Raw genomic sequence first — 56,997 nt, 5'->3', positions numbered from 1 at the left:
GACCATGCGCAGCACCAGGTCGGTCGCGCCGACCTTGAGCAACATCGTGGCCTCGCTCATGTTCGCGTCGCCGACGATCACGTGCAGGCGGCGGAACCGCTCGGCGTCGCCGTGCGGTTCGTCCCGGGTGTTGATGATCGGCCGGGAACGCGTCGTCGCCGACGACACGCTCTCCCAGATGTGCTCGGCACGCTGCGACACGCAGTAGACGGCGCCGCGCGGGGTCTGCAGCACCTTGCCCGCCCCGCAGATGAGCTGCCGGGTGACCAGGAACGGGATCAGCACCTCGGCCAGCGCCCCGAACTCGCCGTGCCGGCCCACACAGTAGTTCTCGTGGCAGCCGTAGGAGTTGCCGGCCGAGTCGGTGTTGTTCTTGAACAGGTAGACCTCGCCGGAGATGCCCTCCTCGCGCAGCCGCCGCTCGGCGTCCACGCGCAGGCCCTCCAGGATGCGCTCCCCCGCCTTGTCGTGCGTGACCAGCTCGACCAGGTTGTCGCACTCGGGCGTGGCGTACTCGGGGTGGCTGCCGACGTCCAGGTAGAGGCGGGCGCCGTTGCGCAGGAACACGTTGCTCGACCGGCCCCAGGACACGACTCCACGGAACAGGTAACGGGCCACCTCGTCCGGGGACAGCCTGCGCTGGCCCCGGAACGTGCACGTGACACCGTATTCGGTCTCCACGCCATAGATGCGGCGATCCATTACCTCACACTACTCTGCTCCTTGCCGCGCCGACGGTTTCGATGATCTTGATGATGACCGTTCCCAGCCGGTGCCGCGGAACTCGCTGCCGTCGGAGACGAGCGAACTCAGCGAGCGGGCGGCCTGGGCAGCACGGCGAGAGCCGTCGAGGCGATGCCGGTCAGCGTCTCCTCACTCGCCCCGGCCTTGCCCAGCGCTTCGATACCGCGCAGTACGGCGAGCACCAGCGCGGCCAGCTCCCCTGGATCCGCGTCCGCCGCGATGTCGCCGTTGCGCTGACAGGCCGCGATGTCGTCCGCCAGTAACGCCCGCATCGCCTCGATGGTCACCTGCGCCCGCTTGGCCACCGCCTCGTCGTGTTCGGCCAGCTCGGCGGTGCCCTTGGCCAGCAGGCAGCCACGGCGGGCGGTGTCCGCCGCGGTCGACGCCGCCACCGCGTGCACGTGCGCGGACAACCGCGCGTAGGCGTCCTCGTCACCGCCGCTCAACTGCCGGCTCAAACCGTCGACGGCGGCCCCGCAGAAGTCGTCGAACACGCGGCGGAACAGCTCCTGCTTCCCACCGAACGCCCCGTAAAGGCTGCCCTTGCCGAGCCCGGTCGCCTCGGCGATGTCGTCCATGCGCGTGGCGGCGTACCCGCCCGCCCAGAACCGCTCCCGAGCGGTGTCCAGCACCCGCTGTTCGTCGAACTTCCTGGGTCGTGCCATGGACACATCATAGCCATTCTTGACTCGTTCGTCCATAACGACTAGCTTTCTGGACGAACGAGTCAAGAACCATGGATCGGGGACATCATGACGGACGTACTAGCAGGCAAAGTAGCGGTGATCACCGGAGCCAACAGCGGCATCGGCCTGGCCATCGCCAAGCAGTTCGCCGCGGAGGGCGCCCAGGTGTTCCTGACCGGCCGCCGCCAGGAGCAGCTCGACGCGGCCGTCGCCGAGATCGGCCCGGCCGCCACCGGAGTACGCGCCGACGTCTCCGTACAGGCCGACCTCGACCACCTCTACTCGGTCGTACGCGAGCAGGCCGGCCGCATCGATGTCCTCATCGCCAATGCCGGCAGCGCCGTCGCGCAGCGCCTCGGCGAGATCACCGAGGAAGTCGTCGACGCCACCTTCGACACGAACGTGAAGGGCACGATCTTCACCGTCCAGAAGGCCCTGCCGTTGCTGTCGAAAGGCGCCTCGATCGTCGTGATCGGCTCGACCAACTCTCTGCGCGCCGGGCCGGGCCTGGAGATCTACGGCGCGTCGAAGGCGGCGATCCGCAACCTGGTACGCAGCTGGGCACTCAGCGCACGGGAACGGAACTTCCGGGTCAACGTCCTGAGCCCCGGCCCGACCGAAACCCCGGGCCTGGAGAGCGCCGCGGGCCCGGACTACCAGCGGCTCGCCTCGATCGTACCGCTCGGCAGAATCGCCCACCCGGACGAGATCGCCACGGTGGCGACGTTCCTCGCCTCGGACGCCTCCAGCTTCGTCAACGGCGCCGAATGGTTCGTCGACGGCGGCCAGGCCCAGGTCTGACCGCGCCTTCACCTGGCGGGGCCGGGCACGTGGAAGGCCCCGGATACCACGCTGTCCGGGGCCTTCCACGTGTGGATCGAGGCAGGTGAACATCCACTGGTCAGAAGTGTGGATCGAGAGCACTGCCCCACGTGTAATCGCCGTCACCGGGTATCCGGAAATTGCATCTGATGGTGTACGCCGCGCCACCGGTCTTGTGGGAGAGATAGCTGTCGATCCGGTACCACCCGTCCCAGGGGTGCCCCGGCCAGATCTGCGAGGTCCATATATACGTTCCCTCGATGATGGGTCCGGTGTAGGTCTCGCACGGAGCACCGACATAGACCTCGGCAGGCGGATTCACGTAGGTGAACCAGCCGTAATCGCCTTTGTCTCCCTCCAGCCAGATCTCGCGCCGTACCAGCTCCATGGGCATCGTGCGCACCGCCCATTCCGCCAGCCATTGTGTCTTGACGTTGAAGGCCGTGTCGGCGGCGTACGCCGTGCCGGTCGTGATCGGTAAGGCCATCATCATGACCGCCGCCGTGGCCAGACAGAGCTTCTTCAATGCAGAGCGCATGGAGCCTCGTTCCTGGTCCGAATCTTCAGGTCACACCCGAACCGAGCAGTGACTTCGCATCACCCGTGCCGCTCGTCGCATCGCGACTTTCCTCTACTGCGGATGATGACTCGTCGATCGCGACCACCCCAGGACAACAACCGGACATATAGCGGGCATTGCGTGTTCCGTGCGTGCGAAGACCCACCCGCAGGGCGGAGCAAGGGCGCGGCCGACCGCTGCGCCCGATCACTGGGCCCGATCACTGGGCCCGATCACTGGGCCCCGCCGACGCGCTTCGTCCAAGCCCCTGATCTCCGTAAGATGTGTGATCCACGTATCGGATGTGACCTAAGGGGCATAAGTGACCGGCCTTTCCCGCAGAGCCCTCCTAGCGGCGGCACCGGCGACGCTGATCGCCGCACGACCGGCACAGGCGGCCCCCGCCCCTGTCGTCCGCGTGTCGGGAACCGCGCCCACACAACTGGCGGGGTTCGACAACGTGGTCAAGAAGTTCGTGCTGGACCGCAAGATCAGAGCAGCGCAGCTGGCCGTCATGAAGAACGGCAAGATCCTGCTCGCGCGCGGCTACTGCTTCGACGACTACTCCAGGACGCCGACCATCCCCTCGCCGACGTCGCTGTTCCGGATCGCCAGCCTGAGCAAGAACATCACCTCGGCCGCCATCATGCGCCTGGTGCAGGACGGCAAGCTGAGCCTGTCGGCCAAGGTCACCCAGGTACTGGGCCTCACCCCGGCCGACGCCCGGATGGGGCAGATCACCGTACTCCGCCTCATGCAGCACCTCGGCGGCTGGGACCGCGACGCCTCCAAGGACCAGCTCTGGCTGGACCACACCATCTCGGCCACGCTCGACGTGCCGCTGCCGATCGGGCACGACGACATCATCCGGTACGCTACCGCCCGCCAGCTCGACTTCGCCCCAGGCAGCAAGATGGTCTACAGCAACTACGGCTACATGCTCCTCGGCCGCATCATCGCAAAGGTCTCGGGGCAGCCGTACGAGACGTACATCAAGACCAAGCTGCTCCAGCCGCTCGGCATCACCCGGATGCGACTCGGCAAGAGCCTCAAGAGCGAGGCCGCGACCGGCGAGGTCAGCTACGAGTCGCAGTACACGAACAAGACAGTCCTCGACACGTCTGGCACCACCGTCCCTTACCCCTACGGCGGCTTCAACATGCCCAACCAGGACGCCAACGGCGGCTGGCTGGCCTCCGCCGTGGACCTGGTCCGCTGGACCCTCGCCTTCGACCGGCCGGGCACCGTGCTCAGCTCGACCTCGATCGCCAAACTGGTGGCCAAGCCGGAGATCGGCGTCAACGAATACGGCTCCTGGTACGGCGGCGGCTGGTGGTGCCGCCAGGTCACCGGCCACCTCAACACCTGGCACAACGGCTCGATGCCGGGCACGTTCTCCTATCTGGCGCGACTGCAGAACGGGTTCAGCTACGCCGTGCTGTTCAACCGGCGCGAGGAGAGCGGCACCCTCGACTACGACACCATCGACGACGACATGAACAAGGTGAAGGTCTCCTCCTGGCCCACCACTGACCTGACCTCGAAATACTTCTGACCTAAGCGACCCCGCCCCGCGACGACTGATCGGAACATCTCGAACACGAACTGTCGCGGGGCATGGTGCCATCAGCAGGGCGTGCGGGAGCGGAACATGAAGACGCCGCCATTTCTGCTGCTTCGGTGACCGCCGCTTCTTCTCTCTTCCGTACGCGCTGTCGAAGCAGGCGGTCCAGAAGCTCTCGGTTTCCCACTCTCACCAACAGCCCGCGGAGATCCCGAAGCGAAAAATCAATGAGCCCTGGTTGATGACCCAGCGCAAGGAGCAGACGGTGCGGCGTCAACTCGGGCATCCTGCCGAGGCCGGTCGGCGCGCAACTGGTGAGCATGTGCCGAGCAGCCTGCACGTTGATCGTGGACGACGGCCAACCGACGGCCCACTCGTGCTGACAGTCCGGGCAGCGCGTCCATGCTTCGCTCTGCAGGCGGTGATGAACGGCTCGCCGGAATGAGCGGTACCACTTACCCGCGTCATACGAAAAGCAGCTCAGTAAACCGGGATGGACGAGGTCTGGACCGGTCCCGGCGTGCGGAGCGCATGACGGATCGGACTCGTCATGACGGTTGAGGATGAAGCGGAGGAGGTCGGAGAATCGCCCCGGCCGAGCGATCTGCAGGAAAGTAGAGAAGGGTGGTGGGCCGCCGACGTGTCTGTCGTGTGCCGCGAAATATCTGCGCGCTGGTCGCGGATCTTCCACTGGAAACGACGTGCGTCGAACTGATCCCTTCGCGCTCTGCTCCCTGCCTCGCCGACCCTCGCGCCCCGCCTCGTTCGCGATGAGCGGCGGTCGTTCCCCCAGTTCCACCGGCTCTACAGGCTCTAAAGGTGATTTCAGCTCCAGCACCACCGCGTACGCCCGCAGAAGTCCCGGCGGCGCATCATCCATGAGCGCCGCCGCGAGCAACGCGATCCGCCTGGCGACATCATCGCGAACCTCGTCCAGAGCGCCTTCATGCACCAGTTGACGAAGAACCCGATCCGGCCCACCCGGCTGCTCGATCACTCTCAGCGCGGCGCGCATCCGCGGTGGCATCCCCAGAACAATGCCACCCGGCGATTGCCAGAGATTCCCCGGACAGGTCGAATGCCTGAGCCACCACAGATCACCCGTCGCCTGCCCCCCGGCAAGTCGCGCACCGGTTCTATGCGCCAAGGCTTGCCGGCACATCGCCGCCAGAATCCGGGAGACCAGTTCATTGACGTCGAATCCGGCGCTGAGAGAGGAGCGGCGGGCAAGGGCCCGCCGAGCTGTCCTGGCAGGAACCAGCGACTGGATCCGCTTGACCACCGGGCTGCCCAGCGACGATCCCTCCAGCAGATCGTCCAGTTCATCTCGGGCATGCGCCTCGGGCCCGGCAGGTTCTACGCGTGCCCGTGGGGTCCACCGGTCTTCTGTCTGACTCATGACCGTCACCTCTCCGCGTCATCGGAATCTGTCGTGGTCTGCGCGGCCGTGTGTCTCCTGCCGATTTTCTGCCGAACCCGCCTCAGCCTGCCCTCAGCCGCCTTCGGGGTGAGGCCCGCCAGCTCCGCGGCCTCCTGCTGGGTGTAGCCGAGCGCGGTGTACCACAGGACCTCATGCATCTCGGGTGCCACGATCTGTGCCATGGCGCGGGAGATCTCGTCGCGCACGATGACCTGATGCTCCGGTCCGGGGGTGAGAGCGAGCTGCCTTACCGGCTCCCACGCCGCGACGTCATGAGCGAGCCCCGCGGCCACTACCGCGCGCTCCACCCGCTGCTGCCGGCACCTGCGGCGGTAAACCTTCTCGAACCCGAACAGGCATCCGCCGATGAAGTACGTACGCATGGACGCGCCCCGGCGCGGATCGCACCGGCCTTCCTCAACAGCCCGGCGGAACCTCTCCACGCCCTCCCCGGCAAGATCGTGCACGAACTCCTCGACCTCGTCCCGATCCCACGCCCGCCAATCGATCGAGTCGCGCGTGACCTTCGGAAGCGGCTTCTTCCCCTTACCGGCCCGGATCTGGTTCGCCTGCTCCCGCCGCTGGTTGACCTTCGCGAAGATCTCCCCTCGTGCCACCCACATCCCCAAGATCGGCAAACTGTAGATGACCAGCTGCTCGGCCACCCTGTCGAAACGGTCACGGCGACCTGCCGCCAGGTCCTCCCGCAGCAACATCACGATCTTGTGATCGTTCTCCAGCTGCGCCCGCCGCACCTGCTCACTCTCGGGCTCAACATCGTCCGCAAGCTGCCTCTCTGCGTCCGCGACCAACTCACTATCGATCGGGGACGCCAACTCCTCAACGGCCGGTTCGTCGTTCCTGCCGCCTCCATCGTCTTCCCACGTCGGCACCGCTTGACCACAGGACTCACCGTCATCGCCGGCGCAGCCTGGGCCGGGCTGTTCGTGGGCCATCGACATACCCGCTCCCCTCGAGGAGTTGAGGACCGCGGGAACAGCCACGGTCCGGGGGACATGGTTGAGGGTGTACGTATCTGCTCTAGGCAGCCCGCGGCGACTTTCCCCCGTTCTGTTGGGAAAAATCTTCTTGGCGTCTCACGCGAGGGTTATGCGGATGTGGCTGCCTATGTCCTGAGCGACATCTTCGTACGGATGCGACTCAAGAGACAGAAGGGACCGTATGGCCAACCACCCTGACGCCGTGCAGCCTCCATCCGGCTGCGACACCCGTTCCTTGCTCGCTGGAGGCAGCAGTGCTGTCTGAACGCACCATCCTCACCGTCCTGTGCGGGATCATCGCCACGGCGATCATCACCGGCCTGATGCTCGCCGACGGAGCCACCTGGCCGAGCGCCCTCATCGTGGGGCTGGGAGCGGGAGGCGGAACCCTGGTCGGCGTCACCAGCCTGATGAGCAAGAACAAGTCCCCCTGAGCCACCTCGCACTCTCGCGCCTGCCCTGCTCACCCGCGAGGGGGCGTGCGGAACACCTGGTGGCTGTGCCAGTCGATATGGTCCTGTTCGACCTCGTCCAGACCAGGCTGAGGGGATCTGGCGGGCCGACCTGCCAGAGAAAGCACCATGTCCCGGGCAGACTGCGACCGCCCCACGAACTTCGCCGACACGGCGATGACCCGCTCCCCGGTCAGCCCGAGAACCCCCTTGTCGAACAGCTTGTGGTGGATCGCGCACAGACACAGCCCGTTCGCCACCTCATCAGGCCCGTCGAACGCCCACCACCGCACATGCGCCGCGTCAAGCCCCACCACCGCGCCGTCCAACCAGCCGTCATAGGAGCAGAACGCGCAGCAGTACTCGTACGCCATGAGCACCCGATCCCGAAAACGGGGATCACGGCGTTTCATGACATCCGGGACGGTCGCGGCCGTCTCCAGATCCAGCCCGGCCAGCAGGCACAGGTCCTGGTGCAGGGACGGCGCGAAGTTGGCATCCAGGAGATACCGGGCCATCCGCCCCAGCAGACCGGGCTCCTCCGACAACGCCCGGGCCAGATCGGGATGCAACCGACCGGCGGCCTCGCTGTCGCGCAGTCGCCCCAGCTCCGGTCCCGGGCTGCCGGCGCCGTGACGGGTCTCGACCAGCCAGAGGCCGTCGTTCGTCAGGTGATGAAAGGGATAACCGGGGCTGGTGTCACGCGGCGGGCCGTACTCCTTGAGCAGCTTCCTCAGCTCGGCCTCGGCGGCGCTGAACGGAATCGGCCGGTCGCCCTGCCGCTGGAAGCGGCCCAGGGCGTACAGGAGAAGGAGGGGCTTGTGCGGGGCACGCTCGCCGCCCCTGCTCCAGCGCCGGATCTCGGCGACCCGCTCGATCCAGCCCACGATCGGCCAGTGTATTTCCGTCGCGACAGGCTCGCCTCCTCACCGGCGCCCGCGCGGTGGAGCGGCCGGGCTGAGCCGACGAGCGCGATGCCGTATTTCAGAAAGGCCCGGTCTGAACGGTTTCAGACCAGGCCTATGGGTTTAGTTGTGGGTTGGTTCCTGTCTGGCCAGGTTGATGAGTTGTTGGACTGTGATGAGCCAGTGCAGGTTTTCGCGATGCAGAGCGGTGAAATGGTCGTGCATGTGCCAGCGGAGGCCGCCGAGTTCGTCGCCGAGGGCGGCGGAGTCCTGTCGTGTCTCGGTGCGTTGGTCGGCGATCTCGGCGCGGAGTTCGGCGAGCTCGGTCAGCACCAGGTGGAAGCCGATCGCGGTGGTTTCCGCGTCGGCGCGGGTGTTCGTCTCAAGCGTCTCGATGCGTTGCACCAGCTCGAGGAACTGTGCTTCTGAGTTCACGCACATCCTTCCCTTACCAGGTGAGATAGGGGATCCCGGGTCGGCCTTTCGACGACGCCGGGCCTGTTGATGAGCACAGTGACATACGTCTGGACGAGTGCGGATGCCGGAGAACCACGGCGGGTGTGAATCTTTCCTCCACGGGGTGTGTTCTTCCGCCCAGGGATGCGCGGGTGAAATGGACCAAGTAGGGATAAAAGCGGGGCAATCGCTGGACGCTTCTGGGAACGAAGGCTAGGTAAAATCTTCTGGTGATCAGCTCGTACGGTGAGTTATCCACAGGATGTAGGTGATCGCGCATGGAGAAGGTCCCCGCCTGGGCGTTCGATCGTGTCGTGTCGAAGTTCGACATATGCCACTCAGCCAGGATTGGCAAGAAAGCCCACCTCATAAAGCTCATCCCTCGAATGCGGTTGAGCGATTGAGCCAACCAGGTGGAAACGTTCTGCGGCGCAGTGTAAAACGTCCCTAACGGCGGCTCGCGTGATCAGACCTGAGCCGTACGCCCCCGTTGATTCAGCTCGTTTACCTGGGACGGGATACCACATTGCTACTCAGAAACATACAGAGCTGACCGTGCCCATCTTCCACGAGGACACACCCCCTTCAGCTGTCGCACTCGACCGGTTCGTCAACCGCTTCAAGCTGACCCGCCACATCGTCACCCTCATCAACGACGACCCACCCCCAGACCGGATGCTCTACCTCCACGGCCCCGACGGCATCGGCAAGTCCCTGCTCCTCCGCCACCTGGAAACCCGGGCCTGCCTCCGTACCGAGGACCACTGGCCGGACATCCGCGACACCCCCGACACCGAACTCCTCGACCGCCTCGCCGAGCACGGCCGCCCGGTGCCCGTGGCCAGGATCGACTTCGGCGCCCAGCCGACGAGCGAGGACCGGCCGCTGGAGGCGTTCTCGGCACTGTTCATGCTGAAACACCAGCTCGCCCCCCGCATCGCCACCCCACGCTTCGACTTCGCCGCCATCACGTACCTGCACAAACTGGGCTTCGACCTAGCCCACCGCATCCGCGAGCTGTTCCCAAGCAGCGAGGTCGACACCGCGCTCGACATCGCCGACGCCTTACTGACGCTGCCGATCCTGCGCGGCGGCCGGCACATGCTCACTTCCCGCATGGACGAGACCTTCACCCGCCGTCGCACGCAACGCCGCCTCTCCCACGAGGACGCCGACCACATCCTGGCCCTCGTCCCCGAGCCCGACCTTCTGTACGAGCTGCCGCAGCTGTTCGCCAAGGACCTCAACGACGCCGCCGCCGAGCATGACCGGATCGTGCTGCTCTTCGACACCCACGAGGCGTTCTTCGGCGACACGGACGACCTGTTCCACACCGACAAGCCGATGCGCGACGAGTGGCTGCGCTGCTTGCTCGGCCAGCTCGACCTGGGCGCCGGCATCGTCGCCGTCGTGGCGGGCCGCACCCGCCCGCCGTGGCCGTCCGCTCCCCTCTTCCCCATCCCCGAGCAGTACGTCGATCACCGCCTGGTCGGCCCCCTGACCACCGCCGACGCCACCCGCTACCTCACCCTGGCCGGCATCACGGATCCAGCCGTACGGACGGCACTCGTCACCCACGCCTCCACCGCCCCCGGCGAGGTGCACCCCTACTCCCTCAGCCTCTGTACGGACGTAGCACTCGCCGCCGAGGGGCCCCTGATCGACAGGGAGCACGACCTCGCCCGCCGGCTACCCGCCGATGCCGAGCACGGCATCCTCGCCGTCAGCGCCTGCCGCGCCTTCACCGCCGACACCTTCCACCACCTCGGCCAAGCCCTCGGCTTCCCCTCCGACCCCACCGCCTTCGCCAGGCTGACGGCCTTCTCCTTCATCTCACCGCTACCTGGGGGTACGAGCGCGTACGCCATGCACCCCATCCTGCGCCGATCACTCCAACACCTCCGCCCCGACGAGGTACGCAAAGCCCACGAAGCCCTGGCCAGGCACTACGGCGAACGCCAGGAGTTCACCGCCGACTTAGAAGCCACGTACCACCTGAGCCACCTCGACCCCGACCAGGCAGTGGCCGCCTGGATCGCGCTCATGGACCGCAGCCTCGCCACCGGCCGCTTCGACCGCTGCCGCACCCTGACCAACCTCCTCACCGACCTGCGCATAGACGGGGACAAGGGCCCCTGCCTGTACCGGGTTGCCAGAGCCCACCTCGCCCTCGGCAACTGGCCCCAGGCCGAAGCCCTGATCGACGGCCTCCCCTTCAGCTCCGCGTACGCCGTACTCGTACGTGCCGAGATCGCCTTCTACAGAGGCGACCTCGATCAGGCCGAGCACCTGGCCCACGCCGCCCTGGCCCTCACGGACGAGGACGCCCGGGAGAGCTTCCTGTTCCGCCTGGCCGAGATCGAGCTGCACCGAGGCCGCTTCACAGCAGGACGCCAGCACGCCACCGAGGGCCTGAACACCACCACCGACCAGGCACCCTGGCTCAAGCTCCTGGCCGAGATCGAGTATTTCTCCGGCGACCTGGAACGCGCGGACACCCTCATCAACCAAGCCCTCGAAGACGTCACCGACCAGCCCCTGCACGCCGACCTGCTCCAAACCGCCGCACTGATCGCCGAAGCCACCGGCGCCTGGCAAACCGCCCTGAACAACCAAACCGAAGCCCTCACCATCCGCAAAGCCGCAAAAGACGCCCGCGGAATCGCCCAGTCCCTTCACGGCCTCGGCAGAGCCCAATGCGGCCTGGGCCTGGAGCAGGAAGCCGCCCAAACCCTGGCAGAAGCCGGCCACATAGCCCGAGACCTCGGCGACGACCTGCTCGCCGCGAGAGTCACCCACAGCGAAGCCGATGTCCACCGGGCCGACGGCGACCACACGAAGGCCCAGCAGCTGACCGTCCAGGCGTTGCGGGAGTTCGAACACCACGGCACCCCGTACGACGTCGTCTCCGCCTGCCTCTCCCTGGCCCGCCTCACGCACGGACGCGAGCGCGTCCGGTACGCCGACCGCGGCCGCCGCGCCATCGCATGGAACGGCTTCGGCATCCTCACCCGACTGTTCCCGGACCAGGCGGTCCCACCGGCCCACCGCATCCTCAACGGACTCACCGGCTTCTGCTGCGGCGACGCGCTCGGCGTCCCCTGGGAGGGCAAACCACCCCAGGACATCCACCTGACCGACACGCTCACCGCTCAGAGAGGCTGGCCCCCCGGCAGCACCTCGGACGACACCGAACAACTCATCCTGCTCGCCCACAACCTGCTCGAAACCGGCGGCTCAGAAGTGGCCTTCCTCCAGGCCCTGACCGCCGCCCTCCCCACCATGCGCGGAGCCGGCCCCACCACACGCAGAGCCGTGCAGCGGTTCGCGGCCACCGGATCCCCGGTCGCCGACGGCGGATCGACCAACGGCGCCATGATGCGGGTGCTCCCCATCGGCTGGGCCCTGCCGGCCATAGAAGCCGACCGCCGCCGCGACCTGGCAGTACGCATGACCAAGACCACCCACGCCGACCCGCGAGCCATCGCCGCGGCCTGCGCCGTGGCGGCCATGGGATCGTGGGCCCTGGAAGGCTGCACCACCGAGGACCTGGTCACCGTCGCCCGGGAAGAGCTGGCTCATTTCGGCGTCTCCTCCCCCACGACCTGGCAGCCCGCGCCCGCCGGCGTCTCCCTGGAGGTCTCGGACACTCTGGGCGCGATCCTCCACATACTCCCCCTTCACGACGAACCGATCGAAGCCATGCGGTACGCCGTCAGCCTCGGCGGAGACACCGACACCGTGGCGGCGATCATCGGAGGCATCCTGAGCTGCCGCCAGGACACGTTGGACGTCCCATGGCAACCGCAAGTCCTGCTCCCGCCCGGCCTGGACACGCTCGCCGAGGGACTGCGGGCGATGCGGCAGGCAGCGTACGGCTAACTTGTGGATCATCGGCCCGCGGGCGGCGCGCCGCCTGGCATGCTGAGCGGCATGCGCTTACGGGCATGCGGTCTCTTCGGCACGGCAAGCATCCTCGTCGGCGCTCTCGCGCTGATGGGATCCGGGGCGCAGACCCACTACATCGCGTTCGGAACGGCGCTCTGCCTGGGCGGCGCGCTACTGGTGTGGGTCGCGATCACCTCACGCCGTATAGGCCGGATCGGCTGGCTGGCCATCACGGCGCTGACGCTTGCCGGGCTGTTCCTCAGCATGCTGGTGGTGCGCGAGGACGTGTGCTGCATGTTCGGCTACCATCGCGGACTGGGCTATCCCTGGGGGTGGCTGGACAGTTACGCCACTGCCGACACCATGGCCGCGATCGATGCGATGAGGTCCGATCCAGCAGCGCTGGAGACGAGTGTCGACTGGTTGAAGGTGGTGCTCGACGGACTGTTCTGGTGGCACGTCGCGGTGCTCGTCGTCGTACCGGCCATGCAGGTGGGGCGCCGGTTTCAGCGCCGTTGAATGCGCAACCCGGGCACTGGCTTCGCGAAGGCGTAGTCGACACTGGCGTGAAGAACAAGAGACGACCGCGTCGCCGAGGCCACTCCATCCGATCTCCAGGACTACCCAGCCCAACAGCAGGATCAGCGGGACGCGCGTGACCGCTCAGCTCGGTCGAGAGCGGCACGCGCCTTCACCGCGCCCTCGTCGGTCAGCAGATAGTAGTAGCGAGCCCGACGTCCCTCGGCGAGGTGCTCGGCCGGAGCTTCCTCGTGACGCTCAAGCCAGCCGAAGTCGCGCTCCAGCCGGGCCAGGATCGGGTAGACCGTGCCGGGGTGTTGGCGGGTCCGCTCGCACAGCTCCAGGCCGTAACGGCGCTGAGCTGGATCAGACAGCAGTACTCGCAGCACCAGCATCGTCTGCAAGGTCATCCGGGGACCATCTGCCATGTATCGAACTCTAGACATCCAGCACGGAGCGTGACATTACCTCCTCCGCCATAACAGTCTGACCCAGCTCTCCGGACACAGCCGCATGGTTTCATCGAGGGCCGATGACGAACGTCACCGGCCACTCAGCCCAGGAGCGGGTGGCCTGCCCGGTTACCGGAGCCAGTCGCCTTACTGGTCAGCCGCGCGGGCCTCGATGCTCGTCAGGTCCGCACCCGCCACTTCCGGGCGCTGGGACGATCAAGCCACAGGTGGGTGCCGTCCGGATCGACTGTCAGCCCGAACCGGTCGTAGCCGGGCCTTCCGAGCGAGACCCACTCCCGATAGGCGGACGACAACTCATCCCAAAGCCGCCGCTCACCGTACTGCGTCACCTCCCCCTCGGCCGCTCCAGGCTTTCGATCGCAGGCCGCCCATGAACCTTCGCCAGTGTGGTCGTCCAGCTCGTACAGCAGCAGCGAGTCCTCACCATCCTCGCAGACGTCGTACCAGCCGACCCGAGGAACCAGCGCCTGGCACAGCAGTAGCGCCCCCAGGTCCATGTTCCAGAAGATCCGAGGGTGGACCTTCGTCGTGGAGCGGTGTGCCGCCTCGTGATGGTGACCGTTCCATCGGGTGTTGAAGCGCTGCTCGCGCAGCATCATGTAGCTGGCCGTCCCGTGGAAGCGACCGACCGCCGTGGTCTCGTCCAGCACCTCCAGGCGCAGTTGGTGCCCGACCAGCCCGCCGGCGTGCCAGGGCAGCACGATGACACCGCCCGGCCTGGTCTGCTCGATCCAGGCCATCGGGATGTCGGACACACCCACGGTCACATGCACCCGATCGAACGGCGCCCGCTCGGCCCAGCCTTTGGTTCCGTCACCGACCACCAGCTGAGCGGCGCACCCGACCTCGCCGAGATTGGCCGCGGCCCGAGTCGCCACCTCGGGATCGACCTCGATGGAGACGACCCCGTTCGCTCCGGCAGCCCACGACAGCAGACCTGCCGTCCACCCGGAGCCCGTCCCGATCTCCAGGATGCGATCACCCATCTGCGGAGCCAGCAGCTCCAGGAAGGGAAACAGGATGCCGGGGGCCGAGACCGACGACGAGAAAAGTCCCTTCCCGCTGAGCGGGTCGCCGGCCCCGTCGTCGGTCTGCAGGATGATGGACGTGTCGGCGTACACCGCCGTCCACCAGCCCACCGGATCCTCGCCGAGGGCGAACCTGCCCCGCGGCGCGCCGGCATGATTCGAGGTGAACCATGCCGCAGCAGGCGCGAACAGGTGCCTGGGCACCGCACGAAGCGCCTCCTCCCACCTCGCCTCCGTCAGCGAGCCTCGATTGCGCAGGTGGGCGACCAGTTTCGCGATCAGGTCGTCGAACGTGAGACCGTCCGGGGGCATCACCGTGCCCATGCCGGGCCCAGTTGCAGCACGTCAGCCAGCGCCTCCGGCACGGGCAGGCCCGCCTTCTGGTTGAGCCAGCCCCACTCCCCGCTCTGGTTGGTCTCCAGGAAGTGGTAGCGGCCCTGCGGGTCGCAGATCAGGTCGGCGGCGCCGTACACCAGATTCAGCCGTTCGTGCAGCTCCACCAGCCGATCGCTGATCTCGTCGGGAAGGTCGACGCGCTCGTACGTGAGGGAGTCGTAATCGCTGCGCCAGTCGATCGTGCCCTGCTCGCTGGCGCTGTCGATGCGCACCGCGAGCACCTGGGCGCCGATCACGAGCGCCCGCACCTCGTACGCCTTGTCGACCCACTCCTGGAACAGTTGCGCGGTACGAGCCAGAGCCGGATCGAGCAGCTCATCAGGGTCATCCAGGGGCTTGGTGTAGATGATCCGCACCTGGCCCTCGTCCGCATGCCAGATGCCACCGACCGCCTTGTAGACGAACGGCTTACCGAGCTCCTTCGCCCACGCGTGCGCCCGCTGAGGATCGTTGGTGATGATCGTCTTCGGTACGTTCAGCCCGACGCGAGCGGCCGTGACGAGCTGGATCGGCTTGTACTCGGCCCGCATCGCGGCCATCGGATCATTGACCCACAGGCAGCCGCTCTGCCGCAACGCGGCCAGCACGCCGCCGAACCCGTAACGCGCTTCCCCATAGGCGAAGGCGCGCTCCGGGGACGACATCCGCTCGTCCATCCGGAACTGGGTCGGGCGCCTGGTGTAGATCGCGCCCACGCCGGCCAGGTCGAGCTCGCCGCGTACCGTACCGACGACGCCCGACCAACCGCGGCGACCCGTCTCGATGTGAGCCGTCATCGAGACGTGCGCCGGGAAGTCGGCGGTGTCCAGAGTGACGACGGGGACCCCGCGGCCGGCCAGCTCGGCTGCGACGCGTTCGGCCGCGGTGTCGGCGTCGTCGGTGATGATCAGGACGGTGTGCGTCATGTCAGTCCTTGACCTGCTCCTCGCTGGGGGCGGTCCCGTCGCTGCTGGTCTCACTGGTCTCGTTGCTGCGGCCGCCCCCGTGGTTACCGGCGGCGACGGGTGTCGGCGCGACGAGGTGACGCAGACCCCACGGGCGTGCTTCGCCGGCCGGGGTGCCGGCGGCCGACAGGATGTGCTCGGTCGGGGACATGGGGAAGAAGTCGCCGGCCCGGAAGGGGGTTCCGCGCGATTCCCCGTCCGGGGAGTGGGTGATGAGGTCGAGGGCCGACTGGTCGTTCTGCTTGGTGCTCGTACGCATCGAAGTGTTCCTCCTTCTGCCTGTCCGCCTTGTGCGGGCAGGCCGGTATTTCCGGACAGTGCTTCTCTTCTGGTGCCAGGGGTACGGGCAGTTTTCGGCGACCGCCTGGAGCGGTGGCGACGGCTTACCTCACTTGCCCGCTGATGACCTGGCGCCACAGCGTTTCGGCCTCGCCGACCTTCACTCGTGGGCTTTCGGTGATGACGCACGGGTCGACGGACCAGTCGTACCGCCGGATGAACCCCAGCCCGCCGGCCCGACAGTCCTCGAAGACCAGCGACAGGCATTCGCAGGTGTATCCCCGGACCCGGGCCGGATCCGGACGCCGCTTGACCAGCCTCCACCGCACAGGCGCCGCGTCCGGACCCGGCGGAGCGGGGTGCGTGCTGTGGAAACCGTCATCGTCCACCACAGGAATTCACCCTCTTTCCTGACGAACGATCCCCGACGTCGCACCCACGGCGCCCCGCGGCGATCGCTATCGATGAACAGGCGTTGGTGAGCGAGGAGCCATCCTCAGTCGCTTCGTGCGCTCCCCTGGGCGGCGGCCTGGAGCGCACCGCACAAGCCTCACCCAGAGGAGCTGTGGACTGGCGCCCACCAACGCCATGCCGCTCAACCTAACTTAACCTGTCCTACCCTGTCTATAGACTTCTTAGCCATGCCTGTTCTATGTCGGAAAGTCCACTAACACGTATGGTCGTCCTGTGATCGAGTGGGACCCCAGGCTCTACAAGTGGGAGCAGATAGCGAACGTCGTCGCAGAACGCATCGACGACGGCACCTATCCGCCGCTCACCTTGATCTCCGAGGTGAAACTTCAGGAGGAGTTCGACGTCGCCCGTGTGACCGTACGAAAGGCGATGGAGGACCTCAGGAACCGGGAACTGATCACGACTAAGCCCGGCAAGGGCTCCATAGTCGCGCCACAGTAGATCACTACGCCCATCCTCCGTGGATACCCCGCGATGCCTGCGGACACCGCTCGCGGCAACGCGGCGACACCGACACACTGCACCCCCTGAACGCCTGGGATGAGACACTGGCCGATCTCTACGCCAACAGTGGGCTCGCCTTCGATTGCCGAGTTCGCACCGGCCAGGCTCCACCGGATGAGACCGCCGGCGCCTACGACGAACAGGTCACCGGGGCAGCAGATCAACGAGCCTGACCCTGCATGATCTGCAACCACAACCGCCGCCCGGCCTGAGCCGACACCCACGGACTCTCCATCACGGTCTTGTGGCCCTTACCAGACAAGCGCCGGACGAAGCACAGACCCGCCGCAGTGCACAGCTCGTACATCGGCTGCGCACAGATGCACGAGTGCTCTCGGACGCGTACCACGGGGCAGCGCTTGGCCCAGATCAGCGGGTTCGGCCGGACCCGCAGCAGCTGCCGGGACTCCGGATCGAGGAACATCAGCGTGTTCTCCTCGATCCAGACGGTGACCCGGCGCCCGCCCAGAATCTCCGCAGCCAGCAGATACCGGCCGGCCAGGCTGACCATGCCGGACTTGGTCACCGTCCGCTCCACCTCCACCACCGCGTCGTTCTCCGCCTGCGGCAGCGGCGACGGCCCCGCCGACCGGCCACCATCGGCGAACAACCGGGCCAGATCACTGGTCGACAGATGCGAACGCAGGCTCTTCAACCGCACCCCGCCCACCAGCAGATGGATCACGTTCACATCCGCCCAGAACGTGAGCACCTGACCAGCGCGGGCCGGCCCCAGCCAGAACTGCTTGCCCGCCACCCCCAGATTGCCGCTGGCCGGCACCACCCGCTCGAACTCGACCGGCCCACCCGACTACGACACCGCCGTACTCGTCGACCGCCCGGCCACCGGCATGTCCTCGTCGCTGCTCTTTCGCCTGGACGTTGCAGCAGCGGCGTCGGCAGCAGGAGCCGGATCCGGCGCGGCGATCAGGATCGCGGCAGGCGCAGCGGCAGCAGCTCCCGCTCCGCAGCACCCACCGGACTGAACCGGTCAGCGGGAACCGCCATGTCCAGGCTCTGATGCGGCCGGACAGTGTTGTAATGCTCCACCCACGCATCGAGTGCTGCTTGGAAGGCTGCCAGGTCCTCGAACGGGCCGGCGTCATCCAGCAGCTCGCGGCGCATCGTCTGGTGGAAACGCTCCACCTTGCCCGTCGTCGTCGGTGAACGCGGCTGCGTCAGCCGATGCACAATGGCGTTGTCCCGGCAGATCCGGTCGAACAACACCTCCCCGCCATGACCGAACCGCGCGGTGAACTGCTTGCCGTTGTCCGTCAGCACCTCACCCGGCGCCCCCGAACGCCCGCAACGCCTCGACGAAGGCTAGCAGCGGCTGAACGGGTGAGACGCCTCCGGCGCGTGCCAGCGCCTGCACAAGGTGCTGTTGGATCGGCTATGGACCGTGGACGTGCTCGACTTCTCGCGGGCGGCAGTGGACCACGTAGATCAGGGCGTTGAAGGGGGTCGCAGACCGGCCGTCGCTGGTCGATCGCGGGCGGACGGAACCAAGCACCACCTGATCAACCACGCCACCGGTATCCCGCTGGCGGTCATCATGATCGATGCCAGCCGCAACTACGTCACCCAACTCTGCCCGCTTCTGGACAAGGAATCTGCTGCTTGACAAGGGGAACCGTGCTCGACACTTTGATCGACTCCCCTTAGTAAAGGCAGACAGCCATGACACCGCGGCGGCGTCCCCGCGAGCCAGGTAGTCCTGCCCCTGGTTGAGACAGAACGGCTACCATGCCCCCGCCGACCTCGCCGTCGCCTTTATCACGGTCACCGAGCTTCTGTCCCATGCAGCAGCTCGAGACGGCAAAATGCCCAGTACGTCCCCTGCGGCTTCGGAGAACGCCTCAGCTCTGAGCGATTATCCCGCCGATCATTTCCGGCCGTCCCAAAAAAAGTATCAGGACAGCCGAATAGCATTTGCCCCCCTCTCGTTGAAGCGGACATCAGTTCCAATGGAACGTAACAACAGAGTCCATACTTCTATTGACAGAGTGGCCCTAGTATGACCATCGTGTATAGGTTGGTAGCGATTAGTCACCAGTCCCGTCGCACTGTTCCTGGGAGGCGATCAGATGTTGAACCATGCTCGCATGACTCGATCAAGGCTCTATATCTTACTGGATGCTTTCGAGTCAGATATGCGCGCGATTCTTACCAGATACGTGCTCGATCATCAGGATGATGAAATTGCTCTCGGGACCAGTTTTACCAGCGCAAATCTGCGTCGAGAAAGCGACGCAGTTGCCGAGATAACACAACCATTAGTTTTTTATGTTGACATGCGCGAGGCCTACGATGTTCTTAATCGCCATCGCGAAGTTCTTCCTACAGATGTCGGCCGAGAGTTGAAGGCTCCCGGGATGCCTACGCCGGCTCCTCCGCGCCAGCAATCCACTGATTAGGAGCGAAGCGGAAGAGTTGATCCGCTATTACCAATCCACGGTTCCGGACGATGGCGAGACAAATGACAATGAAAGTCTGCAGGCGGGCCAGGTGATTTCGTGGAAAGGAACCTACGGTTTCGTGGCGAACACACAATTCCCTAACGGCATTTTCTTTCCTGCGGCTGCAGTAGTGAATCTTAGTAGGTGCGGCGAAGATGTTGACCTTACCGGCCGGAGTGTGCACTTTAAAGCTGGCCGAGAGCTGGATGGGCGCCCCCGAAGTGACTGGGTAGAGCTACTCTGACGCGTTGACAGGGAAGAGGCTCCGGTTGAGCGACCTCGCCTGGGGATGCGGTCTCGATCAAGGGAGTCCTGCTCTCGCCCGGAGGCGGACTTTGGTAGATCTTTTTTTGTTATTCGCGGTGGCTGAGTTACGACAGCGCTTCTCCTGCTTGGGCTTCGCTCCCGGCAGTGCCGTCGATCATGCCTTGTGGAGCGCTTGACCTGCAGGGACATCAGGTACGCTCGCTGCACCCACAGGCTCCCGGTTTAGACCCATCAGTCCTTCATCGTCACTTTTGTCATGGTCTGCATGGTTGAATCCGGCCTCGTCCAGGGAGGTCCCCCGCTTCCATGACGCCAGATATCCAGAAGTTCATCGACTCGGCCTTTTTCTTGACCTCGTGGTATCAGACTGCTGAGGCAGAACCTGGCGCCCTTACGCCCCATGCGCAGGCTTCCGGGCCAACCTCCGTGGCGAACTCCAGTCCGCACGTTGCCAAGGATCAGCAGGGCCACTGGCCTCCCGGCGATCAGGATGATGTGGAGATCGCCGATTCGCAGGACCATGAGGACCACGCGGGCCCGCCGGCGGGCGGACCTCATGGTGGGCCGCGTAGCGATGCGGACGACTCCCAGGACACTCAAGGCAGCTACCAGAGCCCGCACGGGAAGGGCCCGAATTCTCAAGAGTTCGGGCAGGGCTTTCCGGAGGAGCCGGGCACCTCGCCGGCCCCGGATCGCGACAGCAACAGTCAGAGCGACGGGAACCCGAACGGTTCCCATCAGGGCGGCTCGCATCACCACCAAGGAGGTGCCGATCCGTCGGCCGGGGTGACCCAGCCCGCGCCAGGGCCGACGAATGGCTCGGACGACTCGCCGCCGTCCGAAAGCACGCCACCGTCCGAGACGCCAGAGGCCACTCCCACCTCAACGTCGGGCGGGCCTGCCACCACGACTACGCCGCAACCTACTTCGGACGCACCGACGTCCACCGAGACGCCGTCGTCCACCCCGACCTCCACGACGTCGGATTCGGCCTCCCCCACACCCACGATTTCCGAGTCCCCCACAGCCACCCCCACGACCACAGCCGAGTCGCCTTCGCCCACCCCCACGGCATCCGAGTCGGCCTCGCCCACTCCTACGGCATCCGACTCGCCATCGCCAACAGAGACCGCCACAGCCTCCGAGGAGGCTCCCTCCCCCGTGGACACCGCCACGGCATCGGACTCACCGGCCGCTGCGGCAACCGACGAAGCCGAACCGTCCGCCACTTCCACTTCAGCAGCGACAGACGACGCTTCTACTTCGCCCGCGCCGGAGGTGGCAGCCGACAAGAACACGGTGACCACGCCGGAGGTTGAAGCCGACGAGGGTGCCGCTGCCTCGCCGCCGGCGTCCAGCACCACGGCTTCCAGTGCAGTCCCCGCGCACGTCAACACCGCGGCGTCCAGTCATCAGTGGGGCTTGTCCGCCACGACGACGGTCACCTCGGCTGTGGTGCTCCTGGTCGCGCTGCTGGCCGGGCTCGCGGTGCTCGTAGCCAGGTCCCGGCGGACGCACCTGGCCACCCCCGAATACGTCGAACCCATGCCCCCGGCTCCGGCTCCCCTCCCCGCCGGGGCTGCCGGGGAGGAGAACCCGTGGACGCGGCAACTTCTCGAAGCGCTCGACAACGTCATCGCCCTCGATAAACAGGACAGCGCCCCATCCGGTGCGGACCATCCTCGTCCTGAGACCAGCTCCGCTGAGGACCCTGAGGCGACCGCCGCCTGGAGCCCGCCGTTCGAGTCGTCCGCCCCGCCTGGGCCGCTGGAAGCCTTCTTCGAGCCCGCGGACGAGTCCCCATCTGATGGTCTCGCCGAGGACGACTCCGAAGGCGAGCAGGTCAGTGAGCACCCGGCCACTGATGACGACGACACCAGGCCCGGGAGGAGCACTGGCGACTCCACTCCGTAGTCCTGGGGCCGAGGTAACCAGCCGAGGACGCCGGGGTGAACGTCCTGCTCGGGCGCCCCGCTCGCGTCGAGCTGGAGGTGGCCGGCCTCTGGACATCTCAACCCGGACGGAGCCTGGGTCAGTGGAGGGAGCCGCCGGTCTGCTTCAGGTCTGATGTCGTGGTGGCCGCCGCGGACACGATCGCGGTCAGGGCCGCCGCGATCGACTCGACGGGCATCGACGGCTTGTCGCCGTCCGGGACCTGTTCAGGTAGGTACGGGACGTGGACGAAGCCTCCGCGCACCCCCGGCCGGCCGGAGGCGATGAGGTGCATCAGGCCGTAGAAGACGTGGTTGCAGACGAACGTGCCCGCCGTGTGCGAGACGGACGCCGGCAGGCCGGCCTCGCGGACGGCGGCCACGCACGCCTTCACCGGGAGGGTGGAGAAGTACGCCGCCGGGCCGTCCGCGACGACGGGCTCGTCCACGGGCTGTACGCCCTTGTTGTCGGGGATGCGGGCGTCGTCGAGGTTGATGGCTATGCGTTCAACCGAGATGCCCGGCCTTCCGCCCGCCTGGCCGACGCAGATGACGACGTCGGCGCCGGACTCCTCGACGGCCGCGCGCAGCTGGGCGATGGCGTCGTGGAAGACCACCGGCAGCATCGCCGTCGTGATCGATAATCCGTCCGGCGGGGTGGTTGCGACGCGTTGCACCGCCTGCCACGACGGGTTGACGCCGGAGCCGTCGAAGGGCTCGAATCCGGTGAGCAGCACGTGGGTCATGAATTTCCTCTGTCAGCCGGGTCAGGCGCGGGTCACGAGGATGCCGTCGTCGTCGCTGAACAGCTCGGCTCCGGGATGGAAGGTGGCGCCGCCGAAAGTGACGGGGACGTCGCGTTCGCCGGCTCCCGTTTTGCTGCTCTTGCGGGGGTTGGAGCCCAGTGCCTTGATGCCCAGGTCCAGTTCGCGTAGGGCGGCGACGTCTCGTACCGCGCCGTTGATGATCACACCCGCCCAGCCGTTGGTGACGGCGAGGCCCGCGATGACGTCGCCCATGAGGGCGGTGTGGAGGGAGCCGCCGCCGTCGACCACCAGGACGCGTCCCTCGCCGGACTCCTCCAGAGCCGATTTGAGCAGGACGTTGTCCTCATGGCAGCGGACGGTCGTGACCGTGCCGGAGAAGGCGCGGCGGCTGCCGTACTGGGAGAGCTGGAGGTCGCAGGAGTCGAGCTGCTCGCCTCGCTCGTCGTAGAGGTCTGCGGTCACGATGGTCATGGCGCGGCCTTTCTGCGCATCGGGCGTCCCGCTGGTCGAAGCGGCGTTCTGGTGAGCGACCCGACCGTATCGGCTCAGCCGTTCGAGGGCTGGACCGGGCAGGCCGTCGTACGTGATGCGGCAGGTGGCGCGGTGCTGCCTGAGCACCCCGGCCACCCGCCGCCCCTCACACTCCGCGCTATTCCTGCTGCTCCAGGACCGTGACGTCGTGGTAGACCCGGGTTCCCCGATGGGAGTCGTCGCCTTCCCATGCGACGGCGTAGGTGTATTCGCCTGGCCCGGTGGGGGTGTCGGTGAAGCTGAAAGACCCGTCAGGAGCGGGCGTCAGCTCGAACAGCTGGGTCAGGTCGGCGCGGGCGAGCGCGCGATGCACCTTGAGCGTGGTGGTCGGCGGGAAAACCCGGTCGCCGGCCTTCAGTACGCCACTGAACTGGAGTTGTTCGCCGACGGACCCTTCTGACGGGCCGGACAGGGTCAGTGACGAAGAGGGCAAGACAAAGGCAATGGTCTGTTGCGCCTTGCTCCATCGATGATCCGAGCTGCCGTTCCAGCGCACCTCATACGTGACTTTGGTGGGCGGCTGTGTGTCTGTGATGGTGAACGTGCCATCCGCCGCCGTCGTCACATCCGGAAGTGGTGTCACAGGACTGCCGCTCAGAGGCGCCCTTCGGGTCACGGTGAGCGTCTGTACGCCAGGGGCCGAACCATCGCTCAGCGTGAGGCGTCCCGGCAGGGTGAACTCCTCGTACGCTGTCGCCCTGGACGGCCCCGTCAAGGTCAGCTTGGACGGTGGGAGGGTCACCCCGTGCAGCCGCCACAGCCGGAGCCGCTTGTCACTGTTTCCCCTCAACACGCCGAAGACGTCGGCCCCGGAGAAGGCGAGACTTCCGAGGGAATTGGCCGCCGGTGAGGTGGTGTGGTGCAGCGTCGTCGCCGTGGAAGCGCCGTACAGGGTGAATGCGCTCTTCCAGCCGCCTACGACGTGGGCGCCGTCCGGGCTGATCGCGACGGATACCGGGGAGTCTGCCGCTTCCGTGGCGTAATCCCGGACCTTGGCCAGGCTGGTGGTGTCCCAGGCGCCGAGTTGGTGGGTGTCGGCGTCCACGGAGATGACGGTTGAACCGTCGGGTGTTATGGCGAGGTCGTTCGGGAGATTCTGGTCGTTCGGGTGGCTCGCGATTGCGCCGCGCAGGGTGGCGGGGGTGCCGCTGACGTCGTACACCAGCAGGTCGGACGACTCGGTGGTGGTGTTGGCCACCACCAGCGTGTCCCCTGCGGCGGCGACCCGGGGTGCGTCGAACGTACCGGCGTCGATGGGGACGGGCATCGGCGTCGGCGCCGACAGGTCGAGACCGACGACGCCGCCTCCGGTCTCGCGGTAGCAGCCGTGGCCGACCCACAACCGGCTGCCGGAGAGCGACAGGTTCACCGGGCACGAGTAGGCGGTCAGGTCGATGCGCCGGACAATGCTGAGATCGGCGGTGTCGACTTCGGCCACCTGGTGCGAACCGCCCAGCGCGGCGTACAGGCGGGTGCCGTCCGCGCTGAGGGCCAGGCCGGCCGCGCCGGACAGGCCGGTGATGCTGCCGGAGACCACGCCCTGGGTGTCCGTGACGATGATCCTGCTGCTCGCGGAGACGAAGACCTTGCCACCGCCTGCGGCTACGGCGCCGCTTCCGGCGGTGGCGAACGTACCGAGGTCGGTCGTGGAGTCGGCGGCTGAGGCGGCCGGTGCGAGTGCGGTGAGCAGGCCGGCCGCCACGGCTAAGGCGCCGCTGAGGGCGAGCAGGCGGCGCGTTGCTGATGAGCGGGCGCCGCGGTTCGGTGAGCGCACGTGTCCTCCTGGAGGTGCATAATGGGAACGTGAGTTCGATTCAATGTGATCATGATGGTGGGGCCTCCTTGAGTCAAGCCCCGTCAAACCGGTCTTCGGGGATCAGTGGTCAGCGGAGGAGTTCGCGGGGCAGCGCTTCGGCCCACCAGTGTTCGACGCGGTCCGGGGGCCAGCCGCGTTCGGTGGTGAGGGTGGTGTAGACGTCGATGCTGCACATCGCCGCGTAGATGTCGGCGGCGGTCGGCACGTCCAGGCCCGGGCGGAGGGTGCCGGTTGGCCATGACGAGAACACCGCCACGCGGGTCTCGGCGGCACGGGCGCGGCTGTCGCGGTAGAGGGTGGCCAGTTCGGGTTCCGTACGGGCGGCTTCGCGTAGCGGGACGATGATGTCTCCGGCGTCTTCGAACAGCCGTCGGTCGAAGGCCGCCATCGCGGCGAGCTGCCGTTCGGGAGTCGCTCCCGGGGCCTCCAGTTCGGCGAGTTGACGCGCGGGGTCGGCGGACAGGCCGGCGGCGTCCGCCAGTGCCCGGGTCAGGCCGGCCTTGTTGCCGTACACCGAGTAGACCGTCGGCACTGAGACGCCCGCCTCGCGGGCGACGTCGCGTACGGTCGTCGCCGTCCACCCGCGCGCGACGAAGAGCCGGCGCGCGGCCTGGGCGATCTCGGCGCGGGTCTCCATCGCCTGCGCCGTACGGCGCAGCGAGTCGTAGCGACGACGGGTCCCCTCTGCGCTCATGCTGAGTGACGCTATCGCAGCAGCAGGGAGACGCTGTAGGCGACGATCCAGGTGATCCAGCCCAGCCAGCCGATCAGCCCGGCGAGTCCGAGACGGTTGCCACCCTCAACGTTGTACGGGGCGGCGAGCGCGGACAGCATGAGCAGGGCGGCGCTGACATATCCCAGGGCCGCCTGCCAGACGGGGACGATGCCGCCGCTGACCCCGGCGGTGGTGAAGCCGAGCAGGGCCATGGCGAGGAATGCCTGGTTGAAGCCGAACAGCACGTTGCTCATCCCCCAGAGGCCCGCCGTCTCGCCACGTCCGTGGCGGGCGGCGGTGGCCATGCCGAACCGCAGTGCCTCGATGCAGGTGAACGTCGCGTTCTGCAGCAGCACTCCGGCGAATCCCACCAGTGCCCACGCGCTCTGATCTCCGTTTCCGCGCCAGAGCACCAAGAGGAGTCCGGCGGCGAAGAGCGTGAGGCACAGCCAGGTCAGCGGTACGAGCACCGACGGTCTCTTCAGGGCGTCCGTGAGGCCGGCGTACGAGTCGACGGTCGCGTCCAGGCCCTTGCCCGAGGTCGGGAGGGGGAGGCCGGAGCGGAGGTAGATGGCGTTGATGACGACTCCGATGAGCACGAACCCGATCCCGCCGAGCCCTGCCAGAACGGTGAACTCCATGCCGGCGCTCCTCTGATGATTTAAGTTAACGCTACTTATAATCAATATATAGCATGTTAATCGGCATGGAAGGGAGACGAGCTTGTGCCCTGGCGGTGGGCGGGAGGCGAGCCGCGATGGCCGGGGGCCGTGGATCGGCGCGGGCATCGCTAAGCCTGGTGTCAGTAGCGCACCGCATCCGGCACGCCTCGGCGCCAGACCGGTTCACTCGCCCGCCTGCTGATGGTTGGATGCGCCCATGAGACGGTTACGCGACCATCCCCGGACTTTCGGCACGGCTGTGTTGGCGCTGCTGATCCCGCTGGCCGCCTGCTCTTCGCCGGACGACCGTGTATCGGCCCCGGTGCCGCCGGTTGAGCAGCCGTCCGACGTCGTGAACGACGGCGTTGACTACCTGCGGGTGGTTGGTCGCGATCCGAAGATCGTCGTCCGTAGCTCAACGCTCGACTTCCTCGTCGCTACGAAAGGTGAGCTGAGATACAACGCCGAGAGCAGGTGTTTGGAGCTGATGACGACCGGCTCGACGCTTGTCGGGCTGGTTTGGCCGAAGGGGACGAGCCCGGCGCGGTTCGATGGGAAACGCGGTGTGACTGTCCCGGGCGTCGGCGATGTCTTGCAGGGGGCGTCGGTAGCTCTGGGGGGCGGGTATGAGAAATGGGGGAAGAAAATCCCGTTTGGATACAGGGTGGACAGTGATATCGACTGTCTTTCCCATGCTCCGAACGGCGATGTTTTCGTCATTGCGACGGTGGACGATGCCGACGGCTAGCCTCGATCCGCGCTTCGAGTTTCGGCGGTGATGGCCACTTAGCTCGGCGGTCCCTCGGGTGGGGTGCGGCGCATCTCTTCTTCCAGAGTCGCAAGAACGGCTTGTGCCACCGCTCTGACCCGGGTGCGATGCCCGGTCAGTTCTCTGGCGAAGTTCTGGGCGGTGCGGCCGACCCAGATGGCCTGGCCCGCGAACTGTTTGCAGGCCGGGTCGAGTGCCGTCTCCAGTCGGTCCACGTGCGCCCTGGCCTGGGCGATGAGGTGCTGCAACTCCGCATGGCGCGGATTGGGTACCGGAGCCATCGGTTTCCTAGAGGGATTCGATTGAATGGCTTGCAGGGAGCTATCGAACATTATGAGACTTGTCCGGAGGCTGGCCTGCGTTCGGAGGAAATCAATGATGAATCCGGCATGGCGCGTGCTTTCGGCGCCCCTGATCGGGCTTTTCGTGCTGGCCGGGTGTGGGGGGAACGAGGAGCCGAAGGTGCCCACGGCTGCTGAGGCGGCTGTGACGCTCAAGGACCACGTCACTCGGACGCTGGACGGCGCTCTGGGCAAGGACCTCAAGGTCACGGACCCGGGCGGCAAGGATGTTCCCTGCGCTGAAGGCAAGGTCAAACGAACGTATGCGGCCAAGGCCAGGGACTCCTTCTATTCCGGAGATTCGAATCTGACCCTCCTGGCGATGATCGGCTCCCTGGGCAAGGTCGCCGAATACGACCTGACCAGCTCGAATTCCAGCGACACCTACCAGGAAGCCACGAACAAGGATCTCCACCTCCGTATCGTTCTGAGCGCACCGGACAAAGGCTCGATGGTGGTGAGAGGCGAGACGGAGTGCCTTCCGGCCAGGTAGTGGTCAATCGAAATCCGCGGCGGCGAGCATCGACTTGTCGCGTGCACCGCGGAACGCCACGTCCAACCTCTCTGTCGCCTCGCCGACGCGGGTCTCGTCCGTTAGGCCGGATCCGTTCGCGATCAGCCAGTTGTTGAGGTTCCGGAGCGCTTCCTTGCTCTGCGCGATTTTCTCGAAGGGCAGCAGCCGGCCGTTCTCGTCCACAATCGGCGGCACGTTGAACCGTTCGTCGGCCGCCGACACCTCCGGTTTGAACCCATGGGCCATCAGCGTGTCGATCAGCCAGCGCCCTCTCACCAGCGCGGCCAGTCGCGTCTTGTCGTCGAGAAGGTCCAGTCGCGTCTTGTCGACCTTGTCCAGACCATTGATCGCGGATCCCGCGATCGTGCTCACCAGGATCCACAACGGTTGCCCCTGCAACGGTACGGAGATCCCCGCCATGTTCGTGAAGAAGCCGAGCTTGGCGGCTCGCTGCTCGCGAAATTCCTCGTCCTTCTTGTCAAGCGAGCCTTGCACGGCTCGTTCGGCGGCGAACTGCATGCCCGCCGTGTAACCGAGCGCCCTCATCGCCCGTTCCAGGTGGTCGATGCTTCCCTTGCCGTCCGCCTCGGCCGCCGCGGCCATGAGCCGGTCGGTCAACCGGCCCATGCCCTCCTCGAACGGCGCCACAGTGGCCGGGGAGTTCGCGAACAGCTTCATGAACGCGTACGTCTCCTCCGGCGACAACCGAAAGGCGGGCTTCAACCCCGGCACCACCGTCTTCACCGGCCCGAAAGCACTCCCCTGCGTACGATTCGAGTCGCCCAGATTCGCCCCCTCCGTCACCTCCGTCGCGTAAGCGCCGGCGATCTCCGCCAGATGTTTCCTGGTCGAGTCGTCTATTTCCACCGGCCAGATCCCGCGCCGCCGTTCCTCCGGGGTGGGATTGGCGAGACCCGGCAGCGCCCGCATGAGGTCGAAGGCGAACTTCGCCGACTCCGGCGAGTGCGCCCCGTCCTTCTCGTCATAAGCCCCCGCCGCGGCCGCGAGCATCCGCCCGAAGGCGTCCGCCGCCTCAGGGCCGGCGGACACGGACGTCCGGGTCCGCCGGAAGAGGTCCCGCAGCAGCTCCGCGAGCGGCACGCCGTCCTTGCGCACCGCGCCCAGAGCCAGCCGAGCGGCGGCGGGATTGTTGCCGAGCGCGTCGAGATACCCCTCCATCTCCTTGCCCTGCAGCCCGGCCTCTGGTGTCAGCGCGTGCGCCTTCACCACCTTGGCCAGCCATTCGGACGGAAAGTCCCCCGCCCGCAGCAGCCAGCCCAGCGCACGATGCCCGGGCTCGGGCGGCTCCCTGGTCAGTTCGTCCTTGAGCCTGGCGAAGCCCGGCACGTCCGTACCGGTGAAGACAGCGGAGTCCTCGCGGCCCGCGCGCGTGACGACGTCCCCGCCGCGGATCGCGGTGCCGAAAGCGCGGCTCACCACGTCGATCGCCTTCTCCGGGTCCCGCATGCCCTGCCGCAGCTTGCCGGCAATGTTGAGCGTCCCCTCCACGCCCAGCCGGGCGAAGAACGCCGCGGTGAAATCCGGGTCGTCGCGGTGCGCGTCCAGCTCGGCGATGAGCGCGCCGAGCTCGGCGTCGTTGGGCCGCTCCCCGAACGTTCCGAAACGCGACCTCGCGTCCCGGAACCGGTCGGCCAGCTCCGCCCCCTTCTTCCTGGCCTCGCTCTGCGACATGAGCTTGCTCTCGTCGAACGGCAGCAGGCCGGTCCGCCACGGCGTCAACGCGTTCGCCGCCCTGGCGGTCTGGGCCCGGCGGCGCAGCTCCGGCAGCTTCGTGTCCAGCCACAACAGCGTGGCGGCGAGCGGCTGCAGCTCCGCCGCGGGCAGCCGCGCCTGCTCCAGCAGCCGGCGCAACGCCCCGGCCGCCTCGCCGACCCGGTCGCCACCGGTCTTGAACGTCGTGATGAACGCGTCCATGCGCTCGGGATCGAGCCCGCTGTAGTCAGGGGAGAGCGGGCCGGTGCCCGGCGGCGTCATTTCCACGATCGCCTCCCGCCTGTTGGCAGCCGCCCTCAGCGTAGAAGCAAAGCCGATCACTTCAGCATCGATCGACCAACTCGGCATAATCTGCCGCGCATGTCGGCCCCCGGCAGGAGTGACCAACTCACTCTCGTCTGCCACTCACGCGCTGTCAGTGCCCAGACATCTCGTGATCAAGTGGCTTTCTCGCTGACGGCGGCCCGGCCGGCGGTGGCAGTCGAGTACTCATCACCCAGAAGGTAGACCCGAGCTGGATCGTGAACCGTGGCGAGTTCCCATGAGGAAACATGACCGAACACTATGACCAGATTCAGGGATTTCGTAGTCCGGATGAGTTCGCTCGCTTCCAGGAATGGCTCAGCGCCGCGATCAAGAGCGGGGACTTCGAAGAGATTCCCGTGGAGTCACGGTACGGAAATATAGAGAATTTCGAAGAGAGGTGGTTCCGGGATCTCACTGGGGTGGTGTGGCGTCTCGTCTCACCAGGGCCACCGTTCATGGGTGTCTTTGTGATCGTCGCCTAGTCCGACCCTCTGAAGCTCGCCTGTGTCACGTCCGAGGCGTCGAGGCTCATGTCCTGGGTGCCGATGACGGACAGCAGCTCCAGTTGGGCCGCTCCCCGGCTGCCGGCCGGCGCGGTGAACCAGAGCAGGCGCTGGCGGCCGTCCTCGCTGAACAGGCTGTGGCAGTCGACCTCGATGATGCCCAGTGTCGGGTGGACCAGGCGCTTGTGGTCGGCGCGGCGTAGCGCCACCGTGTGGTCGTCCCACAGGCCCGCGAACTCGGTGCTGCGCCGCCGCAGCGTGGCCACCAGCCGCAGGACGTGGGCGTCGCGGCCACGGCGGGCGGCGACCGCGCGCAGGTCGGAGACGAAGACCCGAGAGTGGTGCGGGTGCTCGTCCTGCGGGTAGAGCGTGCGGGCTGCGGGGTCGGTGAACCAGCGGTAGACGTAGCTGGCCTGCGGGCCGGTTCTCATCGGGTGGCGGCCGATCAGGGCGGCGGCCAGGTCGTTCTGGGCCAGGGTTTCGTGCAGGTCGGTGATGATCATGGCGGGGGTGGTGGCGAGCCGGTCGAGCATGGCGAGCATGGCCGGCTGGACGTGGGCGGTCGGGCCGTGTGTCGCCGGGACGGGGCGGCCCGCGAGGTGGAAGAGGTGGTCGCGTTCGTCGCCCTCCAGCCGGAGCGCGCGGGCGAGCGCGGCCAGGGTCTGGGCCGACGGTTGGGCGCCGCGGCCACGTTCCAGCTCGGTGTAGTAGTCCGCCGACAGGCTCGCGAGCTGGGCGACCTCCTCGCGGCGCAGCCCGGGCACGCGGCGCCGGGGGCCGGTGGGCAGGCCGACATCAGACGGCCGGACGCGGGCGCGGCGGGTCTTCAGGAACGCGGCCAGTTCGCGGAGGTTCACCCTTCCATGGTGACCCCTGGCGGCGGGGCGTAGCCAGGGGGTGGCAACCCTAGGGTCGGCTCAGCCCTGGTCGGCGGGCGCACTTCGGGCCAGCGTGAACGGGAATTCCGCTATCCCTACCAGGAGGGCTCCTCATGCGTGTCATCATTCAGCGCGCGCTCGGCGGGCCGGACGTGCTCGAACTCGCCGAGGCCGACCGGCCGGAGCCGGGCTTCGGGCAGGTGCTCATCGCGACCGGCGCGATCGGCGTCAATCCGGTCGACGTGCACGTACGATCGGGCGCCCTGCCGCTGCTCGGCGAGCCGCCGTTCACGCTCGGCTGGGACGTCGCCGGCGTCGTCGAGGCCGTCGGCCCCGGCGTGTCCGCGTTCTCCGAAGGCGACGAGGTGCTCGGTCTGCTCGCCATGCCGGGCGCGGGCAACACTTATGCCGAGTACGTGCTCGCGTCGGTCAACGAGATCGTGACCAGGCCCGAGGGGCTGAGTGTCGAGCAGGCGGCGGGTCTGCCGATGGCCGGTCTCACCGCCTGGCAGGGTCTCGTCGGTCTGGCCCGGGTCGAGGCAGGGCAGCGGGTGCTGGTGCATCGTGCCGCCGGCGGTGTCGGACACCTCGCTGTGCAGATCGCCAAGGCTCGGGGTGCTCATGTCGTCGCCACGGCGAGCGCGGGGAAACATGAGCTGCTGCGCCGCCTCGGTGTGGACGAGCCGGTCGACTATCGAGCCCGCGACTTCACCGAGATCGAGCCCGTCGATGTAGTGCTCGACCTGGTCGGCGGCGAGTACGGGAACCGCTCCGCCCGCGTCATCCGGCCCGGCGGGCTGCTGGTCAGCGCCTATCCGCAGGACACCGGGGTCACGCCGGAGCTGGTCGCCGGGCTCGGTATCCGGCATGCCGTCCTTGTCGTGCATTCGTCCGCTCCCGATCTTGCCCGGCTGACGGCGCTCGTCGGGGAAGGGCGGCTCACCGTGCACGTCGATCAGGTGCTGCCGCTGGCGGAGGTGGCCAAGGCGCACGAGGTCGTCGAAGGCGGGGCGGTCACGGGGAAGCTCGTGCTCGTGCCCTGATGAACTGACCAAGCAAGGAGAATCATGAGACGTGGTATCGCCCTGCTCATCGGGGCCGTCCTGGCGACGGCGAGCCCCAGTTCGCCCGCGTACGCGCACCCCAGCCACCCGACGCCCACCGCGACGACCGCGCCGGCCGATCCGGTCTACGGGAAGGGGTGGTCGCGGCGGGCGGCGATCGGTGGCGGGCCTCGGCAGGAGCACAGCGTGGCCGCCCTTGGTCACCGGGTCTTCATGCTCGGCGGCATCGTCCCTGAGCCGGCCGGGGGCGTCGTGACCACCGGGCGGGTGGAGGTGTACGACACGCGGCACGACACCTGGTCGGAGGCGGCCCCACTGCCCGTCGCGATGAACCATCCCAACGTGGCGACCGTCGGCGGCCGGATCTACGTGCTCGGCGGGCTGTCCGGGGGCGCGTCGTGGCAGGCGTTGCGGGACAGTTTCGTGTACGACCCGCGTACCGGCCGCTGGACGTCGTTGCCGCCGATGCCCGCCGGGCTGGAGCGGGGCAGCGCCGCGATGGGCGTACGCGGGACGAAGATCTATCTCGCGGGCGGCATGCGCACGCTGACGCCAGGACCCGGCGGGCTGCAGGACACGGTGGACCTCGTGTCGTCGTACGACGTCGTGACCGGCCGGTGGGAGAGCCTGCCGAGCCTGCCGCAGGCGCGCGACCACGTCGGCGGGGCCGTCGTCGGCTCGACCTTCTACGTGCTCGGTGGTCGCGACCGGGGGCAGGTCAACGTGCGCGACACCGTGTACGCGCTCGACCTGCGCTCGCGCCGCTGGTCGGAGCGGGCGCCGATGCCGACGGCCAGGGGCGGGATCGCCGCCGCGGCCGTGGGCGGCAGGATCTACACGTTCGGGGGCGAGGGTCGGCACGACGGGACGAACCCGAACACGGTCTTCGCCGAGGCGGAGGCGTACGACACGGCGCGCGACCGCTGGGTGCGCCTGGCGCCGATGCCGGTGCCCCGGCACGGGACCGCGGCCGTCGCGGTGGGCGGCACGATCCACATCCCCGGCGGAGGTACTGCCGCGGGCGCGGCCCCGGTGGACGTCAACGACGCCTACCGGCTGTAGCAGGCCGGCTCACAGCAGGCGAGAGCCGATGACTGTACAGGGTCAACGTGTCGTCATCGGCTCCGGTGCGTGGTGGGCGCGGCGGTAGGCCAGGGGTGACAGGCCCACGTACGTGTAGAAGTGCTTCCGAAGCGCGACCGGGTCGCCGAAGCCGCAAACGGTGGCGATCCGGGCGACGGGCAGGTCGGTGGACTCCAGCAGCAGCCGTGCGTGCGCCAGCCGCCGCTGCGCCAGCCACTTCAGCGGGCTGCTGCCCACCTCGCCGCGGAAGCGCCGGGTGAAGGTGCGTACGCTCATGTGCGCGTGCCGGGCCATGTCCTCCAGCGTGATCGGCTCGGCCAGCCGGTCCAGCGCCCACTGCCGGGTCGCCGAGGTGGAGCGGTCGGTGTCCTGCGGGACCGGGTGCTCGATGAACTGCGCCTGCCCGCCCTCGCGCCACGGCGCCACCACGCAGCGCCGCGCGGCGGCCGAGGCCACCGCCGCGCCGTGGTCGAGGCGGACCAGGTGCAGGCACAGGTCGATGCCGGCCGCGCCGCCCGCGGAGGTCAGGATGCGTCCGTTGTCGACGAACAAAACGTCCGGATCGACCTCGACCTCGGGGAACAGCCGCGCCAGCGCGTCGCACAGCGCCCAGTGCGTGGTGGCCCTGCGGCCGTTCAGCAGACCGGCCGCCGCGAGCAGGAAGGCGGAGGTGCACAGGCTGACGATGCGGGTGCGCGGCCCGATCCTGGCCAGCGCCGCGGCGACCTCCTCGGGGAGCGCGCCGGTCGCGAGCAGCCGCTCGCCGGGCTCCTGGGTGGCGAGGACGACGGTTTCCGCGTGCTCCAGCGCCGACTCGTCGTGGTCGACGACGATCCGGTAGTCCTCGTGCGTGCGTACCGGCCGGCCGCCGAGTGAGCAGGTGGTGACGGAGTAGAGGCGGGTCCCGTCGGGTTCGCAGGCCTCGTTGAAGACCCGGGCCGGGATGCCCAGGTCCAGCGGCAGGACTCCGTCGAGGGCGAGCACGGCGACACGATGCGGCATGGCTGGAATGGTACGGTAGCTGGCTTTCCGGCCACTCACGCGCCTCCATGCGTTCCCGGCACTGTTGCTTCTGCCGGGGCCGTGAGCAGCGTCCCGGCAGAGGAAAGGTGAGACGACATGATGCGAGCTGTCACCATCAAGGAGTTCGGCGGGCCGGACGTGCTGACCGTGGAGGACGTCGCGCGCCCCGAGCCGCTGCCGACCGAGGTGCTGGTACGGGTGCACGCCGCCGGGGTCAACCCGGTGGACTGGAAGACCCGCGTGGGCCACGGCATGGCCGGGCTGCAGACGTTCCCGCTCATTCTGGGATGGGATGTCTCCGGCGTCGTCGAGGAGGTCGGCTTCGGCGTCACCACGCTCGTGCCCGGGGACGAGGTGTACGCCATGCCCTGGTTCCCGCGGGCCGCCGGCGCGTACGCCGAGTACGTGACCGCGCCGGCCCGCCAGTGGGCCCGCAAGCCGGCCACCCTTGACCACGTGCACGCGGCCGCCGTGCCGCTGGCGGCGCTGACCGCCTGGCAGGCCCTGGTCGACACCGCCCGCGTACAGGCCGGGCAGCGGGTCCTGATCACGGCCGCGGCCGGCGGGGTGGGCCACTTCGCGGTCCAGTTCGCCCGGCACCTGGGCGCCCACGTGATCGCCACCGCGAGCGCCGCCCGCCACCCCTGGCTCAGGGAGCTCGGCGCCGAGGAGGTCATCGACTACACGGCCTCCCCCTTCGAGCAGGCCGTCAAGGACGTGGACGTCGTCGTCGACCTGGTGGGCGACGGGCAGGACCGGACCGGCACCCGTTCGATCGAGGTCCTGCGTCCCGGTGGCCTGCTGGTCGCCGTCCCCGGCGGTGTCTCCCCCGAGCTGGCCGAGGCCGCCGAGGCGGCCGGCGTGCGCGCCACTCCGTTCCTGGTGGAGCCGGACGGCCCCGCGCTGACCACGATCGCCGGCCTGATCGACGACGGTCAGGTGGCCGTCGAGGTGGAGGAGACCTTCCCGCTGGAGCAGGCCGGCGCGGCCCACACCCGGGGCGAGGCCGGCCGTACGCGCGGCAAGCTCGTCCTCACCGTGACCGGCTGACCGCGATCACCGCTGACACGGAGCAGTACGGGCGTCGCGCTCCCAATGTCGTGAACAGGAGGTTCGACCACCGGGCCCTCGCCGAGGCGGGTGAGGCAGGTCGTTCGTGGGGCAGTTGCCGTCCCAAGCGGCATCTCCGATTGAGTACGGGGCTACTCAGGCCCGCTCCGGTCGCCGACCTCATCGTTGGATCGTCCAACAGCTTTGGGGGGGTTTGACCATGACGTTTCCGTTCGTGCCGTACAGCCGGCGCGATGTCCTGCACGCGGCCGCCGGGCTCGGCGCGCTGCTCGGGCTCGACCTGGCGGGGCTGGGTCGCGAGGTACGGACCGCGGTGGCGGGGCCGTTCGGGTGGGTGGCGCGGCACAACCTGACCGCCGACCAGTTCCAGGCGGAATGGGACCGGCTGGCAGGGCTGGGCTACCGCCCCACGCACGTCGACGGGTACACGGTCGGCGGCCAGGCCAGGTACGCAGGGATCTGGGAGCAGGCGCCCGGCCCGCCGCTGATCGCCAAGCACGGGCTCACCTCGGCGCAGTACCAGGCGGAGTTCACCCGCGTCACCGGCCTGGGATATCGCCCGGTCGTGGTGAGCGGGTACGAGGTCGGCGGGCAGGCGCACTTCGCGGCCATCTGGGAGCAGACCGGCGGTCCGCCCTGGGTGGCCCGGCACAACCTCACCTCGGCCGAGTACCAGGCCGAGTTCGACCGCCTGCTCGGCCTCGGTTACCGGCTCGTGCTCGTGGACGGGTACCAGGTCGGCGGGCAGGCGCGGTTCGCCGCGATCTGGGAGCAGACGGCAGGGCCCGACTGGGTGGGGCGGCACAACCTCACCGCCGCCCAGTACCAGGCCGAGTTCACCAACCTGACGAACCGGGGCTTCCGTCCGGTTCACGTCAGCGGGTACATGGTGGGCAGTACGGAGTTGTTCGCGGCGATCTTCGAACACGGCGACGGGCCCGCCTGGTCGGCGAGGCACGGCCTCGACTCGGCCGCCTATCAGGCCGCCGTGGACGATCATCTGCGCCGTGGCTACCGGCCGGTCAAGGTGAGCGGGTACGGCCTGCCGCGCTTCGCCGCGATCTGGGTGAGCCAGACCGCGAACGACTTCTCCCGCGTGGACGCCGCCGTCAACCGCCACCTGACCGGTTCGGGCGTGGCCGGCATCTCGCTGGCCATCGCGCGCCGCGGCGCGCTGGTCTTCGCCAAGGGGTACGGCCTGGCCAGGCGGGACACCGGCGAACGGCTCACCGAACGGCACGTCATGCGGGTGGCCAGCGTCTCCAAGCCGATCACGGCGGTCGCGGTCATGCGGCTCGTCGAGTCCGGCCGCCTGGCGCTCGACCAGCGCGTCCTCGGGACCGGCGCCATTCTGGGCACGCGGTACGGCACCCAGCCGTACAGCGCGGACCTGCGGTCGATCACGGTCAGGCACCTGCTGGAGCACACCGCAGGAGGCTGGCCCAACGACGGCACCGACCCGATGTTCACCAACCCGACGATGAACCAGACTCAACTGATCACATGGGTGCTGGACAAACGGCCGCTGCAGTTCACGCCGGGCACCAGGCACGTGTACTCGAACTTCGGCTACTGCCTGCTCGGACGGATCATCGAGCAGGTGAGCGGGCTGTCCTACGCCGACCACGTCCGGCAGAACGTGTTCGGGCCCAGCGGGATCGGCAACATGCACCTCGCCGCCGACACCCTCGCCGAGCGGCGGCCCGACGAGGTCGTCTACTACGGCTCCGGCGACCCGTACGCCCTCCCGGTGCGGCGCACGGACGCGCACGGCGGCTGGCTGGGCTCGCCGGTGGACGTCGTACGGTTCGCGGTGCGCGCCGACGGCTTCCCCACTGTCGGTGACCTGCTGCGCCGCGACACGATCAGCACCATGACCACCCCGTCGGCGGCCAGCCCGACGTACGGGCTCGGCTGGTACGTCAACAGCCTCGGCAACTGGTGGCACACCGGCCGCTACATCCCGGGCACCGAGGCCGTCATCGTGCGCACCGCGAACGAGTTCTGCTGGGCCGCCGCGGCCAACGGCAACAACGTCGACCTGGACGCGATGATGTGGGACGTCTACCGATCCGTCTCCGTCTGGCCCGCCCACGACCTGTTCTAGCCGGCGGTCAAGGGATCAGGCTCTCGGCTCTACTTGAAGCAGTCCTGCTTCTTGAGGAAGAGGCCCACGCCCAGCACCTTCGTCTTCGAGAGGTGGAAGACGAAGGTCGCCCTCCGGTTGCCGGGCACACTGGCGATGGGCCCGTCCGCGTTGATCCTGAAGTCGGGATAGGCCCGCCGGAGCTGGGCGATGGTCGAGCCTCTGCCGATCCCTTGCGGAGTGCGTACGTTGCCCGGCGCGGCGATCGCGGCGACACCGTGCCTCTTCGAGATGAAGACGCCCGCCCGGTCGTTTCCGTAGCGCTGTTGCTTCAGGTCCCACGTCGTGCAGGTCGGCAGGGAGTTGCGGACGGACTTGCGGACGATCTTCCCGGTCGCCCTGGCCTGGGCCGCGGTCATGCCGAGCTTCACGGAGCCGTAGCCCGTGGGGCCTAAAAGGAGCTTCTGCTCGGCGAGGGCCGGAGTGCCGGCGGCGAGCATGATTCCGCCGGCGAGCGCGGCCGCCAGGGCCGAACGGCCGAGGGTCAGAGTGTGATTTTTCATGATCGCAGACCCTACAGGTCTTGACTCACGGATGTCGGCAGATCACTCATAGGGGCGACGATGAGCGCCCCCGTTCCAGGCGGTGATCTCGCGGTTACGTCAAGGAGGCGGTGCGGCAGCGGACGCGGACGGAGGGTCTGACGCCGTGCGGTGGCCGCAGGGTCGAGGCGTGCGCGTGGACCAGGTCGTGCAGCCGGTAGCGGCCGGGGGCCGGCTCCTGGAGGAGATGGGCGTCCAGGAGCGGGTCCAGCAGGCGGCTCGCCCGGTCCGTGGTCGTGTTCAGCAGGGCAGCGGCGGTGCCGAGGGTGAAGGACGGGTGCGGGGCCGAGCCCAGGAGGCGGTAGGTCCGGCGCTGGTCGGGGGGCAGGCGTTCGTAGGAGCGGTTGAGTGCGCCGGTGACGCTCTGGTGGCCGGCCGCCAGCTCGGCGAGGCGGTCGGTGGTCAGGCGGTCGAGCAGGTGGCAGGCGTTCCATGACGGGTGGGCCTGGAGGCGGGCGGCGGCGAGGCGGATGGCCAGGGGAAGCAGGCCGCAGCGGCGGACGATCTCGGCCAGCACGTCAGGAGGCGCGTCCGCGCCGCCTCCCGAGGTGACGTCCGGGGCGCGGCCGGTGGTGACGTCCAGGTCGTAGCCGGCGGTGCGGACGAACAGGGCGACCGCCTCGGTCAGGGGCAGGGTGTCCAGGGAGAGGATCCGGGCGTCGCCGGGGCAGGTCAGGCGGTGGCGGCTGGTGACGATCACCCGGCAGCCGGGCGTGGCGGGCAGGAGCGGGTGGAGCTGGTGTTCGCCGGCGGCGTCGTCCAGGACGATCAGCAGCCTGCGGTCGGCCAGGACGCTGCGGTAGAGCGCGGCACGGTCGTCGAGGTGCCACGGGACGTGCTCGGCGGGCACGCCCAGGGTGCGGAGCACGCGGGCGAGCGCGTCACCGGGCTCCACCGGCGCCGCCCCCTGGGCATGGCCGTGCAGGTCCACGAAGAGCTGCCCGTCGGGGAAGAGAGGGGCCAGGCGGTGGGCGGCGTGCACGGCCAGCACCGTCTTGCCCGTCCCGGCCATGCCGGTGACGAAGACGACCGGCTGGGTGGTGCGGGCCGCCACGAAGGCCGCCTCGCACTCCCGTACGCCGGGCGCGGCGACGTCGGCGGGCAGTTGGCGCGGGACGGTCCACGGTCGCGGGTCGGCCACGACGGGCCTGCCCGTGTCCGCACCGCCGGCGACGGGTGCGCCGGTGGTGCTGCGGGCGGCCGTGTTGAGGGCCGCCCGTTCGGCCTCGTCCAGGTCCAGCGCCCGCGCCAGCAGCAGGACCGAGGTGGTCCTGGGCCGCAGCAGCCCGTCGTTCTCCAGCCGGCGCACCGTCCTGACGTTCAGACCGGCCCGTTCGGCGAGTTGTTCCTGCGTCAGCAGCGCCCGCCGGCGCCACGTGCGCAGCAGTTCCCCCAAGGACATCCCGGCACCGGGATACATTCCTCCGACACCCCCGTTCTCATCGTCGGCCTGTCTCACGACGCATCCCCCGTCGTTCTTGACCATCGAAACCGTGTCCCGCCTGTTCAAGCCACCGTTCGGACGGCATTGGACGGAATCGGACGGGGCGGATCACTCGGGCATCGCGCGCAAACATGATTGAGGGCGTGCGAGTGATTGGCCAGAATGAGCGCCATGGGCGAGCGAGGCGGGGGCGGCCGATCTCACGACGTGTGCCCCTACCAAGGTCTGGTCCCGTTCGAGAGCACGAAGGCGGAGCTGTTCTTCGGCCGTACGCGGGCGACCCGCGGCCTTCTGGACCGCCTGGCCGGCTGGCTGGCCGGGCACGGGTCCGTGCTGCTCGTCTCCGGCGCCTCGGGGGTGGGCAAGTCGTCGCTGCTGCGCGCGGGGCTGATGCCGGCGCTGGCGGAGGGCATGCTGCCGCTGCCAGGGTCGCGGGACTGGCCGCGGCTGCTGGTGACGCCGGGCGCCGATCCGTTCGGCACGCTCGCCGCGGCGTGGGTGCGGGAGTTCGGCGGCACGGCCGAGACGACGGCCTCGCGATTACGCCACGCGCCGGGTGACGCGCTCGGCAGGCGGTTCGTGCTGGTGGTCGACCAGTTCGAGGAGCTGTTCACCCTGGTGAGCGACGAACGGGAGCGGCAGGCGTTCGTACGGACGCTGCACGCCCTGGCGCAGGGCCGGGACGGCGCCGCGGTGATCGTCGGAGTGCGGGCCGACTACTGGGACCGCTGCGCCGCCTACCCGCGGTTCGCCGCGGCGATCCAGGACGGTCAGGTCATCGTCGAGCCGATGACGGAGCCGGACCTGCGGCTGGCCATCACCGGCCCGGCGGCCACGGCGGGCCTGCGGCTCGAACCGGGGCTGGTGGAGATCATCCTGGCGGAGCTGGGGGCCGGCGACGGGTACGAGGCCGGCGCCCTGCCCCTGCTCTCCCAGGCCCTGCGCAACACCTGGGAGCGGCGCGAGAAGGACACGCTGACGGTCCGCGGGTACGAGGACTCCGGCCGGGTCCGCGACTCCGTCCGGCGTACGGCCGACGAGGTCCTCGACGCGCTGCGGCCGGACGACCGCAAGGCGGCGCTCAGGGTGTTCCGGCGGATGACGACGATCACCGCGGGCGGCCGGGTGGCCCGGCGCCGGGCGACGCTGGCCGAGTTGCACGCCGCCGCGTCCGCGCACGACGCCCAGGACCGGGAGCGGACGGCGGCGCTGCTGTCCGCGTTCGCCGGCCGGCGGCTGCTCACCCTGCACGAGGACAGCGCCGAGATCGCCCACGACGCGCTCCTGACCGCCTGGCCCGCCCTGCGGCGCTGGCTCGAACCCGATCTCTCCGCGCAGTCGGTGTACGACGGGCTGGTGGAGGCCGCCGCGCAGTGGGCGGACAACCACCGCGACCCCGCCTTCCTCTACCGGGGGCCCCGGCTGCTGGCCGTCCAGGACAGCCGGCCCCGCTGGGAGCGCGATCCGGACAGTTTCCCCCCGCCCGGCGCCACTGTGGAGAACTTCGTCGCGGCCTCCGAGCGGGAGGCGCGGCGGGTGACCCGGCGCCGCCGGCTCGTCATGTCGGGCCTGGTGGCGCTGTCGGCGATCGCCCTGGTCGCGGCCGGCACCGCCGTCAACGCGGCGGACGCGGCGAACCGGCAGCGCGGGCTGGCCAGTTCCCGCCAGCTCGCGCTGCACAGCGAGGTCACCGGCGACACCGCCCTGGCCTCGATGCTGGCCGTGGCGGCGTGGAAGATCGCGCCCACGAACGAGGCCCGCAACCGGGTGCTGACCGCGGCGACCCGTACCGGCAGAGGGACCCTGACCGGGCACGGACGCGGCGTCAAGGCGGTGGCGTTCAGCCCCGACGGCGCGCTCATCGCGACGGGCAGCGACGACGGGACGGCGCGGCTGTGGGACGCGGCGACGCGACGGCAGATGGGCGCCCCGATCACGCGGGGTCAATACGAGTGTTCGAGCGTGCGGCTGGCCCTGAGCACCGACGGCCGGACGCTGGCCACCGCGTGCCTCGACAGCGTCCTGTTCTACGACGTGCGCACCCGTCGCCAGGTGGGCTCCGAGGTGAAGGCCGGCGGGGTCGTCAGGACGCTCGCGTTCAACCCGGACGGCAGGACGCTGGCGACCGGCGACAGCAGCGGCGTGGTCCAGCAGTGGGACGTGGCCACGCACCGCCCGCACGGGGCTCCCATGGGCCGGGCGCACGAGGGGTTCGACCATAAGAAGGCCGTTTTGGGGATCGCGTACAGCAGGGACGGGAAGATCCTGGCCACCGCCGGGGAGGACAAAACCGCGCGGCTCTGGGACACCGCCACGTCCCGGCAGCTCGGCGAGCCCTTCACCGGACACGCCCAGCCCGTCATGGACGTCGCCATCAGCCCCGACGGGTCGACGCTGGCCACCGTGAGCTGGGACCGTACCGGCCGGGTGTGGGACGTGGCCACGCGGAAGCAGCGGGGCAGGCTCATCGACCGCACCGCCGGCTACTCCTCGATCGCCTTCAGCCCGGACGGCACCAGGATCGCCACCGGCGGGGACAGCGGGCGCACCGTGGTGTGGGACACGGCCAGCCGGCGGCAGGTGTTCGCGCTGGCCGACAACTACTCCGGTGTCGACGACATCACGTTCAGCCCGGACGGGACGCTGCTGGCCGCCGCCAGCGGCGACGGCGTGGTCCGGCTGGCCGACCCGTGGACGCTCCAGCAGAAGGGGACCCATGTGCCGGCGTCGGGGGCCGTCGCGCTGAGCCCGGACGGGCGGATCCTGGTCACCGGCGTCGCCGACGAGAAGAGCCCCGACCTCCAGCTCTGGGACGCGGCCCACCAGCGCCCCCTCGGCCCGCCGCTGCGTCCCGTGACCGCCCGCCCCTCGGCGGCGTACCGGCTCCAGTTCACCCCCGACGGGCGGACGCTCCTGTCGGAGAGCCTGGACGGGATCCGGCTCTGGGACGTCGCGAGCCGCCGCGAGATCGCGCACGAGAAGTCGCTGCACCACGCCCTGATCAGCTCCGACGGCCGGTTCGTCGCCGCCCAGCGGGACAAGTCGCTGGTGTTCTGGGACCTCGCGAGCCGCAGGGACTTCGGGCCGCGCATCACCGTACGCGACGCGACCGACGTCATCACGGCGATGGCGCTCAGCCCGGACGACAGGATCGTGGCGACCGCGGGCTTCGACGACCGGATCCGCTTCTTCGACGTCGCCACCGGCAGGGAGCTGCCCGGCCCGACGTTCAAGGCGCACGGCGGGCTGGTCAACGACCTGGCCTTCAGCCCCGACGGGCAGCGGCTGGCCGTGACCGCCTACGACAACAGCGTGCGGCTGTGGGACGTGCCGCGCCGCCGCCCGGTCGGCATCGGCCTGATCACCGACGACGGCATGGCGACCGCGCTCGGCTTCAGCCCCGACAGCAAGGTGCTGGCCACCGGGCTCATCGGCGGCGACGTGCAACTCTGGGATTTGCTGACCTACCGACGGCTCGGGCCCGCGATGAGAGGCCACGGCAAGAGCCCGACCGACCTCGTCTACAGCCGCGACGGGACGACGCTCGCCACCGCGTCGGGAGACAGGACGGCGCGGCTGTGGAACGTCCGCACGCCGCCTGACCTGGTGGCCGCGGCGTGCGCCAACGCGGGGCGCTCCCTCACCCGCGAGGAGTGGGAGAATCTCGTGCCCCAGGAGGAGTACCGCCAGACGTGTCCCTGACCCTGAGGACGGAGACCACGACGATGTTCCTGCGCGGCTTACGGCGGCGGACAGGCCGGCCGGTCCCGGAACTGGTCGCGTTGTTCCGTTCGATCGTCGAGGGCGGCCGCGACTTCCATCCGATCGCGTCCGACTTCCTTGAGCACTTCATGGACGGCGCGGGCGCGTCGCGGACGATGTCGCAGCGGTGGCTGCGCTCGTTCAAAGTGATCAAGAAGGCCGAGCGCAAGAACCAGCGCCGCTTCGAACGGCAGCTCGCGCGGAGCGCCCGGCAGTTGCGGGAGGGAGAGTCGAGCTGGTTGCACGACTACTGGGACGCGCGGATCAACGCCTTCATCGGCACGGAGCTGTTCTACGTCAGCAGGATGAGCCTGCTGCGCTCGCAGGGGTCGTTCGTGCTGACCAGGGACGGGCCCGAGGTGAGCGTGTCCGGCACGGTACGGCACCGCTGGTTCGACCCCTACGACTGGGACCGGGGGCGCTGGGTCTACATCCCGCGCCACGGGTTCGTGCCCATCGCGGTCGGCCGTGATCTGGTGGAGGCCGACGAGGCGCGTAACTTCCTGATGGAGTCGCGGCACGTGCAGACGCTGGAGGGCCGCTGCCGCGACGGCCGGTGGCCCTCACGGCGCGGTGACGAGTTCGTCTGGTCCCTGGTACGGGCGGGAGAGGGATGATCGAGGAGCGTCCCCGGCCGCCGGACCCCACCCGGGCGGGCAGCACCGAGGACTTCGTAGGGGCGCTGGTCCGGCTCAAGCAGTGGGCGGGCGAGCCGTCCCTGAGCCGGCTGCGCTCGCTCGGCGGGCAGACCACGGCCGCCGACGGGGCCACCGTCGACACGCTGCCCAAGAGCACGGTCTCGCACGTCCTGCGGCAGACCGACCGGCTGCCGCGCTGGGACTTCGTCCGGGCCTTCGTGACCGCGTGCTTCCACTACTGCGAGTACCCGTCCGAGCTGATCCCCGGTGAGCTCGAACGCTGGCGGGCGGCCAGGACGGCCCTCGCGGAACCGTCCGTTCCCGTGCTCGTCGATGAACCCGCCCTCGCCACGCCCGACCCCGCTGTGGAGCTGCTGATCCGCCGGGTGCTCCGCGAGGAGGACCGGGCGCGCAAGGGGCTGCTCGGCGGCTACAACCTCGCGGCGCTCTCCTTCAGCCGGTACGGCGACCCCGGCGAGACCACGCACGATCTGCACACGATCGGCCGGTTCTTCGACGGCCTCCGCCCACGCCGCCTGCTGGTCGTGGGCGAGTCGGGGGCGGGCAAGACGGTGCTGGCGATCGAGCTGGTGCTGCAACTGCTGGAGCCCGTGCTCGCCGGCCGCCTCGACCAGGGCAAACCGGTGCCGGTACGGCTGAACGCCGCTCGCTGGACCCTCGGCAGGCCGTTCGAGACCTGGCTGGCCGAGCAGCTCGCGCAGGACTTCGGGCTGGCGGCCAAGGACGCGCAGCGGCTCGTCCGTGACCGCCGGGTGCTGCCGGTGGTGGACGGGCTGGACGAGCTGGACCCCGAGCCCGGCTGGGGCCGGCCGCGCCGGGCGATCGGGCTGCTGGCCGAGCTCAACCGCTACAGCGACCTGTCCGGACGGCGTCCTGGCGCGGTCGTCGTGACCTGCCGGGCCGACCGGCACGCCGAACTGCGCGAGGCGGGGGCCGGGCTCGACGACGCCGCCCAGATCCAGCTGCATTCCCTGACCGACCAGCAGATCGGCGCGTACCTGCGGGCCCGCTGGCCGGACGGGCATCCCCACGCCGCGCGGCGCGAGGCCGTCCACGAGGCGCTGTCCGGGCCGGCGGGCAAGGCCGTGCACGCCGCGCTGTCCACGCCGTGGCGGCTGGTGCTTACCGTGACCGCCGTGGAGTCGGGTGCCGATCCGGACAAACTGCTGCGGGTGGAGCCGGGGCTCGACAGCGGTGAGGGGGCGGCGCGGATCGTCAGGAGGTTGCTGGAGGCGTACGTGCCGGCGGCGACCGTGCTCACGCCTCGTGCCGCCGCGCACGGAGCCGCGTACCAGCCGGATCAAGTGCGGTCGTGGCTCGTGCTGCTGGCCGGCCACCTGCGCCGGCAGGCCGCGCGGGGAGCCGCGGCTGACCGGCCGCCGCCGGGGCTGACGGCGATCGACATCGTGCCGCACCTGCTGTGGCCGATCGGCGGCCGGCGGATCGTCCTGATCGTGCACTGCCTGGCCTGCGTGCTCTTCGCGTGCGTCGCGATGCTGGCGTTCTGGACGGGGTCGGCGGCCGACGCGGCCGGGACCGGGGCCGAGCGGGTGCTCACCCTGACGCTGATGGCGAGCTGGGTGGCCCTCGCCACCGGACTGTCGCTGTCGCCCTGGCCGGCCGCCGCCGGCGGGCGCAGCGAGGTGCCCCGGCGGCGGCGGGTGCTCGGCGGCCTGCTGGGCGCCCTGGCCGGGCTGCCCGTCGGGGTGCTCGGCGGCCTGGCCGGGCTCATGCTGACCGGCGGCAGGATCTTCGGTCCCGTCTTCGCCGTCGCCGCGGGCGGCACCGGCGGGCTGGTGCTCGGGGCGGTCATCGGGCTGACGGCGGCCGGGCGAAGGGGCGCGGAGCGAATGACCGTCTCCGAGGTGGTCCGCGCGGAGCCGTTCACGCTGCTCGGCTTCGGGTTGTGCGGCGCGCTCACCGGGCTCGCGCCGCTGCGCCTGGCCCATGCGGGCCCGCTGCCGCTGGCGGCGGGGGTCGCCGGCTCCTTCGTCCTCGCGTTCGCGCTGGGGGTCGTCTTCAAGATCGCCACCGGCGGCTGGAGCAGGGACGCCGAGCTGGCCCACCCGCGCGAGGCCCTGCACCGCAACCCCCTGATCGGCCTCGCCTTCGGCCTCACCGGCGGGGTGGCCGCGTTCCTGGTGTTCATCATGAACACCGGTGTGGTGGAGTCGCTGGTGTGCGCGCTGGTCGGCGGGGTGACGTTCGGGCTGGCCTTCGGGGCGGTCGCCTGGGCCCGCACGATGATCGGGCTGGCCGTGGCGGCCATGCGGCACCTGCTGCCGCTGCGCTTGTGGGCCTTCCTCGACTGGGCCTGCGAGGCCCGGCTGCTGCGGGTCAGCGGCGCGACGTACCAGTTCCGGCACCGCGAACTGCAGGACTTCCTGACACCGCCCGACAGCGGCGGATGAGTTCACCCCATCACGGGTTTGACCTCGAACGGGTCGACGACGAAGTAGCCGTCATGGGCGGTGCACTCGCCAGGCGGCTCGGTGAACGTGGCGATCCTGGGGATGGGCGGCTTCAGAACGGGCGGAAAGTTCGAGCCGCCCGCCTCGATCAACGTACCCTCGAAAACTCCCCCGACCTGGGGAATCTCGATGCCCCGCCGGCCATCCTCGGCCCGGGCCGGCTTCGTGCCCTCGGGCCACAGCGGGATCTGCGTCCTGTGCCGCCCATGGGCGGCCTTGGGTGTGTCCGGGGTGCAGGCACCGCACTCACGAGCACGGCGACGACCGCGGATAGTCGCCTCACGGGGGCGACCCCCTTCCGGCGGGAGTTGGCTGGACCGTACCGCAAGATCTGTCGTTCGCCGCTGCTATAGATGACGCCAGTAGCTGATCTCCACTGATCTCGACGACAGAAGGATGGCCGATGGCATCGGTGACGTTTCGCGACGAGTCCGCGACCGGGCGGGCGTTGGAGGAGTTCTCCGTGCCCGGCCTGCCGCAGTGGATCTCGGCCAGGGAGCTGGTACGGCTGCGCGTGCGCGAGGAGGTGGCCCGGCACAACGCCGCCCCCAAGGCGCTCTTCCGCGGGCTGGTCAAGCCGACCGACGCCGAGGCCGAGCTGAACGGCTACCGGTTACGCACCGCGCGCCGGCTCGACTGGGAGAAGCAGGCCGACGCCGCCGAGTCCGCGTTCGCGCGCAACGGGTTCCTGCTGCTGATCGGTGACCGGCAGATCGAGGACCTGGATGTGCGGATCGACCTGGCCGCCGATCCCGTCGTGTCGTTCGTCAAGCTCGTCCCGCTGGTGGGTGGCTGACGTGAGCGTGCTGTCCCCTCTCGCGCAGCGCCTGCTGGACCTGATCTCCGGCACCGCGAGCGATCCCACGTACTGGCCGGAGGTCTCCCGCCTGAGCGTCGGCTTCGCCGGGCTGGGCAGCGGAGCGACCGTGGCCACCGCCCCGCACGCGCTCGACGGGCCGGCCAGGGAGCGGCTGGTCGAGCCGGCCCGCGAACTGGTCGGGTTCCTGCTGGAGGAGACCAGAAGGCACGTGTACGGCCGGTCCACCGTGCTGGTGGCGGCCGGGCTGGCGGGCATGGACGCCGACGTGCGCGCCGTGCTCGCCGAAGACTGCGGGCCGATCGCCATCGCCGAGACGGACCTGCTGCTCGACTGGGACGTGGAGCTCCGGGCGCTGTTCCGCGAGGCTCCGGGTTTCTCCGAGCCGGTGCCGGGGTTGACCGAATGGCTCGCCGGGCTGCCCGGATACCTGGGCTTCACCCGTACCGTGCTGGAGATGGCGCGCGACCGCGTCGCGGCGATCCACGCGGGCGAGATCCCGTACCGGGCGGAGAAGGCGTTCGACGACAGCGAGAAGCGGGTGCTCGGCAGGGCGGTGCGGGTGGCGCTCCTCCGCGACGAGAGCTGGCTGCCCGAGCTGCTGGACGAGCTCGTACGCGGCATCGCGGTGGCCCCCACCCAGGCCAAGACGCTGCCCTCGCAGGGGCTGCTGTTCGAGATCGCCCGCGCGGCGGAGCAGTTTCCGACGCCCGAGGCGATCTCCGCGCTGCGCACCGCCCGCCGCATCACCCGGCACGGCGGGGTGCCGATGCAGCTCGACCGCAAGTTCAAGCGCATGGAGCCGGCCCTGGCCGAGCGGCTGGAGGTGGCGTTCAGGATTCCCGACGGGCGCGTGCGCCAGGAGCTCGGCGAGCACACAGCGGTGATCTCGATCGACGGCGGGGTCGAGCTGTCGTGGTGGCACGGCGACAAGAAGCTCAAATCGGTCCCGGCGGCGGTTCGGCGGGAGCACCCCGACGAGGTCAAGCGGCTGCGCGAGCTGGCCAAGCTGGCCCAGCAGCAGCAGGCGACCCTGGGCAGGGCGCTGGAGGCCGGCTACACCGGCGGCACGGACGCGCCGTACCGGCGGCTCGAAGGCCATCCGATCGCCGAGCGGCTGATCTGGGAGTTCGAGGTCTCCCCCGGCGTGTGGCGCGCCGAGCTGGGGCTGAACGTGCCCGACCTGCCGGTGCGGCTCTGGCATCCAGCCCGCGCGTCCGTGGAGGAGGTACGCGGCTGGCGGGAGCTGGTGCAGGGCAAGGAGCTGCGCCAGCCGTTCAAGCAGGCCTTCCGCGAGATCTACCTGCTCACCCCGGCGGAGGAGGCGGCCGGCGAGTGGTCCAGCCGGTTCGAGGGGCACGTGCTGCACTATCGGCGGCTGCGGGCGCTGTTCAAGGACCGGGGCTGGCAGTCCAAGTTCCAGGGTCACTGGGAGGACGACTCCGACGCGCACCGGGTCATGGCGAGCGGAGAATGGCGGGCGTCGCTGGAGCACTACCTGAACGACGGCGAACACGCCGAGATCGGCCGCGCCCGCTTCCAGCGGATGATCGGCGGGGCCTGGCACGACGCGCCGCTGACGGAGGTGCCGCCGCTGGTGTTCAGCGAGGCCATGCGCGACATCGACCTGTTCGTGGCCGTCGCCTCGATCGCGACCGACCCGGAGTGGATCGGTCAGGGGTCAGAGCGGATGCGCGACTACTGGCAAGCCGGCCCGTTCGCGCCCCTGCCGCCCTCCGGGGAGGTGCGCAGGGACGCACTGTCCCGCCTGATCGGCCGCACGGCCATCGCCGACCGGTGCACCCTGACCGATCGTCATCTGGTGGTACGGGGGGATCTGCGCACGTACAAGATCCACCTGGGGTCGGCGAACATCCTGATGGAGCCCAACGACGCCTACCTGTGCATCGTCTCCGCCCGCGGCCCCCATGCGGGGCTGTTCCTGCCGTTCGAGGAGGACGGGCGGCTGGCGCTCATCCTCAGCAAGGCGTTCCTGCTGGCGAACGACACCACCATCACCGACCCCTCCATCACCCGCCAGCTCCGAGGCTGATCGGGCTTCGTCGGCTTTCGCCCGTACGACCGTTGCGAGTTCACCGTGTGGAACTGATCTCCCTCACCCGACTCCGTAGGATCGGCCACGCGTATCGTGTGTTCGGGGATCTTCGGCCTCACGCAACCGTGCGTACGTCCATCGCAAAACGGCGACCATCGAACGTTTAAGACGTCAGGCGCGTCAAATGCAGTGTGCGCATGCTCGGCGACGGCTGCTCGCGGAGGAGGAACCGTGGTAGACCCCACGCCCCAGGTGATCGTGATCGTGCTACGCGGGGTCGTCGACGACCGCTCCGCGAAGGCAACGGCCCGCATGTTGAAGGACCGCTTGGAACAGCCCAAGCGCTGGCTGATCTTCGACTTGTCAGATGTCCGGCGGGTCACCCCTGGCGGCTGGCGGTTCGTCCTGCGTGCCTGGCTCGATGCACGAGAGGCGGGTGGAGGCGCGACCCTGGCGGGCGATGCGGGGGACTGGCTGGCCATGGCTCGCCAAATCGGGCTGCCGACTTCACCTGACGTGGATCACGCTCTGGCGGCCCTGAACCCGGAACGCCGGGAGCTTGAAAAGATCTTGCCGATGGAACGTCAGTCGTACGAGGGACCTCGGCTGAGAATGCCGCTCATGGACGGCTGGGAGAAGGCATTCCTTGCCTTCTTCGGATACCGCTCGTCAACCGACCCCTTGAAGGACGCGTTCTCCCGTGCGCTGGTCATGCAGGCGCTCGCCGACGTCAGGCGGAACGAGATAGAGCCCGATCCGGCTACAGAGATGATGCCGGACGACGAGGTGCTGGACGCCTTGCGTGAGTCCCTGTTGCCCCGCGGCACGCAGGAAGGCTTCGCCTACCTCGGAGACGCCGAGAGCGCGCCGGCGGTTGAGCAGGCGCTGCGGCAGTTCGGCGAGGCGTTCGGCTGGGAGGTCACGCCGCGTTCCGAGCCGCTGGAAGGCTCATGGTTCCGCCGGTTCCGGCTGAAGGCCAAGGATCTGGCGATGTCCGCGGACGCCAAGGAGATCGCCGAAGAACTCCGCCGGGCGGCCGAGCTCCGGGCGCTGCACAGCGTCCAGGCGGACAACGACAGCAAGCAGGCACAGGCGGCGGCGACGCTGATCCAGGCGCTCGACGGCACCGATCAGGCGGTGGTGATGGTCGGGTCGGTCCTGGTCATCAAGGATGCGGGCCGCTTGGCGGTGCGTACGCTGACACAGCGGCAGCTGATGTTCCTGGAGCGCAGCGCCGACATGACGCAGCCGAGCAACGTACTCGAGGCGCTGGAACTGTGCGGTGCGGCTGATGACCCACCGCCGACGCGAGATCGCTCACTGCCACCCGGCGAAGATGCCGACTGAGCCGACGGGTGTGCTCCTGTACCTGATCGGACCCATGACGAACACGAGCCGTCGATCTAGTCTGATCTGGGCGTCACAGTGGACCACGAGCCGACCACGATGTGTTGGGCCCGAGTCCGGCTGTCCCGTGTAGAGCGGAGGGCTGATCGAGGTGGCGGGTGGTCGCAGCGAATGGGAAAGGCGTCAGGCAGCTCTTCGTCGCGAGGCCGAACGGCGAGCCCGGGAAGCTGCGAAGATCGCTAAAGAGCAGGAACGCGAACGGCAGCGCCAGCACCTTGAACGCCAGCAGTCCACGGCAGAGCGGAAGACGGCCACGGTTGCTCAGCGCATCGAGGAACTGGACCGTGTCTTGCTCTCGGCGCTCGGGGTGCGTCCTCTCTCCTTCGATCAGATGCGGGTGGCCGGCTCGATACGGCCCTTCGAGCCAGAGCCCCGCCTGACCGTCTCCGAGACTGCTCCTGATTGGGCGGCGTACGAGCCATCACCGCCCGCCGGTCTCGGCAAGTACTTCGGGGGCAAGGCCCGCTACGAGCAAGCTCTGGCCGAGGCACGCACACGCTACAACAGAGCGACTGACAGCTATCAGCAACGTGTACAACAGCGCCTGACCGAGCTGAATGCAGCTCGGAGCGCCTACGACCGCCAGGTGGCCGAGGAGCAGAAGAAGATCGCGGAGGCCAACGCCCGGCTGAATCAGATCCGTACGGATTTCAATACCGGCCGGCCGGAAGCCGTGGAGTGGTTCGCGTCGAAGATCTTGGAACGATCGACGTATCCAACGGGCTTCCCAAAGATCTTTCAGGTGGCGTATCGCCCCGAGAACCACGACCTGGTCGTCGAACTCGAGCTACCACCGCAAGGCGTCGTGCCGGAGGTTCGCGCGTACAAGTACGTGAAGAGCCGGGATGCCATCGATCCGGTCCCGCGGCCACAGACGGAGGTGAAGCAGCGATACGCCAAGCTTCTCGCCTGCGTCGCGCTCCGTACACTGCATGAGATCTTCACCGCTTCGCCTCGCGAACTCGTCGAAGCGATCGTGTTCAACGGCCGCCTCAACACCATCGATCAGGCGACAGGCAAGAAGGTTCGCCCCCATTTGCTGAGCGTGGAAGCTGAGCGGGCCGAATTCGAGGACCTCGTCCTCGCCGAGGTCAATCCGGTGGCGTGCCTCAAACGTCTCAACGCCCTGGTGTCGCCGAACCCGTACGATCTCGAATCCATTGAGCCGTTCATCACTTTCGACCTCAAGCGGTTCCGGTTCTCTGAGGACATGGACGTCGTGTCGGGACTCGACTCCCGCCGCAACCTGCTCAAGCTCTCGCCCACCGAATTCGAGCACCTCGTGAGAGAACTGTTCGTGGCCATGGGAGCTGAAGCCTGGACGACCATTCCGTCCAAGGATGGTGGTGTAGACGCCGTGGCGACCAGCGACAACCTCTTCTTCGGTGGCGTCTGCCTCATCCAGGCAAAGCGATGGGCGAACCTCGTCGGCCTCGAAGCCGTTCACGCTCTCACCGGTGTGATGGCCGACCACAACGCGACCACAGGCGTCCTGGTCACCACCTCCTGGTTCGGGCGGGCCAGCGAACAGTTCGCGCAGCGCAACAGAATCACGCTCATCAACGGGGCCGAGCTCAAACACCTCATCAGGAAGCACTTGAACATCGACGTCATCCCGGGGACCTCGCCTCCACGGCAGGCCAAGGCATCCGACAACAGACAGTCTGGTCGATCTGGCCCCGCTGTCTAACGCATAGCCCTTAGCCACACATCGCTCGGGACCGCAGAACCGACACCCTCATCACGGGTCGCTTGGGCTCCCGGATCTGATCTGGACTGGTTGGCGGCGGCGTGGCCGGCCCGTGCGCGGCCATCAGGACCTGCCGAAGTTGATCGAACCGAAGACATCGCCGGCTTGGACAACCGGCCCATTGACGTGGGCGCTTCCACCGATGCTGTTATGCACGACATGCGTGTGCCGGATGAGATGAACCGTGTCGGTCATCCACTTCGCCAAGGTCAGTTCGAATTCAGGATCGGTGTGGGCGCGATCGACCAAGACCTGCGCGATCTCCTCCGGCTGCTGTTTGGCAGGGCTCTCCACGATCGCGGTGGCAGAGTCGTCACCACCGAAGCGTCGCCGCACAAGGGCGGTGAGTGAGGTCCAAGCCTGCTTGCCGGCTTCTCCTGCGGTGCCTCCGACTATCGCTGAGACGATCGCTGCCAGTGTGGGGACCATGTCCGGATCCATCGCTCCCCTTTCAGAGTAAATGCCCTTCCAGCATAAAGCCTCTCAAGTGGATTCAGCTTTACCATTGATCAGGCTTGTGTAATCCGTATGCGTAGATCACTGACATATGACGCAAGCATCGCGATGGCTTCAAGCTATGGACAACGATCAGCACCTGACGCAGACTCTGGGACGTCTGGGCAGAGGGATATCGCTGGAGGCGCCAAGCTACTGCTGCGCAGCGTGACCTCGACCGCTGTTTGAGATGCACGTTTATCCCGAGACGCTCGAGGCTGCACGAAGGAGTACCTTGGTCCAAGCGGGGAATGGTGGCGAATCGACGTGAGAGTCAACCGAAATCTATCCGAAATCATACATAATGATGTGACAGGGGTGATTCACGGTCCGCTCGTGCAGGCGCGAGATGTATTCGGTGATGTGCATCTCCATGGGGAGGATTCACTTCCCACGCCGAGCCAGCTGCCACCAAAGCCGCGACTGATCGATCGTGAGCTCGTCATCACCGAGCTCAACGGCTTACGGGAGGAGATGTCGGATTCCCCACTGACCGTGCTGGTCACGGGGCCGGCGGGGGTAGGGAAATCCACTCTCTCCCTTGCCTGGGCGCACATGATCAGCCCGCACTTTTCGGACGGGCAGTTGTATGCCGACCTCAGCGGAGATTCTCACGTCGGCCCGGCATCCCCGCGAGCGATTCTGGGCGACTTCCTCCACTCTCTTGGCGTCCCGACAGGCCTCATACCCGGCGAACTGGCGCAGCGGGCGGCGCTATACCGGACAGTGACAAGGGATCAGCGAGTCCTCGTGCTCCTCGATGATGCGATGACCGCCGCTCAGGTGCGGCCGCTGCTCCCCTCTTCCCCGGCGAGCATCACGCTGGTGAGCAGTAGATACCGACTAGCCGGTCTGTTGATGCAGGGGGCACGCAGCGTTTATGTCGATCGGTTCGACGCTGAGGCGAGTCTGGCCCTTCTACGTGACGCACTCGGCGGCGAGCGACTGGAACACCAACAGGAGGCGGCGGCCGAACTGGTCGAATTGTGCATGCGGCTGCCACTGGCTTTGAGCCTCGCGGCGGCTCGCCTGGCCGCACGTCCGAGCTGGCCCCTCCGCGAGATGGTCACGGCGCTGGCCGAGAAGCAGAAAGCCTTGGTGGCGTTGACGATTGGGGACGACATGGCTTTGCACTCGGCTTTGAATCTTTCCTACCGTGCGCTCCGCGCTGACGCGGCGCGGTTGTATCGGCTACTCGGCCTCGTTCCGGGAGACAGCTTCGGTGGCGACGCCGCGGCCGCACTTGCCGGCATCCCGAAGACGGAGTCGAGGCGACTGCTAGGGGAGCTGACTGATGCAAACCTGTTGACGGACATAGCCGACGGCCGCTATCGCTTCCACCACACATTGGTCCGCATCCACGCTACGCAGTTGGCGGAGGCCGAGGATCAGAGCGAGGAGCGGGACCTCGCTGTGCAACGCTTGCTTGGCTGGTATCTCGCCACCGCGGCGCGCGCGGAACGGCGGCTGCGGCCGTATCGCACACATCTTCCTCGTGACGCCGAACCGCCCCCTGCGGAGGTTACGGACTTCGGTGGGCCGGAAGACGCCTTGGAGTGGCTGGAGGCCGAACGAATGAACCTCAGCGCAGCCGTCACTCTGGCTCACGAACGTGGTCGAGAAGCGACCTCGTGGGAGTTGGCCGACAGCATGTGGGCTCTCTTTCTCCACATGGGCCATTACGTGGAACGGGTCGACGTCGAAGAGACGGGGCTGGCCGCGGCGCGATCTTGCGGCGACGCGTATGCCGAGGGAAAGATGCTGAACCGATTGGGGCTGACCCTCAATGCTCTGGGACGCCATGACGAGGCCGCCGCGCGATTGGAGGAGGCGCTCGCGATCTGGCGGCGGCTCGGCGAGCGGGAGAGAGAGATCGGCTCTCTGCGCAGGCTCGGACTGGTCGCCGCAGGGCGGGGAGATCTCGATCTAGCCATCTCCCGGCTCACGGACGCGAGTACCGCGTTCCACGAACTGGGCGCCGACAGAAAGACGGCGTTGGCCTTGATAGATCTCGCCGGCGTACTCCTCACGCAGGAACGCGGCTTGGATGCGGTCGTTCACCTGGAACGGGCACGGCGTCTGTTGCGGAGCGTGGATGACCCCTACAACCGGACCCGAGTCCGAATCTTCCTCGGCTACGCACACGCCGACTCGGGGAACTATGACGATGCGGATCGGGAACTGCGTGTCGCACTCGAGGAGATGTCCGAGCTTGGGTCGTCGGCCGGTCGCGCCGCGGCTTTGGAAGGGCTGGGGCGTCTGGCTGAGCGTGAGGGCAACAGGGGCGAGGCAAGACGGATCTATGAGACCGCACTGGAAGCAATCGGCCAGGACGGATCTATCGGATATTTCAGGATAAAGGCACGACTTGACGCATTTGGAGATTAACGAGGACTTTGCTATGGTAAGCAACGTGAGAGCAGGCCACCACCGTTAGGCGATGACCTGCTCCCGGCGAAATGGGACGAACTACGTCATCCCATCATTATGAACCACGTCCAAAGGTCCATTTCCCACCCTTCGGGCAGTAAAAGCCGATAACCTTGGCAAAAGGAAGCTTACCGGGTCCGTCTGGTAAGGACCACTTCCCCTGCCGTTGAGAATTATGCCTGCATAGTCTTGGACGTGTCGAGACGTAACCTCAAGGATTCCGCTTCTGGCGCTCCAAGCCCTTCGAAGATCGTTAGTGCGCGGCGCCAGTGTCGCTCCGCGGCCTGTGCTCCACCCATGCACACAAGGGCTTCACCTAGCCCCAGAAGTGAGCTGGCCTCAAGAAACGGGTCGCCAAGCTCACGAGCGAGGGCCAACGCCCGTGCATAGGTCTCCTCGGCAAGGGCGTACTGACCACTGCGTCGCTCACTGTCGCCGATACCCTGCAATGCACGTGATGATTCGTACGGGTCCTTTATCTCTCGTGCGATGGAGAGCGCCTTTTGGAAATGAATCAAAGCCTCGGCGTTGAGGTTATTGTTGAGGTACGTCGATCCAATATTGCAGAGCGTGTCGGATTCGTGTCGAGGATCGCCAGTGATTCGGTAGATCGCCAATGCCTCGCGATAGAAATGCAGCGCTTCGTCGCGGCGTCCCTCACGTTCCAGACAATTGGCGATGTTATTGAGCGCTACGGCTTCGTTCTGACGCCAGCCCGTGTCACGCAGGATGGCGAGCGCATCCCGGAAGAGGCCGAGCGCCATGCGATAATCGCCATGGTTGAAATGCAGCTCCCCCAGGTTGTTCAAGACCAGGGCCTTCGTAGGAAGATCTCCTGTGCCGTTCACGATGGCGAGCGAGGCTTCGAAGGACCTCATCGCCTCATCGGCACGTCCCAGATATGAGAGGGCGATCCCTGCGTGGAGGAGCGCATTGCCTTGCCCGTAGCGATCACCGAGCTCGCCGAACAACCGAAGTGCCTCTTTCGCGTAGCTCAGCGCCTCCCGATTGCGCCCCGAGAGCCATGACACGCGGGCAAGATGATCCAGCGTGTTCGCTTCCCCTTGGCGGTCGCCCAACGCTCGGAAGGTGGCGAGCCCTCGGCTGGCGTGGTCAAAGGCCGCTGCGTAGTGGCCCGTGCGGCTTCGTACCAGGCTGAGCTCGAGCTCCAGGTTCGCCTCTGCCGCGCTGTCGCCGCTGTCCTGACCGGCACGGCGCGCAAGTTCGTGCACGTAGGCGGCGTCCCCCCAATGCGCCGACCGTTCCAAATACATCGCGATGGCCAGCGACAGCTGAATGGCATGTGAGAGAAAACCATGCTCGGCCGAGTAGCGCACACACATCAGTACGTTGGCTCGCTCCGTACGCAACCACTCCGCGGCCGCACGCGGATCGTCCACGGGTGGTGGTTCGGGCAGATTTCTGACGCTGACGTCGATGCGGCGCCTGTGCGGGTAGAGAACACGATCA

At 68.2% G+C, this 56,997-nt stretch carries 51 protein-coding genes and 2 pseudogenes (2 of these 53 running past the window's edge); 24 read left to right on the top strand and 29 right to left on the bottom strand.

Features of this window, described 5'->3' with window-relative positions; all coding sequences use genetic code 11:
* Both pafA and AB0C28_RS42755 read right to left on the bottom strand, forming a co-directional pair.
* Positions 1-702, bottom strand: partial view of a Pup--protein ligase gene (pafA, locus tag AB0C28_RS42760; RefSeq protein WP_358081429.1) — the 5' portion only. It extends 657 nt beyond the left edge of the window; only the first 702 of its 1,359 coding nucleotides appear in the window; the start codon lies at positions 700-702; the stop codon falls past the left edge of the window.
* 107 nt (positions 703-809) lie between these two features.
* Positions 810-1,409, bottom strand: a complete 600-nt coding sequence (locus AB0C28_RS42755; protein WP_358081426.1) for a TetR/AcrR family transcriptional regulator — start codon at positions 1,407-1,409, stop codon at positions 810-812.
* An 87-nt stretch (positions 1,410-1,496) separates the two neighbouring features.
* Between AB0C28_RS42755 and AB0C28_RS42750 the strand changes: the two genes are divergently transcribed.
* The gene (locus tag AB0C28_RS42750; protein WP_358081423.1) at positions 1,497-2,231 is read left to right on the top strand and encodes an SDR family oxidoreductase; all 735 of its coding nucleotides are present in this window, start codon (positions 1,497-1,499) and stop codon (positions 2,229-2,231) included.
* A 100-nt stretch (positions 2,232-2,331) separates the two neighbouring features.
* Here the strand turns inward: AB0C28_RS42750 and AB0C28_RS42745 are convergent, their stop codons facing one another.
* Complete coding sequence (locus AB0C28_RS42745) at positions 2,332-2,790, bottom strand: hypothetical protein (protein ID WP_358081420.1); 459 nt, start codon at positions 2,788-2,790, stop codon at positions 2,332-2,334.
* Between the two features lie 343 nt (positions 2,791-3,133).
* On the opposite strand from AB0C28_RS42745, the gene AB0C28_RS42740 reads away from it, so the two are divergent.
* On the top strand, positions 3,134-4,366 hold the full coding sequence (locus tag AB0C28_RS42740; protein ID WP_358081418.1) for a serine hydrolase domain-containing protein: 1,233 nt from the start codon (positions 3,134-3,136) through the stop codon (positions 4,364-4,366).
* A 1-nt stretch (position 4,367) separates the two neighbouring features.
* Here AB0C28_RS42740 and AB0C28_RS42735 read toward each other — a convergent pair whose 3' ends face one another.
* Together AB0C28_RS42735 and AB0C28_RS42730 are read right to left on the bottom strand one after the other, a co-directional pair.
* Entirely contained in the window at positions 4,368-5,774 is a 1,407-nt protein-coding gene (locus AB0C28_RS42735; protein ID WP_358081415.1) for a hypothetical protein, read from the bottom strand.
* A gap of 5 nt (positions 5,775-5,779) precedes the next feature.
* Entirely contained in the window at positions 5,780-6,757 is a 978-nt protein-coding gene (locus AB0C28_RS42730; protein ID WP_358081412.1) for a hypothetical protein, read from the bottom strand.
* A 293-nt stretch (positions 6,758-7,050) separates the two neighbouring features.
* Here AB0C28_RS42730 and AB0C28_RS42725 point away from each other — a divergent pair, with 293 nt between their 5' ends.
* Positions 7,051-7,230, top strand: coding sequence for a hypothetical protein (locus tag AB0C28_RS42725; protein WP_358081410.1), 180 nt, complete (start codon positions 7,051-7,053; stop codon positions 7,228-7,230).
* A 29-nt stretch (positions 7,231-7,259) separates the two neighbouring features.
* On the opposite strand, the gene AB0C28_RS42720 is transcribed toward AB0C28_RS42725, so the two are convergent.
* Both AB0C28_RS42720 and AB0C28_RS42715 read right to left on the bottom strand, forming a co-directional pair.
* On the bottom strand, positions 7,260-8,135 hold the full coding sequence (locus AB0C28_RS42720) for a phosphorothioated DNA-binding restriction endonuclease (protein WP_358081407.1): 876 nt from the start codon (positions 8,133-8,135) through the stop codon (positions 7,260-7,262).
* Positions 8,136-8,276: 141 nt separating this feature from the next.
* Entirely contained in the window at positions 8,277-8,588 is a 312-nt protein-coding gene (locus AB0C28_RS42715) for a hypothetical protein (protein WP_358081405.1), read from the bottom strand.
* Between the two features lie 576 nt (positions 8,589-9,164).
* Between AB0C28_RS42715 and AB0C28_RS42710 the strand changes: the two genes are divergently transcribed.
* Positions 9,165-12,491 carry an ADP-ribosylglycohydrolase family protein gene (locus AB0C28_RS42710; protein ID WP_358081402.1) on the top strand — a complete coding sequence of 1,109 codons (3,327 nt, stop codon included), beginning with the start codon at positions 9,165-9,167 and terminating at the stop codon, positions 12,489-12,491.
* A 3-nt stretch (positions 12,492-12,494) separates the two neighbouring features.
* The gene (locus AB0C28_RS42705; RefSeq protein ID WP_358081399.1) at positions 12,495-13,016 is read left to right on the top strand and encodes a hypothetical protein; all 522 of its coding nucleotides are present in this window, start codon (positions 12,495-12,497) and stop codon (positions 13,014-13,016) included.
* A 122-nt stretch (positions 13,017-13,138) separates the two neighbouring features.
* Here the strand turns inward: AB0C28_RS42705 and AB0C28_RS42700 are convergent, their stop codons facing one another.
* The 5 genes from AB0C28_RS42700 to AB0C28_RS42680 all read right to left on the bottom strand — a co-directional run bounded on the left by AB0C28_RS42700 (position 13,139) and on the right by AB0C28_RS42680 (position 16,528).
* Entirely contained in the window at positions 13,139-13,444 is a 306-nt protein-coding gene (locus AB0C28_RS42700; RefSeq protein ID WP_358081396.1) for a helix-turn-helix transcriptional regulator, read from the bottom strand.
* A gap of 203 nt (positions 13,445-13,647) precedes the next feature.
* Positions 13,648-14,829, bottom strand: a complete 1,182-nt coding sequence (locus tag AB0C28_RS42695; protein WP_358081393.1) for a protein-L-isoaspartate(D-aspartate) O-methyltransferase — start codon at positions 14,827-14,829, stop codon at positions 13,648-13,650.
* The gene (gene tgmB / locus AB0C28_RS42690; protein WP_358081390.1) at positions 14,829-15,818 is read right to left on the bottom strand and encodes an ATP-grasp ribosomal peptide maturase; all 990 of its coding nucleotides are present in this window, start codon (positions 15,816-15,818) and stop codon (positions 14,829-14,831) included. The genes AB0C28_RS42695 and tgmB overlap by 1 nt, the downstream gene beginning before the upstream one ends.
* Before the next feature lies 1 nt (position 15,819).
* Entirely contained in the window at positions 15,820-16,116 is a 297-nt protein-coding gene (locus tag AB0C28_RS42685) for a hypothetical protein (RefSeq protein WP_358081387.1), read from the bottom strand.
* 124 nt (positions 16,117-16,240) lie between these two features.
* Positions 16,241-16,528 (bottom strand): hypothetical protein, encoded by a 288-nt coding sequence (locus tag AB0C28_RS42680; protein WP_357852703.1) that lies wholly within the window; start codon positions 16,526-16,528, stop codon positions 16,241-16,243.
* A gap of 295 nt (positions 16,529-16,823) precedes the next feature.
* Between AB0C28_RS42680 and AB0C28_RS42675 the strand changes: the two genes are divergently transcribed.
* Positions 16,824-17,051, top strand: coding sequence for a winged helix-turn-helix domain-containing protein (locus AB0C28_RS42675; protein ID WP_357852706.1), 228 nt, complete (start codon positions 16,824-16,826; stop codon positions 17,049-17,051).
* Positions 17,052-17,274: 223 nt separating this feature from the next.
* On the opposite strand, the gene AB0C28_RS42670 is transcribed toward AB0C28_RS42675, so the two are convergent.
* Together AB0C28_RS42670 and AB0C28_RS42665 are read right to left on the bottom strand one after the other, a co-directional pair.
* The gene (locus AB0C28_RS42670; RefSeq protein WP_358081385.1) at positions 17,275-17,898 is read right to left on the bottom strand and encodes a hypothetical protein; all 624 of its coding nucleotides are present in this window, start codon (positions 17,896-17,898) and stop codon (positions 17,275-17,277) included.
* A gap of 209 nt (positions 17,899-18,107) precedes the next feature.
* Positions 18,108-18,416: pseudogene (locus tag AB0C28_RS42665) on the bottom strand (integrase core domain-containing protein); the annotation flags it as partial.
* A gap of 199 nt (positions 18,417-18,615) precedes the next feature.
* Between AB0C28_RS42665 and AB0C28_RS42660 the strand changes: the two are divergent.
* Together AB0C28_RS42660 and AB0C28_RS42655 are read left to right on the top strand one after the other, a co-directional pair.
* Positions 18,616-18,720 (top strand): annotated as a pseudogene (locus AB0C28_RS42660) (IS5/IS1182 family transposase); the annotation flags it as partial.
* Between the two features lie 499 nt (positions 18,721-19,219).
* Positions 19,220-19,531, top strand: coding sequence for a hypothetical protein (locus AB0C28_RS42655; protein ID WP_358081383.1), 312 nt, complete (start codon positions 19,220-19,222; stop codon positions 19,529-19,531).
* A 1,061-nt stretch (positions 19,532-20,592) separates the two neighbouring features.
* Here AB0C28_RS42655 and AB0C28_RS42650 read toward each other — a convergent pair.
* Entirely contained in the window at positions 20,593-21,204 is a 612-nt protein-coding gene (locus AB0C28_RS42650) for a hypothetical protein (RefSeq protein WP_358081380.1), read from the bottom strand.
* Between the two features lie 58 nt (positions 21,205-21,262).
* Here AB0C28_RS42650 and AB0C28_RS42645 point away from each other — a divergent pair, with 58 nt between their 5' ends.
* Positions 21,263-21,754, top strand: coding sequence for a hypothetical protein (locus AB0C28_RS42645; RefSeq protein ID WP_358081377.1), 492 nt, complete (start codon positions 21,263-21,265; stop codon positions 21,752-21,754).
* A 118-nt stretch (positions 21,755-21,872) separates the two neighbouring features.
* Here the strand turns inward: AB0C28_RS42645 and pcp are convergent, their stop codons facing one another.
* The 5 genes from pcp to AB0C28_RS42620 all read right to left on the bottom strand — a co-directional run bounded on the left by pcp (position 21,873) and on the right by AB0C28_RS42620 (position 26,241).
* Entirely contained in the window at positions 21,873-22,517 is a 645-nt protein-coding gene (gene pcp / locus AB0C28_RS42640; protein ID WP_358081374.1) for a pyroglutamyl-peptidase I, read from the bottom strand.
* Between the two features lie 21 nt (positions 22,518-22,538).
* On the bottom strand, positions 22,539-23,009 hold the full coding sequence (gene rraA / locus AB0C28_RS42635) for a ribonuclease E activity regulator RraA (RefSeq protein WP_358081511.1): 471 nt from the start codon (positions 23,007-23,009) through the stop codon (positions 22,539-22,541).
* A 178-nt stretch (positions 23,010-23,187) separates the two neighbouring features.
* Positions 23,188-24,843, bottom strand: coding sequence for a hypothetical protein (locus AB0C28_RS42630; protein ID WP_358081372.1), 1,656 nt, complete (start codon positions 24,841-24,843; stop codon positions 23,188-23,190).
* Positions 24,844-24,952: 109 nt separating this feature from the next.
* The gene (locus AB0C28_RS42625; RefSeq protein ID WP_358081369.1) at positions 24,953-25,579 is read right to left on the bottom strand and encodes a helix-turn-helix domain-containing protein; all 627 of its coding nucleotides are present in this window, start codon (positions 25,577-25,579) and stop codon (positions 24,953-24,955) included.
* An 11-nt stretch (positions 25,580-25,590) separates the two neighbouring features.
* Positions 25,591-26,241, bottom strand: coding sequence for a hypothetical protein (locus tag AB0C28_RS42620; protein ID WP_358081366.1), 651 nt, complete (start codon positions 26,239-26,241; stop codon positions 25,591-25,593).
* Between the two features lie 238 nt (positions 26,242-26,479).
* Between AB0C28_RS42620 and AB0C28_RS42615 the strand changes: the two genes are divergently transcribed.
* Positions 26,480-27,010 carry a hypothetical protein gene (locus AB0C28_RS42615; protein ID WP_358081363.1) on the top strand — a complete coding sequence of 177 codons (531 nt, stop codon included), beginning with the start codon at positions 26,480-26,482 and terminating at the stop codon, positions 27,008-27,010.
* 38 nt (positions 27,011-27,048) lie between these two features.
* Here the strand turns inward: AB0C28_RS42615 and AB0C28_RS42610 are convergent, their stop codons facing one another.
* A complete protein-coding gene (locus tag AB0C28_RS42610) occupies positions 27,049-27,312 on the bottom strand; it encodes a hypothetical protein (RefSeq protein WP_358081361.1) in 264 nt (87 codons plus the stop codon).
* A gap of 94 nt (positions 27,313-27,406) precedes the next feature.
* Here AB0C28_RS42610 and AB0C28_RS42605 point away from each other — a divergent pair, with 94 nt between their 5' ends.
* A complete protein-coding gene (locus tag AB0C28_RS42605; RefSeq protein ID WP_358081358.1) occupies positions 27,407-27,865 on the top strand; it encodes a hypothetical protein in 459 nt (152 codons plus the stop codon).
* A 3-nt stretch (positions 27,866-27,868) separates the two neighbouring features.
* Here the strand turns inward: AB0C28_RS42605 and AB0C28_RS42600 are convergent, their stop codons facing one another.
* A complete protein-coding gene (locus tag AB0C28_RS42600) occupies positions 27,869-29,881 on the bottom strand; it encodes a DUF6571 family protein (RefSeq protein WP_358081508.1) in 2,013 nt (670 codons plus the stop codon).
* Positions 29,882-30,171: 290 nt separating this feature from the next.
* On the opposite strand from AB0C28_RS42600, the gene AB0C28_RS42595 reads away from it, so the two are divergent.
* Complete coding sequence (locus AB0C28_RS42595; protein ID WP_358081356.1) at positions 30,172-30,408, top strand: hypothetical protein; 237 nt, start codon at positions 30,172-30,174, stop codon at positions 30,406-30,408.
* Here AB0C28_RS42595 and AB0C28_RS42590 read toward each other — a convergent pair.
* Positions 30,405-31,286 (bottom strand): helix-turn-helix transcriptional regulator, encoded by an 882-nt coding sequence (locus tag AB0C28_RS42590; RefSeq protein ID WP_358081353.1) that lies wholly within the window; start codon positions 31,284-31,286, stop codon positions 30,405-30,407. The two genes, AB0C28_RS42595 and AB0C28_RS42590, sit on opposite strands and share 4 nt — an antisense overlap.
* A 134-nt stretch (positions 31,287-31,420) precedes the next feature.
* On the opposite strand from AB0C28_RS42590, the gene AB0C28_RS42585 reads away from it, so the two are divergent.
* Complete coding sequence (locus AB0C28_RS42585; protein WP_357852746.1) at positions 31,421-32,350, top strand: NADP-dependent oxidoreductase; 930 nt, start codon at positions 31,421-31,423, stop codon at positions 32,348-32,350.
* A 24-nt stretch (positions 32,351-32,374) separates the two neighbouring features.
* Positions 32,375-33,433 carry a kelch repeat-containing protein gene (locus tag AB0C28_RS42580; protein ID WP_358081349.1) on the top strand — a complete coding sequence of 353 codons (1,059 nt, stop codon included), beginning with the start codon at positions 32,375-32,377 and terminating at the stop codon, positions 33,431-33,433.
* Positions 33,434-33,475: 42 nt separating this feature from the next.
* Here the strand turns inward: AB0C28_RS42580 and AB0C28_RS42575 are convergent, their stop codons facing one another.
* Positions 33,476-34,456: a helix-turn-helix domain-containing protein gene (locus tag AB0C28_RS42575; RefSeq protein ID WP_358081347.1), complete on the bottom strand. Its 981-nt coding sequence runs from the start codon at positions 34,454-34,456 to the stop codon at positions 33,476-33,478.
* A 117-nt stretch (positions 34,457-34,573) separates the two neighbouring features.
* Here AB0C28_RS42575 and AB0C28_RS42570 point away from each other — a divergent pair, with 117 nt between their 5' ends.
* Entirely contained in the window at positions 34,574-35,527 is a 954-nt protein-coding gene (locus AB0C28_RS42570; RefSeq protein WP_358081345.1) for an NADP-dependent oxidoreductase, read from the top strand.
* A gap of 220 nt (positions 35,528-35,747) precedes the next feature.
* Entirely contained in the window at positions 35,748-37,655 is a 1,908-nt protein-coding gene (locus tag AB0C28_RS42565; RefSeq protein WP_357852757.1) for a serine hydrolase, read from the top strand.
* A gap of 29 nt (positions 37,656-37,684) precedes the next feature.
* Here AB0C28_RS42565 and AB0C28_RS42560 read toward each other — a convergent pair whose 3' ends face one another.
* Positions 37,685-38,197, bottom strand: a complete 513-nt coding sequence (locus AB0C28_RS42560; protein WP_357852760.1) for a hypothetical protein — start codon at positions 38,195-38,197, stop codon at positions 37,685-37,687.
* A 94-nt stretch (positions 38,198-38,291) separates the two neighbouring features.
* A complete protein-coding gene (locus AB0C28_RS42555; RefSeq protein WP_358081342.1) occupies positions 38,292-39,638 on the bottom strand; it encodes an NB-ARC domain-containing protein in 1,347 nt (448 codons plus the stop codon).
* 213 nt (positions 39,639-39,851) lie between these two features.
* On the opposite strand from AB0C28_RS42555, the gene AB0C28_RS42550 reads away from it, so the two are divergent.
* From AB0C28_RS42550 to AB0C28_RS42540, 3 genes are read left to right on the top strand one after another with little or no spacing between them, the layout of a single operon-like run.
* Positions 39,852-43,382, top strand: coding sequence for a hypothetical protein (locus tag AB0C28_RS42550; RefSeq protein ID WP_358081339.1), 3,531 nt, complete (start codon positions 39,852-39,854; stop codon positions 43,380-43,382).
* The gene (locus tag AB0C28_RS42545; protein ID WP_358081336.1) at positions 43,373-44,059 is read left to right on the top strand and encodes a hypothetical protein; all 687 of its coding nucleotides are present in this window, start codon (positions 43,373-43,375) and stop codon (positions 44,057-44,059) included. The genes AB0C28_RS42550 and AB0C28_RS42545 overlap by 10 nt, the downstream gene beginning before the upstream one ends.
* A complete protein-coding gene (locus tag AB0C28_RS42540) occupies positions 44,056-46,512 on the top strand; it encodes an NACHT domain-containing protein (protein WP_358081333.1) in 2,457 nt (818 codons plus the stop codon). Before AB0C28_RS42545 ends, AB0C28_RS42540 begins: the two co-directional genes overlap by 4 nt.
* A 2-nt stretch (positions 46,513-46,514) precedes the next feature.
* On the opposite strand, the gene AB0C28_RS42535 is transcribed toward AB0C28_RS42540, so the two are convergent.
* Entirely contained in the window at positions 46,515-46,664 is a 150-nt protein-coding gene (locus AB0C28_RS42535) for a hypothetical protein (protein ID WP_358081330.1), read from the bottom strand.
* Between the two features lie 311 nt (positions 46,665-46,975).
* On the opposite strand from AB0C28_RS42535, the gene AB0C28_RS42530 reads away from it, so the two are divergent.
* The 4 genes from AB0C28_RS42530 to AB0C28_RS42515 all read left to right on the top strand — a co-directional run bounded on the left by AB0C28_RS42530 (position 46,976) and on the right by AB0C28_RS42515 (position 52,542).
* Positions 46,976-47,368: a hypothetical protein gene (locus AB0C28_RS42530; protein ID WP_357852774.1), complete on the top strand. Its 393-nt coding sequence runs from the start codon at positions 46,976-46,978 to the stop codon at positions 47,366-47,368.
* A gap of 1 nt (position 47,369) precedes the next feature.
* Positions 47,370-49,442 (top strand): DUF4132 domain-containing protein, encoded by a 2,073-nt coding sequence (locus AB0C28_RS42525; RefSeq protein WP_358081327.1) that lies wholly within the window; start codon positions 47,370-47,372, stop codon positions 49,440-49,442.
* A 234-nt stretch (positions 49,443-49,676) separates the two neighbouring features.
* Complete coding sequence (locus AB0C28_RS42520; protein ID WP_358081325.1) at positions 49,677-50,792, top strand: STAS domain-containing protein; 1,116 nt, start codon at positions 49,677-49,679, stop codon at positions 50,790-50,792.
* 151 nt (positions 50,793-50,943) lie between these two features.
* Positions 50,944-52,542, top strand: coding sequence for a restriction endonuclease (locus AB0C28_RS42515; protein WP_358081323.1), 1,599 nt, complete (start codon positions 50,944-50,946; stop codon positions 52,540-52,542).
* Between the two features lie 123 nt (positions 52,543-52,665).
* On the opposite strand, the gene AB0C28_RS42510 is transcribed toward AB0C28_RS42515, so the two are convergent.
* A complete protein-coding gene (locus AB0C28_RS42510) occupies positions 52,666-53,043 on the bottom strand; it encodes a hypothetical protein (RefSeq protein WP_358081320.1) in 378 nt (125 codons plus the stop codon).
* 390 nt (positions 53,044-53,433) lie between these two features.
* On the opposite strand from AB0C28_RS42510, the gene AB0C28_RS42505 reads away from it, so the two are divergent.
* Positions 53,434-55,485 (top strand): tetratricopeptide repeat protein, encoded by a 2,052-nt coding sequence (locus AB0C28_RS42505; RefSeq protein WP_358081318.1) that lies wholly within the window; start codon positions 53,434-53,436, stop codon positions 55,483-55,485.
* 215 nt (positions 55,486-55,700) lie between these two features.
* Here the strand turns inward: AB0C28_RS42505 and AB0C28_RS42500 are convergent, their stop codons facing one another.
* A protein-coding gene (locus tag AB0C28_RS42500) for a BTAD domain-containing putative transcriptional regulator (protein WP_358081315.1) crosses the window boundary here: on the bottom strand, positions 55,701-56,997 show its 3' portion. Its footprint extends 1,844 nt past the window's final position; only the last 1,297 of its 3,141 coding nucleotides appear in the window; its start codon lies off the right edge, out of view — the gene reads right to left on this strand; its stop codon occupies positions 55,701-55,703.

The sequence above is a fragment of the Nonomuraea sp. NPDC048892 genome (assembly GCF_040649735.1).
Taxonomy (GTDB): domain Bacteria; phylum Actinomycetota; class Actinomycetes; order Streptosporangiales; family Streptosporangiaceae; genus Nonomuraea; species Nonomuraea maheshkhaliensis.
The sequence above is the reverse complement of the archived record's forward strand: the minus strand, read 5'-3'. Positions and strand labels throughout refer to the sequence as shown.

Coding starts and splice junctions, on each gene's coding strand:
- AB0C28_RS42755 (WP_358081426.1), bottom strand. CDS start 1,409: ATGGCACGACCCAGGAAGTTCGACGAACAGCGGGTGCTGGACACCGCT.
- AB0C28_RS42750 (WP_358081423.1), top strand. CDS start 1,497: ATGACGGACGTACTAGCAGGCAAAGTAGCGGTGATCACCGGAGCCAAC.
- AB0C28_RS42745 (WP_358081420.1), bottom strand. CDS start 2,790: ATGCGCTCTGCATTGAAGAAGCTCTGTCTGGCCACGGCGGCGGTCATG.
- AB0C28_RS42735 (WP_358081415.1), bottom strand. CDS start 5,774: ATGAGTCAGACAGAAGACCGGTGGACCCCACGGGCACGCGTAGAACCT.
- AB0C28_RS42730 (WP_358081412.1), bottom strand. CDS start 6,757: ATGTCGATGGCCCACGAACAGCCCGGCCCAGGCTGCGCCGGCGATGAC.
- AB0C28_RS42700 (WP_358081396.1), bottom strand. CDS start 13,444: ATGGCAGATGGTCCCCGGATGACCTTGCAGACGATGCTGGTGCTGCGA.
- AB0C28_RS42695 (WP_358081393.1), bottom strand. CDS start 14,829: ATGCCCCCGGACGGTCTCACGTTCGACGACCTGATCGCGAAACTGGTC.
- tgmB (WP_358081390.1), bottom strand. CDS start 15,818: ATGACGCACACCGTCCTGATCATCACCGACGACGCCGACACCGCGGCC.
- AB0C28_RS42685 (WP_358081387.1), bottom strand. CDS start 16,116: ATGCGTACGAGCACCAAGCAGAACGACCAGTCGGCCCTCGACCTCATC.
- AB0C28_RS42655 (WP_358081383.1), top strand. CDS start 19,220: ATGACTCGATCAAGGCTCTATATCTTACTGGATGCTTTCGAGTCAGAT.
- pcp (WP_358081374.1), bottom strand. CDS start 22,517: ATGACCCACGTGCTGCTCACCGGATTCGAGCCCTTCGACGGCTCCGGC.
- rraA (WP_358081511.1), bottom strand. CDS start 23,009: ATGACCATCGTGACCGCAGACCTCTACGACGAGCGAGGCGAGCAGCTC.
- AB0C28_RS42625 (WP_358081369.1), bottom strand. CDS start 25,579: ATGAGCGCAGAGGGGACCCGTCGTCGCTACGACTCGCTGCGCCGTACG.
- AB0C28_RS42620 (WP_358081366.1), bottom strand. CDS start 26,241: ATGGAGTTCACCGTTCTGGCAGGGCTCGGCGGGATCGGGTTCGTGCTC.
- AB0C28_RS42615 (WP_358081363.1), top strand. CDS start 26,480: ATGAGACGGTTACGCGACCATCCCCGGACTTTCGGCACGGCTGTGTTG.
- AB0C28_RS42610 (WP_358081361.1), bottom strand. CDS start 27,312: ATGGCTCCGGTACCCAATCCGCGCCATGCGGAGTTGCAGCACCTCATC.
- AB0C28_RS42605 (WP_358081358.1), top strand. CDS start 27,407: ATGATGAATCCGGCATGGCGCGTGCTTTCGGCGCCCCTGATCGGGCTT.
- AB0C28_RS42600 (WP_358081508.1), bottom strand. CDS start 29,881: ATGACGCCGCCGGGCACCGGCCCGCTCTCCCCTGACTACAGCGGGCTC.
- AB0C28_RS42595 (WP_358081356.1), top strand. CDS start 30,172: ATGACCGAACACTATGACCAGATTCAGGGATTTCGTAGTCCGGATGAG.
- AB0C28_RS42585 (WP_357852746.1), top strand. CDS start 31,421: ATGCGTGTCATCATTCAGCGCGCGCTCGGCGGGCCGGACGTGCTCGAA.
- AB0C28_RS42580 (WP_358081349.1), top strand. CDS start 32,375: ATGAGACGTGGTATCGCCCTGCTCATCGGGGCCGTCCTGGCGACGGCG.
- AB0C28_RS42575 (WP_358081347.1), bottom strand. CDS start 34,456: ATGCCGCATCGTGTCGCCGTGCTCGCCCTCGACGGAGTCCTGCCGCTG.
- AB0C28_RS42570 (WP_358081345.1), top strand. CDS start 34,574: ATGATGCGAGCTGTCACCATCAAGGAGTTCGGCGGGCCGGACGTGCTG.
- AB0C28_RS42565 (WP_357852757.1), top strand. CDS start 35,748: ATGACGTTTCCGTTCGTGCCGTACAGCCGGCGCGATGTCCTGCACGCG.
- AB0C28_RS42560 (WP_357852760.1), bottom strand. CDS start 38,197: ATGAAAAATCACACTCTGACCCTCGGCCGTTCGGCCCTGGCGGCCGCG.
- AB0C28_RS42555 (WP_358081342.1), bottom strand. CDS start 39,638: ATGTCCTTGGGGGAACTGCTGCGCACGTGGCGCCGGCGGGCGCTGCTG.
- AB0C28_RS42550 (WP_358081339.1), top strand. CDS start 39,852: ATGGGCGAGCGAGGCGGGGGCGGCCGATCTCACGACGTGTGCCCCTAC.
- AB0C28_RS42540 (WP_358081333.1), top strand. CDS start 44,056: ATGATCGAGGAGCGTCCCCGGCCGCCGGACCCCACCCGGGCGGGCAGC.
- AB0C28_RS42530 (WP_357852774.1), top strand. CDS start 46,976: ATGGCATCGGTGACGTTTCGCGACGAGTCCGCGACCGGGCGGGCGTTG.
- AB0C28_RS42510 (WP_358081320.1), bottom strand. CDS start 53,043: ATGGATCCGGACATGGTCCCCACACTGGCAGCGATCGTCTCAGCGATA.